This is a genomic window from Mucilaginibacter sp. P1_A3 (assembly GCF_056406855.1).
Map to the genome: position 1 here is coordinate 288358 of NZ_JBFTZJ010000001.1, position 57671 is coordinate 346028.

44 protein-coding genes (2 of these 44 only partly in view) are annotated in these 57671 nt (G+C 40.2%); 16 read left to right on the forward strand and 28 right to left on the reverse strand.

All coding sequences use genetic code 11. The annotated features are described in order from the left end of the window. From AC1D0K_RS01260 to AC1D0K_RS01315, 12 genes are all read right to left on the reverse strand, one after another. Nucleotides 1–661, reverse strand: partial view of a glycosyltransferase family 2 protein gene (locus AC1D0K_RS01260; RefSeq protein ID WP_477398047.1) — the 5' portion only. It extends 224 nt beyond the left edge of the window; 661 of the gene's 885 nt are visible here — the first part of the coding sequence; it begins with the start codon at nt 659–661; its stop codon lies beyond the left edge, outside the window. Nucleotides 662–672: 11 nt separating this feature from the next. Then, nucleotides 673–2136, reverse strand: a complete 1464-nt coding sequence (locus AC1D0K_RS01265; protein WP_295718827.1) for a lipopolysaccharide biosynthesis protein — start codon at nt 2134–2136, stop codon at nt 673–675. A gap of 95 nt (nt 2137–2231) precedes the next feature. Next, nucleotides 2232–3455 (reverse strand): glycosyltransferase family 4 protein, encoded by a 1224-nt coding sequence (locus AC1D0K_RS01270; RefSeq protein WP_477398045.1) that lies wholly within the window; start codon nt 3453–3455, stop codon nt 2232–2234. Between the two features lie 10 nt (nt 3456–3465). After that, nucleotides 3466–4614, reverse strand: a complete 1149-nt coding sequence (locus AC1D0K_RS01275; protein WP_477398043.1) for a glycosyltransferase — start codon at nt 4612–4614, stop codon at nt 3466–3468. Between the two features lie 4 nt (nt 4615–4618). Then, nucleotides 4619–5167: a serine O-acetyltransferase gene (locus tag AC1D0K_RS01280; protein WP_477398041.1), complete on the reverse strand. Its 549-nt coding sequence runs from the start codon at nt 5165–5167 to the stop codon at nt 4619–4621. Beyond that, complete coding sequence (locus tag AC1D0K_RS01285; protein ID WP_477398039.1) at nt 5154–6221, reverse strand: glycosyltransferase family 4 protein; 1068 nt, start codon at nt 6219–6221, stop codon at nt 5154–5156. The genes AC1D0K_RS01280 and AC1D0K_RS01285 overlap by 14 nt, the downstream gene beginning before the upstream one ends. A gap of 75 nt (nt 6222–6296) precedes the next feature. Continuing rightward, on the reverse strand, nt 6297–7631 hold the full coding sequence (locus AC1D0K_RS01290; RefSeq protein ID WP_477398037.1) for a hypothetical protein: 1335 nt from the start codon (nt 7629–7631) through the stop codon (nt 6297–6299). Nucleotides 7632–7688: 57 nt separating this feature from the next. Continuing rightward, the gene (locus AC1D0K_RS01295; protein ID WP_477398035.1) at nt 7689–9980 is read right to left on the reverse strand and encodes a GumC family protein; all 2292 of its coding nucleotides are present in this window, start codon (nt 9978–9980) and stop codon (nt 7689–7691) included. A gap of 40 nt (nt 9981–10020) precedes the next feature. Then, nucleotides 10021–10833, reverse strand: a complete 813-nt coding sequence (locus AC1D0K_RS01300) for a polysaccharide biosynthesis/export family protein (RefSeq protein WP_477398033.1) — start codon at nt 10831–10833, stop codon at nt 10021–10023. 481 nt (nt 10834–11314) lie between these two features. Then, nucleotides 11315–14116, reverse strand: coding sequence for a PQQ-dependent sugar dehydrogenase (locus AC1D0K_RS01305; RefSeq protein ID WP_477398031.1), 2802 nt, complete (start codon nt 14114–14116; stop codon nt 11315–11317). A gap of 228 nt (nt 14117–14344) precedes the next feature. Further along, nucleotides 14345–18796, reverse strand: coding sequence for a PQQ-dependent sugar dehydrogenase (locus tag AC1D0K_RS01310; protein ID WP_477462979.1), 4452 nt, complete (start codon nt 18794–18796; stop codon nt 14345–14347). Between the two features lie 71 nt (nt 18797–18867). Next, nucleotides 18868–19638, reverse strand: coding sequence for a hypothetical protein (locus AC1D0K_RS01315; RefSeq protein ID WP_477399367.1), 771 nt, complete (start codon nt 19636–19638; stop codon nt 18868–18870). Nucleotides 19639–20141: 503 nt separating this feature from the next. On the opposite strand from AC1D0K_RS01315, the gene AC1D0K_RS01320 reads away from it, so the two are divergent. The 4 genes from AC1D0K_RS01320 (at nt 20142) to AC1D0K_RS01335 (ending at nt 24056) form a co-directional block, all read left to right on the forward strand. After that, a complete protein-coding gene (locus AC1D0K_RS01320; protein WP_295718852.1) occupies nt 20142–20678 on the forward strand; it encodes a UpxY family transcription antiterminator in 537 nt (178 codons plus the stop codon). Between the two features lie 75 nt (nt 20679–20753). Then, a complete protein-coding gene (locus tag AC1D0K_RS01325; protein ID WP_295718854.1) occupies nt 20754–21149 on the forward strand; it encodes a hypothetical protein in 396 nt (131 codons plus the stop codon). A gap of 161 nt (nt 21150–21310) precedes the next feature. Then, complete coding sequence (locus AC1D0K_RS01330; protein ID WP_295718857.1) at nt 21311–21706, forward strand: response regulator; 396 nt, start codon at nt 21311–21313, stop codon at nt 21704–21706. Nucleotides 21707–21797: 91 nt separating this feature from the next. Further along, on the forward strand, nt 21798–24056 hold the full coding sequence (locus tag AC1D0K_RS01335; RefSeq protein WP_477462980.1) for a T9SS type B sorting domain-containing protein: 2259 nt from the start codon (nt 21798–21800) through the stop codon (nt 24054–24056). A gap of 77 nt (nt 24057–24133) precedes the next feature. On the opposite strand, the gene AC1D0K_RS01340 is transcribed toward AC1D0K_RS01335, so the two are convergent. From AC1D0K_RS01340 to AC1D0K_RS01350, 3 genes are all read right to left on the reverse strand, one after another. Beyond that, nucleotides 24134–24922 (reverse strand): helix-turn-helix domain-containing protein, encoded by a 789-nt coding sequence (locus AC1D0K_RS01340; protein WP_477443002.1) that lies wholly within the window; start codon nt 24920–24922, stop codon nt 24134–24136. Between the two features lie 423 nt (nt 24923–25345). Next, on the reverse strand, nt 25346–25942 hold the full coding sequence (locus AC1D0K_RS01345; RefSeq protein WP_477399618.1) for a hypothetical protein: 597 nt from the start codon (nt 25940–25942) through the stop codon (nt 25346–25348). Between the two features lie 331 nt (nt 25943–26273). Beyond that, a complete protein-coding gene (locus AC1D0K_RS01350) occupies nt 26274–30095 on the reverse strand; it encodes a malectin domain-containing carbohydrate-binding protein (RefSeq protein WP_477443006.1) in 3822 nt (1273 codons plus the stop codon). 878 nt (nt 30096–30973) lie between these two features. Between AC1D0K_RS01350 and AC1D0K_RS01355 the strand changes: the two genes are divergently transcribed. Then, on the forward strand, nt 30974–31477 hold the full coding sequence (locus tag AC1D0K_RS01355) for an OmpA family protein (protein WP_477395946.1): 504 nt from the start codon (nt 30974–30976) through the stop codon (nt 31475–31477). 44 nt (nt 31478–31521) lie between these two features. Further along, on the forward strand, nt 31522–32571 hold the full coding sequence (locus AC1D0K_RS01360; protein ID WP_477395944.1) for a hypothetical protein: 1050 nt from the start codon (nt 31522–31524) through the stop codon (nt 32569–32571). A gap of 203 nt (nt 32572–32774) precedes the next feature. Here the strand turns inward: AC1D0K_RS01360 and AC1D0K_RS01365 are convergent, their stop codons facing one another. After that, complete coding sequence (locus AC1D0K_RS01365; RefSeq protein ID WP_477395942.1) at nt 32775–33164, reverse strand: hypothetical protein; 390 nt, start codon at nt 33162–33164, stop codon at nt 32775–32777. Nucleotides 33165–33495: 331 nt separating this feature from the next. On the opposite strand from AC1D0K_RS01365, the gene AC1D0K_RS01370 reads away from it, so the two are divergent. From AC1D0K_RS01370 to AC1D0K_RS01380, 3 genes are all read left to right on the forward strand, one after another. Continuing rightward, on the forward strand, nt 33496–34071 hold the full coding sequence (locus AC1D0K_RS01370; RefSeq protein WP_477395940.1) for a Crp/Fnr family transcriptional regulator: 576 nt from the start codon (nt 33496–33498) through the stop codon (nt 34069–34071). 73 nt (nt 34072–34144) lie between these two features. Next, on the forward strand, nt 34145–34537 hold the full coding sequence (locus AC1D0K_RS01375) for a DUF4267 domain-containing protein (protein WP_477395938.1): 393 nt from the start codon (nt 34145–34147) through the stop codon (nt 34535–34537). Further along, complete coding sequence (locus AC1D0K_RS01380; protein WP_477395935.1) at nt 34534–35064, forward strand: cupin domain-containing protein; 531 nt, start codon at nt 34534–34536, stop codon at nt 35062–35064. The genes AC1D0K_RS01375 and AC1D0K_RS01380 overlap by 4 nt, the downstream gene beginning before the upstream one ends. 348 nt (nt 35065–35412) lie before the next feature. On the opposite strand, the gene AC1D0K_RS01385 is transcribed toward AC1D0K_RS01380, so the two are convergent. Continuing rightward, entirely contained in the window at nt 35413–35853 is a 441-nt protein-coding gene (locus AC1D0K_RS01385) for a nuclear transport factor 2 family protein (protein WP_477395933.1), read from the reverse strand. A 149-nt stretch (nt 35854–36002) separates the two neighbouring features. Continuing rightward, complete coding sequence (locus tag AC1D0K_RS01390) at nt 36003–37049, reverse strand: NADP-dependent oxidoreductase (protein ID WP_477395931.1); 1047 nt, start codon at nt 37047–37049, stop codon at nt 36003–36005. 126 nt (nt 37050–37175) lie between these two features. On the opposite strand from AC1D0K_RS01390, the gene AC1D0K_RS01395 reads away from it, so the two are divergent. Then, nucleotides 37176–37526 carry a winged helix-turn-helix transcriptional regulator gene (locus tag AC1D0K_RS01395; protein WP_477395929.1) on the forward strand — a complete coding sequence of 117 codons (351 nt, stop codon included), beginning with the start codon at nt 37176–37178 and terminating at the stop codon, nt 37524–37526. Between the two features lie 148 nt (nt 37527–37674). On the opposite strand, the gene AC1D0K_RS01400 is transcribed toward AC1D0K_RS01395, so the two are convergent. Then, nucleotides 37675–38148, reverse strand: coding sequence for an Lrp/AsnC family transcriptional regulator (locus tag AC1D0K_RS01400; RefSeq protein ID WP_477395927.1), 474 nt, complete (start codon nt 38146–38148; stop codon nt 37675–37677). 1 nt (nt 38149) lies between these two features. Further along, nucleotides 38150–38425 (reverse strand): hypothetical protein, encoded by a 276-nt coding sequence (locus AC1D0K_RS01405; RefSeq protein ID WP_477395925.1) that lies wholly within the window; start codon nt 38423–38425, stop codon nt 38150–38152. A 349-nt stretch (nt 38426–38774) separates the two neighbouring features. Here AC1D0K_RS01405 and serC point away from each other — a divergent pair, with 349 nt between their 5' ends. Then, on the forward strand, nt 38775–39869 hold the full coding sequence (gene serC / locus AC1D0K_RS01410) for a 3-phosphoserine/phosphohydroxythreonine transaminase (RefSeq protein ID WP_477395923.1): 1095 nt from the start codon (nt 38775–38777) through the stop codon (nt 39867–39869). A gap of 9 nt (nt 39870–39878) precedes the next feature. Continuing rightward, nucleotides 39879–41075, forward strand: a complete 1197-nt coding sequence (locus tag AC1D0K_RS01415; protein WP_477395921.1) for a DUF1015 family protein — start codon at nt 39879–39881, stop codon at nt 41073–41075. A 259-nt stretch (nt 41076–41334) separates the two neighbouring features. Here the strand turns inward: AC1D0K_RS01415 and AC1D0K_RS01420 are convergent, their stop codons facing one another. The 3 genes from AC1D0K_RS01420 to AC1D0K_RS01430 form a co-directional block, all read right to left on the reverse strand. After that, on the reverse strand, nt 41335–41883 hold the full coding sequence (locus AC1D0K_RS01420; RefSeq protein WP_477395919.1) for a DUF4996 domain-containing protein: 549 nt from the start codon (nt 41881–41883) through the stop codon (nt 41335–41337). Nucleotides 41884–42058: 175 nt separating this feature from the next. Continuing rightward, nucleotides 42059–43303 (reverse strand): MFS transporter, encoded by a 1245-nt coding sequence (locus tag AC1D0K_RS01425; RefSeq protein ID WP_477395917.1) that lies wholly within the window; start codon nt 43301–43303, stop codon nt 42059–42061. Nucleotides 43304–43388: 85 nt separating this feature from the next. Beyond that, entirely contained in the window at nt 43389–44297 is a 909-nt protein-coding gene (locus AC1D0K_RS01430; protein ID WP_477395915.1) for a helix-turn-helix domain-containing protein, read from the reverse strand. A gap of 491 nt (nt 44298–44788) precedes the next feature. Between AC1D0K_RS01430 and AC1D0K_RS01435 the strand changes: the two genes are divergently transcribed. Further along, on the forward strand, nt 44789–47236 hold the full coding sequence (locus AC1D0K_RS01435; protein ID WP_477395913.1) for a bifunctional YncE family protein/alkaline phosphatase family protein: 2448 nt from the start codon (nt 44789–44791) through the stop codon (nt 47234–47236). Nucleotides 47237–47390: 154 nt separating this feature from the next. Here AC1D0K_RS01435 and AC1D0K_RS01440 read toward each other — a convergent pair whose 3' ends face one another. After that, nucleotides 47391–47732, reverse strand: coding sequence for a DNA/RNA non-specific endonuclease (locus AC1D0K_RS01440; RefSeq protein WP_477395911.1), 342 nt, complete (start codon nt 47730–47732; stop codon nt 47391–47393). A gap of 325 nt (nt 47733–48057) precedes the next feature. Between AC1D0K_RS01440 and AC1D0K_RS01445 the strand changes: the two genes are divergently transcribed. Further along, nucleotides 48058–48882 carry a sensor histidine kinase gene (locus AC1D0K_RS01445; protein WP_477395909.1) on the forward strand — a complete coding sequence of 275 codons (825 nt, stop codon included), beginning with the start codon at nt 48058–48060 and terminating at the stop codon, nt 48880–48882. Nucleotides 48883–49021: 139 nt separating this feature from the next. On the opposite strand, the gene AC1D0K_RS01450 is transcribed toward AC1D0K_RS01445, so the two are convergent. Then, complete coding sequence (locus tag AC1D0K_RS01450) at nt 49022–49378, reverse strand: hypothetical protein (protein ID WP_477395907.1); 357 nt, start codon at nt 49376–49378, stop codon at nt 49022–49024. 481 nt (nt 49379–49859) lie between these two features. Between AC1D0K_RS01450 and AC1D0K_RS01455 the strand changes: the two genes are divergently transcribed. Both AC1D0K_RS01455 and AC1D0K_RS01460 read left to right on the forward strand, forming a co-directional pair. After that, a complete protein-coding gene (locus tag AC1D0K_RS01455; RefSeq protein WP_477395905.1) occupies nt 49860–52349 on the forward strand; it encodes a M1 family aminopeptidase in 2490 nt (829 codons plus the stop codon). A gap of 339 nt (nt 52350–52688) precedes the next feature. Further along, nucleotides 52689–53036, forward strand: coding sequence for a hypothetical protein (locus AC1D0K_RS01460; RefSeq protein ID WP_477395903.1), 348 nt, complete (start codon nt 52689–52691; stop codon nt 53034–53036). Nucleotides 53037–53332: 296 nt separating this feature from the next. Here the strand turns inward: AC1D0K_RS01460 and AC1D0K_RS01465 are convergent, their stop codons facing one another. The 3 genes in view from AC1D0K_RS01465 to AC1D0K_RS01475 are tightly spaced (at most 40 nt apart) and all read right to left on the reverse strand, a layout consistent with a single transcriptional unit that may run on beyond the window. Continuing rightward, nucleotides 53333–54529: a DUF4998 domain-containing protein gene (locus AC1D0K_RS01465; RefSeq protein ID WP_477395901.1), complete on the reverse strand. Its 1197-nt coding sequence runs from the start codon at nt 54527–54529 to the stop codon at nt 53333–53335. A 21-nt stretch (nt 54530–54550) separates the two neighbouring features. Continuing rightward, entirely contained in the window at nt 54551–55729 is a 1179-nt protein-coding gene (locus AC1D0K_RS01470) for a DUF5000 domain-containing lipoprotein (RefSeq protein ID WP_477395899.1), read from the reverse strand. A 40-nt stretch (nt 55730–55769) separates the two neighbouring features. Further along, nucleotides 55770–57671: the 3' portion of a RagB/SusD family nutrient uptake outer membrane protein gene (locus AC1D0K_RS01475; protein ID WP_477462981.1), read on the reverse strand. 36 nt of this gene lie beyond the right edge of the window; the window shows 1902 of its 1938 coding nt (coding positions 37–1938); the start codon falls outside the window, past its right edge; the stop codon is at nt 55770–55772.

Genomic DNA, 57671 nt, shown 5'->3' on the forward strand with positions numbered 1-57671 from the left:
TAACAATTTCAACTAAGCGGCGTTTATTGCCACTTTTGGATATCGAACTATCTGATTTATATATATTGGTTTGTACCAGGTTGTGGTAAACAAAGGTTGCCCCTATTTTTAGCAAATTGAATAAAAGATTATATTCCTGAGAAGACGTTAAAGAAGTATCCCATCCGCCAACATCCAAAAGGGTTTCCTTTTTCCAGAGAATGGAACTCGTGATTCCTAAATTTGATTCTATTAAACCTTCCCAGGGTTTAGGATTGGCATATTTAATATGCTTTTTAATTTTACCATCTGTTGAATAAATCAAAACATGATTACCAATAACTACATCAGCTGCAGTCAATTCAGCCATTTCATATTGCGATTCCATCTTTAATGGCATCAGTTCATCATCGGCATCTAAAAACTGAATAAATTCTCCTTTAGCTTCAAACAGTCCTTTATTCCTGGCAGCAGGAGCGCCTTTGGTAAATTCACTAAAAACTCTTATTACATTCGGATACCTTTCCTCAAAAGAAAGCAGCTTTACTAAAGTTTGATCTGTTGAATCATTATCGATGAGTATTATTTCATAGTCTTTAATGGTTTGATTTAAAACACTTGATATCGCCCTGCCTATAAATTCCGCGCAATTGTAGCAAGGTATAATTACAGATATTTTCATAGGCTTAGGTATTAGTTGATTTGAGTTGCAGGTTTAAATATTTGGTATATCGCTTTTAGCTCGGTGTTCATTAACCAGTATACCGCTAACGAATAGCTGATGAATAAGGCAATGCCCGCAGTGATGTAATTGACATGGGCTACGGATAAAGCGTAAGCTACAGCATATGAAATAAAAGATGCAATTACCGCCCCCTTAATAGCCATGCACAGGTCAATTACTTTAATCTTTACAGCCGAAATTTGCCGGAAGCTGTATTGGGCTACGATAACAACTACCAGCTTATTAAACAAAATGGCCCAAGCAGCGCCTACAATGCCATATTTTTCAATTCCGAAAGCAAGCGTTGGTAAAAAAACGAGTGCCTTTACTATTTGTAGTTTCATTTCAAGACCTGGCCTTCCAACACCTCTTAAAAGTGCAGTGTTACCACTTACCAGGATATGGAACATAACAGATCCTGCTAATATTTGAAGCGGCACAACCGCTTCCTGCCATTTTAAACCAAATACATTTACAATAAATGGTTGCCCTAAAACAATAAAGAAAACCATAATAGGGAAAATTAAAATGCAATTGAACTGTACTACTTTTAGGTAATAGCTTTTTAAAGCTGTAAAATCATTTTGCTTGCGGCCGTAAACGGGATACATTACATTATTAATAACTGCCATAACTCTGCTGCGAAATGTATCAGTTAAGACAAACGCAAGCGTATAAACACCCAGAACAGAGGCCCCTAAAAGCTTGCCTATCAGCAAATAATCAATATTATTATACATGTAGTTCATTATATTTGAACCGGTTGTATAGGCGCCAAAACCAAAAATATCTTTAAAAGCCTGTTTGCTCCACATAAATTTTGGCAGCCACCTGGTTGCTTTAAAATACAGAGGCATCGCTATTATGACAATTGCAACTGAGTTGAAAACCAAGGCCCAAACGCCGGCCCCTAAAAAAGCAAGTACTAAGGATATTACTCCGGCAACTATATTTGAAATGTTATCGATAAATGCTATTTTCTTAAAATCCATCAGCTTTGTAAGCTGGGCTTTATGAACCAGATTGACCGGACTAAACAAAATTGCTAAACTTAATACAGGGATTATGGTAGTTAACATAGGCTGTTTGTAAAAAACGGCAGCTAAAGGGCCTATGATAAAACTCATAATCAAATACAGTCCTACAGACCAGGTAACCCCTGTCCAAAAAGCTGTATGAAAATGTTCTTCAAATAAATTTTTGTCCTTACGCTGTACTAATGCTGCACCTACTCCCAAATCATTTAGTACCTGAACAAATCCGGTAAAAATTGTTGCCATGCCAATTAAACCAAACTGTTCAGGAAAAAGCAGTTTAGCTAAAACCAGTTTGATGATAAAGGCGAACGATTGATTTACAACCATTTGTACGCAATTCCATAAAATTCCTTGTGCTACGAGCTTTTTATCAGATTTTACTGCAGAATCTGTCATTTATATATGTAATAAGTAGGTTAAGATTTGGTTTTTGAGCTCCGATTCAGGCTGCATATATGTGTGTAGAAGCACAATATTTTAACTACCTGCGGCTAAAGAGCAACCCGCTTTTTATCTGATATTGATTTAGAGGTATCTTTTATAGTTTCATAAATATTTTGATAACCTTCTATGTATTTAATTTCATTGAACCGTTGGGCACTGCTTAAGCAATGTATTTTTTTAAGCTCTATACTTTGCTGGTTATTGACGATATTTTCGATTAATTGTGTCAGGCGGCTTTCCTCCGGCGCATATAGCCAGGTACTGATGTCATCATGCAATTCTGTTAATCCACCGCTATCTGAAATACAAACCGGTACCCCGAATGACAGGGCTTCGATAACCGTGCGGCCAAATGGCTCGGGCCATAATGAGGGCACTATTAAAACATCAATCTGCCTGAAAAAAGCTTCCGGCTTAACAACTCCAACAAACTCAATTTCAACCCCAATGGCCAACGCGTTAAGTTTATTGATAAAATCGTTCTCGCCCCGCCCCGCCAGCATCACTTTAAATTTAGTTTTACTTTGGGGGGCACAAGCGGCCAATTCTTTTACCATGTATTCAACACCTTTATCCGTTGATATCCGGCCCATATAACCGAAGGTTAACTTATCTGAATATGGAAGTTTTACACTTACTTCATTATGATTGGTTTTTACCCCGTTATATACTACAGACCGTGGCTTTTCATTTCCTATAATCGAATTATGCCTGTTCAGTATATATTTACTTATCCCAACGAAGTAATCAGGACACTGCATAAACCCACTTTTTAAACTATGCGTAATTTTGCAATCCTTACACAAACCGTCACAGGAATGATTGTTATTGAACATATTGGTTCGATGACAAATAAGATAATAGTCACGAATAGTATGTACAATTGGAATTTTACTAAACTTGATTACGGCCCATAATGATGGCGAAAAGCCCATTATATTATTTGTATGAATAACATCCGGCTTTATTCGCTTGAGGAATACATTGATAAAAAATAAGTATAGCGGATTAAATGAGTCAACCAAATGCCAAAGGATTTTGGCTGATGCCGACCGGTGTTTGTTTGCTGTATAGCTGGAATAAATATTCCGTTGTTTAACCCTAATTACAACTACTCCGTTAACACGCTTTATTTCAAACTTTTCACCAAAAGTTATTACAAAAATTTCATTCCCCTTCTTAACAAGCCCTTCAGCTAAGAGCTGAACAGAAACTTCCGCGCCGCCTATAAATTTGGGGAAATAAAAGGTGTTAAAAATTAAAATACGCACTGTTTTAATATTAAGCTTCGTTAGCAATCAGGTTCTTTTTATCGTGGGTGCGATATTTTTCGTCGACGAAATCCCGGATTTTTTTAACAAAGCATGTATCGTCAAATTCTTCGGCATGTTTTCGTATAAATTGAGAATCAAAATTTGATAACTCAAAAATATCTATAGCATGTTTCAATGCTTCTACAGTTTGTTTTGGGAAAAATACGGCTGTAGCTTTTGAGGCATCTTCCTGCAATGGTATCATTGTTTCTAATACACCACCTTTGCCGTATGCTATTACTGGTCTTCCGGATGCATTGGCTTCCAAAGGTGTAATACCGTAATCCTCTAATTGTGGAAAGATGAAAGCTTTGCAGTTTGCATACAAATTGGCAAGCTCAATGGCAGACAGCCCGCTAAGAAACACAACATTATCACCAGCTATTTCCTTAAGTTCCTTTTCTCTGGATCCTTTGCCAACAACTATTAACTTTTTGTCGGGCATTAATTTAAAGGTTTCGATAACCAGATCAACTTTTTTATAAAATTCAAACCTGGAAACAACCAGATAGTAGTCACCTATTTTCTCGGAAATATAAAAATTATCGCATTTTACCGAAGGGTTTATTACTTTAATCTCAAGCAAAGGGTTATAAGCTTCTTCAATACGTGGCACAACAGTTCTGGAATTGGTAATAAAATAATCTGTCCTTAGTGCCGATTGTTTATCTATGCTTTTAAGTTTTTCAATAATCAAATAGTATAATTTTCGCTTCCAGAATCCACCATTTGATATGGCCTCGTAAGATTCCGGATTCCATACCAACCTAAACGGCGTATGGCAATACGTAATCACAATTGTGCCCGGGTCTGTTTTGATGTATTTGGCGCAATGCGTTGTTGATTGCAGTATAACATCAAAGCCCTTTAGGTAAAGTTGCTTCATCGCCATAATACCAAAAGGGAAAAAGAAACGCTTTAAGTTCTTTTCACTTTTAATAAATTTCCCAAACCACGTAGTCTTAATATTACACACCTTAAATTCCGGATAGGAGGTTACAGGATTGTAATTAAGTGTGTAAATTGGAGCATCCGGAAACGCATTATGAAAGCTTAAAACAACCTGTTCAGCTCCACCTTTTCGAACAATTTCATCTTGAACTATTGCTATGTTCATAATATTAGTAAATTATTTTAGCTTGAAGTGATCTCATTTCAAATACGGAGGTTTGGATCTTTATTAATGTATTGGCGGGGATGGAATCCATAACTACACAATTCGGTCCTACGATACTATTTTGTCCAATTTTTATTGGGCCAATTATCTTTGCTCCTGCCCCCAAAACACAATTGCACTGAATTATCGGAAAGCCGTCACCAAGGGCGATTATAGCTCCTTGTTTTTTACGGCCAAGTGTAACTCCGTGATAAATAGTTGTATTAGATTTTACAATAGCACCCTGGCCAATTACAATTCCAACGCCATGAATTATTACAATTCCGCCTTCCAGTTCCGCCTTATAATCAATGTCGATAGCATATAATATTTGTATAATACGGGTTAATAGTAATGGAAGAATAGGTATTCCTTTAATAAACAGGTAATGCGAAAACCGGTAATTTATCAGTGCATGTATTCCTCTATTTGCCAATAAGGCCATCAAATTACTTACCTCAAACTCGGTGCGTAAGCGAAAAAGGTCAAGTTTTATATCTTTAATAACGCCCATTACTTAATTTATTGATCAGGTAAACTAATTGGCTACCTGACGTTTTCCAATCGTAATTAAAACTAAACTGATAATTTTTGGTGATCAATAACTTTACTTCCGAATCCGTTTTCTTTAGAAAATTATTTAAAGCTATTTTAAGTGTGGACAGCGAGTGTGGATCGAAATAAATGGCCTTTCTTTGAGCAATTTCAACAAATGCGGGGATGTTTGAAATAATCAAAGGGCAGCCGCTTGCCATAGCCTCAACAACTGGTAATCCAAACCCTTCATAAAAAGATCCATTAATTAACGCCCTGGCTCTTTGGTAATAATCGGCCAACAACAAATCATCGCAGTTGGTAATAAATTTAATATTGCCCGCAGGTTTATAATTTTCATTTTGAAAGGAGCCGGCCGCAGCGCCAATCACAACCAATTTTAAAGAACTATATTCTTTAAGAGAGAATACTTTGATAAGCAATTGGATGTTTTTCCTGGGATCATGAGAGCCCACAAAGAGGAAAAAGTTATCTTTTTGAAAATTAAGTGAATCTATATTGCGGACAACAAATTTTTCGGAAGGGGCGTTATTAATAACCGAGACCTTGGTGGTTGGTACATTTAGATTTTCGCAAATTTCTCTTTTCGAAAATTCGCTTACTGTAATAACGTGTAAAGCTTTTTTTGCTAACCTGGGTATTAAAAATTTATAGTATCGGGAAAAACTATTGGAAAACCACTTTGGATTGAAGTGATACGACATATCATGTATACATATGATGTGGTTTCTTAGCAAAAACGGCCCCGTATTGCAAAAACTTATCAATAATGAATCCTTTTTCCGGGCCACATGCGCTGTTAAATCAATTTGCTCCCATAGCGTTAATCTTTTAAAAAAACCTGTTTTGATAAAAGCATCTTCAGGAAAATCAAGATTAGTTAGATCAGCTATTACAGGAACCAGGATTTTAACCTCCAACTCCGACTTGAGAAGCAGATTGGTTAGCTCATAAGCGTAGCGCTGGACACCTGTTCTGCGTTGCAACAAAAACTTACCGTTGATAAAAATCATGAGGAAGTATAAAATATCAAAGTTTAAGGAGGGGGATTATTTTTGTAAAATCACCTGATTATCAAGTACTTGTATTTAATTATTTATAAGGTTCAAATCGCGGGTTCTTATCGAAATACTGGATTTGAACAATTCTTTTTTATTATCTGCCGATAATACATAGCCTAATCCTAAAAAGATCCAAAGGCTTGGATATGCAAATTCAGGAACGGTAGTCATCAATATGATATATAATAACACTAATCCTATGCGATAGCTTAACTGCACTTGTTCGGGCTTAATTTTAAATGACAGCTTATCATAAAAAAATGAGGTAAATAAAAGAAACCCGATAACCCCATTGTTTACCATTACTGTACTAAAAAAATCCGTCGACCTTACATAGCCAAAACCTATTCCCACAATTTCGTTATAAATATTCAAGTTGGCCCAGTACGTTATGTGTGTTGTAAAGTGTCCCGACCTATCTTTTGAAGATGCTGACGAACCATCAAGTTTACTGGCGAAAACTATTTTATAAATACTATCAAGCTGATGACTGAAAACATCCAACTGCAGGATTATGCAAAATGCGGCCAGCCCCACAAGCCCGTAAAATATTAGATGAAATTCTTGTTTGTAAATCATCCAAAAGGCTGAGAATATTAAAATAGCCAGGTAAGCTGTAGTTGAAAATGTTAACAACAAACATCCTAAAATCAAAACGCTATCAAACTTACGTTTCAAAGCTACTGCCAATACCCAAAAAGGATATGCGGTAAAAACAAACATCGAAGGCTCGCCAGTATAACTCGTCATACGAATTAAACTTATCCCTCCCATATTCATAGTTTGAAACTGGGAGGCCGGTTTGTTTTCGTAACCAAAAGTTCTGTTTACAATAAAATCGCCATTTTGGTGAAATATCATGTAATATAACAGCTCGTAGATACCATAGATACACATTAACCTAACACCCCAGAAAACATATGTTAGCGTTTTTTCATCCGCGAAATACTTTATATACAGGTAAATGGTAAATCCTACTATTAAACTGAGCGTTTGAGTTAAATGTGATATCCGGAAAAATGTTTGTGTGTAGTTTTTAATATTGAGCAGCAAAAGATCATCCGGTAATTTAAGATCAACCCAAAGATTTACCATTTGGGAACATATGCTCAAAACCGTAATTATTGAAAAGAAGATGAAAAGCTCCTTTATGAATTTTTGCTTAGGCAACCCAAGGGGGGTTAAAAATATGATTATACATAATATTCCGGCAAAAAAGGTGATGATTGTAGTGCCTGGGATAGAAGGTATTATTAAAAAAGAAATCACAGGAAAAACCAGCATTAACAAGTTAACATAACGTTTAACAAATTTTAGCCTGGAATCTTTATTTGATTCTGCGGGTTGGATTGCTATGTTCATCTTTTAATTATTAATCATTTACAGCTTAATATCAATGTGAGCTACATTAATAGCTTATCAGTCGTTACCGTAGCCCAGCCCATAGCCATAGCCAAAGTAACCGGCTTTAGCAAAGTCGACATCGTTAATAACCAAGTACATATTTTCGACGTTATCTTTGGAGCGTAACTGGTTTACAAGATTAATTTGCTCGGTATTGGTGTAATTATGCCTGCATATATAAACCGTCATATCCACGTATTTCTCCAGGATTAATGCATCTGAAACCAAGCCGAGCGGTGAACTATCAATTATGATATAGTCGAATTTTTCCTTTAGGATATCCAACATCATTTTTGTTTTCTTATTTAACAGCATTTCGCTTGCATTGGCAACCACTGGGCCTGAAGAGATAAGGAACAGGTTTTCACTTAATTCGGTAGATTTAATAATATCTGCTAAATCCACAGAGCCCTGCAAATAATCAGAGTAGCCCGCGGCTTCACTACTATGATTAAACATCTCTGATAACTTTGGTTTACGAAGATCAAGCTCCATCAACAGTACTTTTTTATCGGCCTTAGCTAAGATGTTTGCGAGATTTGCACTTATAAATGTTTTCCCCTCCCCATTAACACTCGAGGTGACCATTATGATCTTATTATCCTCGGAGTTTAATATATTCTGGATCTTAGTTCTCAACGTTCTGAAACTTTCGGTAACTGCTGATTTAGCTGAATTTTCAATCATCACCCCCTTGGATATATTGCTGTGTCCTATTTTCCCGATAATAGAAACATCTGTGTAATTTTGAATATCCTGTTCTGAATTAATAATTATGTGCTGTTGAGTTTTGTTATTTACATAGGCAAAAGGCACGATGAAACCTAACAAAGCGGAAAGCAAATAAATAACCGGTTTAAGAGGTTTTGCAGGCTCTTTAGAGCTTTTTGCATTATCTATTATATGAGATGTTGGAATATTTGAAGTTTTGGCGAGTGCGGTTTCTTCCCGTTTTTGTAATAAGTAAACGTACAATTGTTGTTTAAGTTCCTGCTGCCTGCCGTAATCATTTAAAGCACGTTGTTTTTGAGGCACACCTTTTAAATTACCCTTCGCCAAATTAGTTTGATCGCCAAGTCTGGCCGTCTTAAGCTCTATCGACTGTCTGTAATATTTTATAGTTTGCAAAAGGTTTTGGCGCGCTATTGCTAATTGTTCATCAATATTGACAACCAACGGGCTGGCATCGGTATATGATAATAATTTTTTCTGCCTCTGCAGAATTAAGGCGTTATAATCATTTAAACCAGAAGTGAACGACGCATCCTGTACTATTAGTGAACCAGGTATGCTTTGTTTGTTTTCAGGGTCTTTTAAAAACTTTTCAAGCTGATAGATAACCGACAACTGAACCTTTTGATTAGTATATTGATTATCATAATCATTTGCGTTGCCAACCAAAACTTTAGATTGCTCATTTATATCTGCAATTCCCTGGTTGGATTTATACTGTTCGTAATTCCCTTCAATACTGGCCAATTCACTTCCAACAATAGCAATACGGTTATTGATAAAGGTAAGCATACTATCAATCTTTGCTTTTTTGGTGGCTATGTTATCTTTCAAATATTGACGCATAATATGATCAACTATAATTTCGCCCCGTTTCGCTACCGGATAATACAGGGTTATATCTACGGCTGTAGTTGTTTTATCAGAAAACTCGGCATCGTAGCTTTTCAGCAAAGTTCCAATGGCTTCATCTTCGGATGTTACTTGTACAGAATAAGTTGCCTGGGAAAAAGATGCACCTGCCCTTGGCTGCAGCATTAAATCAAATTGCTGCAACTTTAATGGCTTGCCAAATGTTCCGTTTACATCCAGATTTTCGTCAGCGTTGGAGATATGAAAAGTATTTCTGTTGATTACGTTAATTTCATACGCTCTCTTCTTTATAGTATCAACCTTTTGATTAACTGTGGCTGCGTCAAAAGGCGATTCATCATAAATCTCTTTGGCTAATAATCCTGATCCTGAAAATAGCTTTACGTTGAGATGCAGGGTTTTAACCGTTTCTTCTATCAGATTGCGGGTTCGTAACACATCTCCTTCATTTTTTAAATTTTCATTGCTGTTTATGGTGGATATACCACCGCCAAAAGCTGAAGACGGTGCCGCCTGAGTAGGTTGAGCTTCTACCACAAGTGCACTACTGATTAGATATTGCGGCGGCGCTATCTTTAAGTATGCATAGCCCAATGCTACAAATACAATCATGCTGAGCAGAAATAATTTCCAGTGATTTAAAAGCATTATTTTAAAACTTTTAAACCCATTCTTTTTTTGGGGCTCTAATTCAATTGTCATGTTTGTGCTATTATAGGTGAGGTAAAAATTAAACTGTTAATTAAAGACTATAACGATGTAGTAAAACAATGGCAGTAAGAACGGTGGCAGCTACAGTGATATATTTTAGCACTGTATTCTCAGTATTAGCATCTTGCCTGCCCCTGCGCGGCTCTACATAAACCACGTCGTTTTGTTTAAGATAAAAATATGGAGAGTTAATAATGTCCTTTTTTGTCATATCAACAGTAACCACAAAGTTTTTACCTTCGGTATTTTTCCTCATGATGAGTACGTTGTTTCTTTTTCCGTATATGGTCATATCACCCGCATAGCCAATGGCATCAAGTACTGTTACCCTTTCATTAGGCAGAAAGTAAGAGGCCGGGTGGTTAACTTCGCCAAGAACGGTAACTTTAAAATTTGAAAACCGTACATCAACAATCGGATCCTTAAAATATTTTTTTGCAGCCGTTCTAACTGCTTCTTTGGCTACCGAAGTGGTCAATCCAGATAAATGAACCTTGCCCAGAATCGGAATTTCAACCAATCCATCTTTGTCAACTAAATACCCTGCTCCAACACCGATAGATCCTGTTGCGCTGTTTATACCTGCAGTTAGATTAACACCATTGCGCGCATTAATAATTTGACCCGCATCTGCCTCTGTTGTATTAACATTAATTGACAATATGTCATCGGCCTGAATTACGGGTTCTGTAAATTGCGACTGACCGATTTCTTTCAGCTGGGTATTCTCAGGCAAATCTTGAAAGTACTTTAACTTTTTTGATGTGGTGCAAGAGTTTAATACCATTAGGCATACTATAAACGAAAGATATACCCACGTTTTAGCGTTTGATTTTGTGCTCATAATTATTAAGAGTTGTTTGTTTGAGTGTGTAGTATTCTTCAGTTAACTGAACAGGGAAATCAAATGACCAGGAGGGTTTGAAAGTTCAAGGATTGAAGAATTTGGTATGCCTTAACGGGCTTCGCATTCTCACTAACAGAGTGACTATATTTGGGTGATCAAGGATATTATGATTTGATAAATTTTAATCACAAACAAATATTAAAAATATATCACTAATAAAAGATGAAATTTTGGGAATGAGTGCTTTTTGTGTAATTATGTGAAATGGTGAAAAATACGCTAATAAAACCCCATAACACCCTGGATACACACCTATTTATTTTTATATATTGAATAATTATTCTTATTTAGAGTAATTATTCAATATATAAAGCACATCTGCAGCAACTGATAATTACTGCGTTAATATCTATTCACATCAATCAATTTAGAGGAGATGAGTGTGAATGTTCAACAATCATAAACATTCCTTTAATCCTTACTTATTTGCTTTTGCATTAGTTGAATATTTTTCATTAACCTTAAGTAAAGTAATCTGAGACATTAAATTGGGATTGTTATTCCAATTAAATTCACTTACGTACAAATTACCCGTTTGCGTATCTTCTACAAGATCCAAAGGGTTTGCAAAGCCAGACATTCCTATCAAACCCATATTACCGGATCCGCGCGCACTGTTAACTATATCATACTCTTTATCACTTGCACCAATGGCCAACCGCGTATTTTTAACCATCGATCCGGGTTCGAGAACAATGATATCTCCCCCTCCACTAAACCTGCAAACAAGTAATTTTCCTTTTAAAGCGCCGCCAAAGGCGTTGCTTTTATACTCAATTACTCCGTTAGGCGAGTGATTTAAACCAAAATCAAAAGCAGCGCCCCTGTAATTGATATCCGGTTGTATATCTTTACTATATAGTGGATTATCCGGATACCCCCTGTTAACCGTATATTCTCCTCTTAAAGGGTTAGGATGGCCAAAATATCCAACTCCCCTATTGGGGTCTACTCTAAACAGCCAGTCATGCTGCACCTGAACAGATTTTGTGGCAGGTATATTAGGGCCGTTATAAATTGTCCCATCCGGCCTCCTGGTTCCATTTAACGAAGCCGGAGAATTACCGCCGCCTCCGGAACCATTAGCAGGAATATATAATTGTCCGTTAGTATGCCAAACCAGGTCATAAGCATTGCGAATACCCGATGCATAAATAGTTAAAGGGGATTTGATGCTATAAGGGTTATACTTGCCATCTGCTGTTTTAATATCATTTAGGGGTGCCTGATTGATAAGCTTTTGGTTGTCGCTGGTTTCTACATTTAGTGGAAGCTTCAGATTAGCCAATTTTTTAATATCCAATCTAAGTATAGCTCCTGCAAGCAAGGTTTCCTCTCTTTGCCATCCCTTATCAAAAGCGCCCGCCGAGCTGTTGCTACCCTGGCATATGTATATAGCACCATCAGGGCCAAACGCCAATCCGTTTACCATATGATCTCTTGTAGACCGTGGCAGCTTACTCACAATCAACTCCTCCGCCGATAGATCAGATCCAGTTAAACGGGAGATATTTCCATCGAACGGTGGCGCACTCGTTAAGCTACCAGAGCAATGAGTTACCCAGGCAATTAATGTTTGCGAGGTTGAGGAAGGATCAAACGTTAAACCAATTGCAGTGCGCTCGCCATATTTTGCTTTGAGGGTATTTATTGTTTTGAGTCCGCTTAATGCACCTGTTTGATGATTAACCTCAAATCGTTCAATTACTCCATCCATTCTTAACGCGTAAAATTTACCATCCGGTCCAAATGTGAGCGTCGTATAATTTTTATTCTGTGTGCCGGGAACCGGTATTTTAGTAAAATCGGCGTTGTAAAACTTACTCGAGTCAACGGGAATGGTGCCGGTAAAAAAATTGCTCTCAAATCTTTCTATGGATGTTCCTGCATATGATCTTACCCCATTTGTAATTACAAATTTGTAATGCGTTGTTGGATCAAGAGGTTCACTTGGCGAAAAACTTATCGCATCTCCACCACCCGTACCCTGCATTACTCCTTTTACACTAACATATTTGCCCTCAACTTCCTTTAAAAGTTTTACCGTGTTGTTATTAATTGTGCTATTATCTATTCCTCCTTTAAAACCATTTACCTGGGGCACAGAAAGGCTGTTTGCCGCAATATTTGAAGTGTTGATACTTACAGACGTTGCCCCATTAACGGGATTTGATGCAATAACATAAGATTTTGAAGCATCAACAACTCGTAACTGATAAGCTACCTGTTGCGTGCTATAACCTTTAGCGCTTATAGTTAATTTTATAGTATAAATACCGGGTGGCAGTTTTTTTGCTTCCGAATAATCGAAGTTTAAATTATCAGCGCTTGATTTATTATTGGCAATTAAGTGCAACCATCTCGGAATGTCGTCCAGATAATCGATATGCAGACCATAATTGATTCCTTTAGCCTGGCTAATTAACTCTATATGCAGTAAGTGATTGCCTGTGTCTTGTTTAGTAACCGAAAGATTTGGATTAGATGGCTTTATATAGAAATAGGGATCAAGCTTTGCCGGACTGATTTGAATATTATTAATTTTTGTGTTAACTCCACCATCGGCATTAATTGTCAGAAAACCATCTAGCACGTGTACTCTTATTTTAGCTATTTTAAAACGACCGAAACTGCCTTCCTTTCCAAATGGAACAAAATCAGTAATAGCTTTCTTCCCCTCTACGTTTATGCAATGTTTTTCTTTAGCTTTCCCTACCAAGCCATCACCGGCAGTTACAACAACATCGTAATAGCCATTTAAAACTTTAATTTCCCAATAACCTTCTTCTTTTGTGCCCTTGAACGGCCCGTAATACCAACTGATATCATTAGCCTGCATATGTATAAGGCCATCAAGTAAAACATCATCAGGGTTATTCCTGTTTCTGGCATTGTTAACTAAATTCAACGGAGTTCCATCCGCTCTTTTTTTCCACCCATATTGTAAACTGCCGGTTTCAAATATCCCAGGCTTAATACCAAATGGAAAACCGCAATCCTTAACCCAGCCAACCGGTTCTGAGCCTGAAGAATCCTGGAAATTTATTTTTAATGTTTCCATTAAAGGTTGCGAAAATTCAATAACCGGCACATCTGTGGGTTGGGCGATTTTTTTAGAATGAACAAGCCCAAAAGTGTTATTTAAAAGATAATTAGGGACAATTATAATTCCTACAAAAAGCAACATGGTAGCAGCTGACAAAATGAATACTTTTTTCATGCCGTAATAAAAATTAATGATAAATAAGGGGATAAATAAGGTAAAGGAATAGATTTAAAATGCTGACTTATTTAAAACCAAAACAATTGTTGGCTTAATAAAAAATGTCAAAATATTATCGGGAAGTATTGAACCGGATTTTTGCAAACTCCTGCAAAGTCTGTATAATTATTTGATGGAAGTAATTAATTTACTTCCATCAAATAGTTAACTGATAGGGTTATCAACTTAATTTTGGATTATAAGTTTAGCTTCTTTAGAACTGGTAGCATTTACAGCCCTTACAATAAAATAGGCTGTACCTAATACTTTGGGTAATTGTATTGTGGTGTTACAATTTCCCTGTAAATCAGTAGTAACGTCCATTGATCTAAGTTTAACACCCATGATATTAAATAACGAAATATTTACCTTCTCTAACTTTCTGTAGTTTGCCAGTTGAACGTGAGCCCAATCTCCAACATTAGGGTTAGGATAAACTTTCAATGTACTTTCAGCTTTATTTTTTTTAAGGTTTGCACTATCTGATGAAGAATTTGAAATTGACTGTGGTTGTAATGACAAGTCAACTTCTTTAACAGTATCTTCAACGCTGGTTACCCTAAGCTTTACAGCTTTTTCTAAAGCTGTATTTATAGGCGCACGAACAGTAAACGTTAGCGTGGTGTTTTTCTTCATCACTAAAAGGCTATCCTTTGTAGGCAAAGCTATTCCTTCGATATTATAATTTGACGCATCGTTTCCGCTTAACTTAATATCCTTTATTTTCAAATCTCCATCGCCCTTATTAGCAACCGATATATCATAATTTTTATAGGCTATTAACCCTTGTACATCAGGCGCCGGACTTGAAAATACACTCAAAAGGCCAGCTGGAGCCGTTGGGGTATCGTTTACCTTTAATAGTGTAATTTGTGTAACAAGGCTAGGATTTACGTTCCAATTATATTCAATTACATATAAATTCCCATTCAGGGTATCTTCAACCAAATTAATTGGATTAGCAAAGCCCGACATGCCAATTAAACCGTAATTTCCTGATCCGGGTGTAACTTTAACAATATCATAGATGTGATCATTGTCATCTGCCGAATTTATAGATGATACCTTTACAAGTGAGCCGGGTTCCATTACCATTATATCTCCACCGCCACTGAAACGGCAAACCAAAATTTTATTTTTCAAAGCCCCGTTAAATGTGTTGCTTTTATATTCAAGAACTCCATTTGGCGAATGGTTTAAGCCGAAATTATAAGCCGCGCCCCTGTAATCTGCATCTGGTAGAATGCTTGTTGAATAAAGCGGGTTATCTATGTTACCCCTGTTTTCAACATACTGACCTCTTAAAGGATTCGGATGACCGAAATATCCAACGTTTTTTAATGGATTTACCCTGAACAACCAATCAAATTGCACCTGTACGTCAGTAGTTGCAGGTACAACCTGTCCGTTATAAAAATCCCCGTTTGGCCTGCGGGTACCGGCAACGGAGGCAGGCGAATTTCCGCCTCCTCCTGAACCATTTGTAGGTATATATAATTGCCCGTTACTGTGCCAAAGTAAGTCATAGGCATTTCTAACGCCGGAAGCATAAATCGTTACCGGTGAATTTGAGCTATAAGGGTTGTAAGTACCATCGCTCATCTGTATTGAATTTGCCGGGGCGGCATTAATAACACTTAATGATGACGAAGTTTGAACATTCAAAGGCAAGGTGACCGTATTCATTCTCGCCATATCTATGCGTAAGATTGTTCCTGAGAGCAGGCTTTCATCACGCTGCCAATCACTATCATACGCTCCAGCAGAACTATTACTACCCTGCGACAAATACATTGCACCATCTGGGCCAAATTGAAGGCTATTGGCCATGTGATCACGTGTTGAGCGCGGAAGCCTGGTGATAAAAAGCAATTCATTTTCCAGATTGCTACCACTCAGTTGGGAAATATTGCAATCAAACAACGGTGAATTGATTAATCCGGGTGAGCAATGGGTAACATAGCAAATAAGATTATTTGCAGTTGAGGCAGGACTAAAAACTAAGCCAATTGCAGATCTTGTGCCATATTTGGTATTTAAAGTGGTAATAATTTGTTGATTACTTAAGGTTCCATCGGTATGGTTAACTGAATAGCGCTCAATTGCTCCATCGAGTCGCAAAGCATAAAACATGCCGTCCGGACCGAAACGCAAAGTGGTATATTTTTTATTTTGGGTGCCCTGCACCAGGCTTTTAGTAAATTTTGCATTTAAAACACTGATTGTTAAATCAGTATTTGCAGAATCGGTAGTAAATGTTGATGTGAAAGGAGTAAAGGCCGCGCCACTATATGATTTTACACCATTAGTAATACTAAACCTGTAAGTTGTATTTGTTTCGAGTGCCGTTTTAGGCGAAAAGCTTATAGCATCTCCTCCGCCTGTTCCTTGTACTACGCCCGCTACTTCGGTGGCTACATTATCTATAACTTTGAATAATTTTACTGTAGTTGAACTGATTGTACTGTTATCTACCCCTCCTTTAAACCCGGCTACAGCAGGCACAAACAAATGATTGGCGGCAACACTTACTGTGCTTGGATTTACTTTAGTTGCGGCATTGGCTGGCGAAGATGAAACCACATACGGGCCGTTGCCGTCAACAACCCGTAAATAAATATTAGTATATGAACTTGAGTAACCACCGCTTGATGCTTTAACTGCCGCGCTATAAGCACCCACAGGTAGTGAATAAGCAGTAGCGTAGTTAAGCACAATTACAGGCGTAACACCAGGTTGTGATGAAGCAAAACTTAGCCACCCCCCGGTACCTGTGTTATAGGTTGCTGCAATTGCATAGGTAAGCGACTTATTATCGGAATTGCCGGCCTGCAATGAGATTGTGTTGGGGCCACTGTTTCCTTTAATAACCAGGAGATTTATGGTATTGTTGGACCATCCTATAAAAGGCGCTATACTTACAGGTGTAATTCTGGCGTAGTTAATTTTAGTATTTGTGCCTCCGTCGGCAGTTATAGTTATATGTTCATCTGTAACCGGGACCCTAACGGTAGCCTGTTTAAATCTGGTTGATGAGCCGGGTAGCCCACTTGGCACAAAACCTGTTATGGCACTCACACCCTCTACTTTTAAATTATCACTTTCAGGATTGCCATCTCCTACGCCATCGCCGGCCGATACATTTACATCATAAGTTCCGTTTGGCACCTTAATTTCCCAATAGCATTGCGTTTTTGAGCCAGGAAACGTTCCGCTAACGTTGTTAGCTTGAATGTATATTAATGTAGAAAGTGTGATATCTTCCGGCTCATTTCTGTTAAAACCATTTGATGTTATATTAAATGGCGTGGCATCTGTCTTTCTTCGCCAACCGTACTGCAGGCCAGATAATTGGTAAGGTGCGGTTCTAAAAGCATACGCCTGCCCAAAATCCCGAACCCAGTTATTGGGAGGTATTGTTGCTGCATTTTGAAAATTCACATACGTTGAATTAAGCGATATACCATCCACAACAATTAATCTAAAACCAAGAGTATCTGATTCATAGCTAGTTGCGCTAGCTATAAGCGCCCCTTTATAAGTTCCCGGCGCTAAATCAGAACTGATATTAGCTCCACCAAATGAAATGGTGCCTAATACAGCCGGAGGTACAGTTAGCCATGGGGCAGTTATTGCTCTGAATGTAACCGCTGGTGATCCCATACCAGATGATAAAACAACTGATTGGGATTTAAGTGCTCCTCCTTTATAAAAAGTATAAGACAGGCTGTCTGCTGAGAATTTTAAGGTAGCCGAAGGAACTATCGGAACATCTTTTTTTACACTAAAGTCATCAAAAGTGTAGGTAACAGGGCTTGCGGCGTTACGATGCGTAGCGTATATAGCTGCATAAGTTGCAGCTCCGGTTACGCCCATGCCGTTAATCTTTATGTTTGAATTTGGATAGGCAGCGCCGGTACTCAAATAAGTGCTTCCGCCGTCTGTGGAATAAAAACCTTCCGCAGTTTGCGTTGCAGAATCTATTGTTAATCTCAATCTTACTGTATTAGTATTTAGGTTTACTATAACCGGTGTTATCCTTTGATCGGGATTACCGGCGCCTATAACGCTACTGCTTAAATCGTTAAACTCTCTTCTAAGCTCCACTTTATTTCCGCTTATATCCAGCTTAATAAATGTATGGTCATTTAAACCAAACCAAATTCCGGCTTGTTGTGATTGTGCCGCGTTTATTGGATTGACAATGGAAACCTCTATATTAATTTTCCCACTTTGTAACACCTTTACCCCTAAAATATTTAATTGATTATTGTTAGTCAAAAAGTCAATGCCCTTGTTTGTTACAAAAATCAACCGGCCCTGTGTTACGCTGATTTTTGAAGGCTCATATCCGGGAGCATCAGCTACTGATGGAACGCCATCAACGGCCAAACGTGTGCCGGAATATGGCAGTGCCATGGTAAAACCGGTACCAATATTAGCTTTATCGACTAAAGTGCCTGTAACACCAGCGTTAAAAGACAAAGAATATGGCAAAGAAACCTGAATAGCAGAGCAGGGTAAGGTACTATAAGGAGGACAAGTATTGGCTGTAGAATCAATAGTGATGTTGTTTGCTAAAACAACTGTGCTCTGTAATATTATATTCAATAGCAAAAATAAAATACATCTTTTCATGGCTTTTGATATAAATTAAACAAATAGAACTTCAATTACTTTCTATTACTATCCCGACGTGTTGTATTTGGCTAATAATCTTTAATTTCCAATGTTTTTAGGTTAACTACCAATTGGGCTGATTTTTCAATTAACTTAAGATTTAATACTTCATTGCTCATCAAACAAACAGACAAAAGAGGTACAGAAAAAAAGCAGTATTTAATACAATTCAATATATCCTTGGTCAAGAGCGTTTTTACAACTAAATACTTTTCCTGAATTAACGTTCCAATTTCCTGGTTGTTAAAAACTACTTTTTTAAAGCCATTTACATCAACTACAAATTGTGTGCTGAAATACCTATCTATATCATCAGTATCTATGGTTGATGTCTCAAATAAATCGGTTATATCATACCAATATAAATACATGTTAATCTCCATACCAATGCTGAGGTACCATTTTATAACTCCGCTGTTTTTTGTAAATGCATCCAAATACAACATATCAACGTCATTCCTTTCATTCTTTATAATATTCAGTGCTCGGTAAAAAATCCGGGAGCCAATATTATAATGTGAAAAATGATGATTGACAATGATGTTGCGTAGATAAACAACGTTTTTTTCCACTTCTAAAAGAACAAAGCCCGTAAGATCATTTGACAAATAATCACATACATAAAAAACATACACATCTGGACGCTCAATCATCCCACACAAGTAGCGTTTATAGTTAGGATCCCTGTATATAAAAAAAACTGACAATGCGTTGCTATATGCATTTTTAAGCACATTACATATCTTATCAATAATTGGATCATCAAGATCCGTCAGGCGGATAAATTGCATGGTGCGCATGCTTTGCGATATAAATATTAATTATAGCGAAGCTCTTTCGCTTACATGATCATAAACTATCAGCCCCGTCTCTAAATGATAGATGTTAAAATTCATACAATAATAAAGTATTATCTATTTATTAAAATAACATCCGGCGTTTTGTGTGTAATTACGAGAAATACCGAGCAAAAGCTGCCAATATGAATTAAATCATATTCTATTTTTTTTAACACCATAATTTTAAAGATTCTGAAAAATTAAAGGAGATCATTCAACTTTAACTTCTTTAAGAAAAAATTTCTCATAGGTAATCAAAATTTCACAAAACGATATACATAATCCTAAACACCAATTTAATCAAGGGGATTATCTTTAAATTGAAAATAATTTCAATAGGGAAAATATTACAACCAGTATCTATTGTCATAACATTCAATTAATTATTTAACTCGCAAAAAAGCAGGAATATGTAAAAATAGAAGTGATCCAAACGCAAAAACATAACTCTCAAATATAAATTTATGGCACATTTTACACAAACAGAAAAAGAAATCAGTGATTTCAACAATTCCAGATGGAATGTAGTTTACACCAAATCCAGATGGGAAAAGAAAGTTGATAAGCTCCTCAAAATGCAGAACATCAATTCGTTCTGTCCAACTATCAAAACGAAACACCGCTGGGTCGACAGAATTAAAACTGTCGAGCTACCCTTGTTTAAATCTTACCTATTTGTTAAGGCAAATCCAAAGGATCTGCTCAAGGTTAGGCAAACAATGGGAGTTGTGAACTTTGTTCATCACTGTGGCAAGCCTGCATCAATTAACAACACAGAGATTGAACGCATAAAGACACTTGTTGAAAGTTATGATAACGTTGAAGCGGTAGGCCTTCCCCGGATTAGGGTTGGCGACACGATAAAAATACAAGATGGTGTACTATTAGACTGGCAGGGTGAAGTACTTAAAATTCAAGGAAAATCCGTTGTAATGTTAATGAAAGAACTCAATTGCGCCTTAGTTATCAATACTGATGAAACAACGCTGAGCTTCGTATAATTAATGCTGTATGCGGAATTGCAAAAGAGGAAAACATTTTAATTACTTATTAACCTGGCATTAAAGGAAAATACCATGGACAAACATTATGGACAAACCGTAGAGGCGGTGATTAGAAAAAAAGGCTATAGCATAAGTGAAATCGCTCATCTTGCTCACGTCAATCGAAGGTCAGTATATAATTGGTTTAACCAAAAATACTTGAAAACTGAAATTATTTTCAGTTTAGGTCTTTTATTAAAACACGATTTTTCAGTCGAATTTCCAGATTTATTTACTAAAAAAGATTTCCAGGAGATTTATAATTATCAGGAGCCAAATCCTGACGACCTGATTTTAAAAGATACAATAACACATCATGTGTGGAAAAATCGGTATATAGAATTACTTGAGCAATATAATCAACTGAAATTAACCCATCCCCATATAAGCGAATACTTAGAACGCAAAAAATTAGGATTAGATGGTTAAACAAGAAAACAGCATCAAAAAAGAGCCCACAATTTTTGTTTATGAGGTAAGCTGTGCATGATTAATAATTTAAGTGAATAATTGATCATGTACAGAATTACTCGGCTTGGTTTTAAATCCGCGTTCTACTTATTGAAAATTTCGAGTATTTAATTAAGACAATGGCTAAAGTTTTTTTGATAGATGATAATCCACTGGAGCATTTTATTGCAGATAGAATGCTTAATAAGTATGCCCGACCGTTAGAAATTTTACATAGCGTTGATGCTCGCTTAGCGCTGGATTTTTTGAAAGAACACAGCCAGGATATAGTTGCCTTGCCCGATTTAATCTTGTTAGACTTAAATATGCCTCATTTTAGCGGAGGGGATTTTTTGAAAAGTTTCACGTTAGTTGAAAATCAACTCATCAAACATGTAGACATTTTTATACTAACATCATCTATTAGTAACAGTGATAGAAACTTCTGCAAAAAGTTTCCCTTTGTTAAATCTTATTTCGTTAAACCTATAACTCAGCATATTATTCAGCAAATTTTTTCATCTCAGGCCCTCTGACCCCCTCTCTCTGCAAATGAAGATGTGAATGTAGCCGATATAAGCAGAATGACCAATTATTAAATACCGAGTTTTTTCAAAAACGAATGATATGTCTAAATATATTTATATTAAGACTCTTTTTCTGTTGATATTGTTTTTTTTTAATGTAAAATATTTGTCGGCAAAGAAGAGAATAATAATTTCATATAACAATCCGGATGAAATTTTATGCACCCCTTCTAAGATGCTATGCCCCGGAGGAAGCGTTCAATTAACGCTATCCACAGATCAAAGTAATGCCCAAATAGTGTGGTTTTTAAACGGGGTCACTATTCAAGCCGCCAACCTACCTACTTATACTGCAACATCAGTTGGCTCATATAGTGCTACCGCGACATTTGGGGGCAAGACTGTAGTTTTCCCAAAAGTTGATATAATAAAAAGTGATACCCCGGTGGCAAGTTTCACTCATTCTGCTGACGGGAAATGTGCAACCTCACCTATCCGGTTCACCTCTACTTCAACGGGTACAAATTTGAAATATACCTGGGATTTTGGCGACCCCAATTCTCAAAAAAGCAACACTTCAAATCTGGAAAATCCAAGCCACTTATTTATCGGGAACCATGGCAATGGAACACAGGTATACCCAGTGAAATTAACGGTAACAAATGAAGCAGGATGTACAACAAGTGTTGCAGAAACATCAATAAAACTAAACCAAACGCCAAGCACAAGTTTAAGCGCCAATGGGTTGACTTTTTATAACGGAGCTTCTTATTTTGTTAGCTGTACAACAACCCCTTCATCATTTAAGTTTATAAATAAATCCGGCACATCAAACCTCAGCTATCGAATTGCCTGGGGCGATAAATCGACAGATTTTATAAGTAAAACATTTCAAAGTGTTACACATACTTTTTTGCCGGGCTTTTACACAATGTTTTTTAGTGTTACGGGCCTTAAAGGCTGCGTAAATACGCAAACATACTATGTGTATGTTGGCATCAGTCCACAAATATCAGTTGAAAAACAGGCTGATAAAGTGTGCGTTCATCAACCAATGGTTATAAATATTAAAAATCTAACACCGGCTGCAACAAGTTATAAAGTTACCTATGGCGATGGCGTTGTTAAAAACTATTCAAAAGCTGTTGACACGATTATGCACACTTTTGAAAATAGTTCTCAAAATCAAACGGCAGTTACCAGCCAGGGCACATTCCATAATGCTTATACCGTAGTCATCGAAGCTTCAAATCCATGTGGTAAGGTATCCATTGATACTGGTCCCATTTTCGTAATGGATTTGCCCCAAAAACCGGTAGTTACTTCGCACATTAATATTTGTTTAAATACTGGCGCAGCGCCTTTAACAGCTACCCCTGCAAACGGTAATATTCTTACATGGTACACCGACGCAACATTAAAAAATAAATATAGCCAGGCACCTTCTCCCCCTACCAACATTGCACAAGCAATTACCTATTATGTGTCGCAAACAAACCCAACAGGATGCGAAAGCGATGTTGCGGAAATAATCGTGAACATTTTGCCTCTTATAGAAAACAATACAATAGGTACTGATCAAATTCTTTGTTTTGGAGACACTCCGTTGAAAATATTAGCTACTGAAGCCTTAAAAGGTGGAAATGGCCAGTTTGAATATCAATGGCAAGTATCTACAGACAATGGCAGAACCTGGAGTAGCAATATAACTAATAATACCTCCCCCGATTATTTTCCAAACGGCCTTCCTGGAAATCAACGGTACAGGCGATTGGTTTCAAGCGGCTCCTGTACAAGCATTTCCCACGAAGTTACCATTGATATTGAACCTGAGATTGTCAATTATAATCTCCTTGGTAAAGACCAGGTTATCTTGCCGGATGATTCGCCTGCGCTTATAAAAGGAGGGTATCCATCAGGAGGCAGTAATGAATATAAATTTACATGGGATGAGTCAACCGACAACTTAAACTGGAAACCTATACCTAATGCTACAGAGGTAGATTTCCAACCTCCAAAAAGCGCCGTGAACATGTATTACAGGCGCATTACAACAAGCGGGCGCTGTATGGTTGTGTCGGCACCGGTTAAAGTTTTTGTCAAAAGTTCCATTTTTATACCTACGGCTTTCACTCCCAATGGAGATGGCGTTAATGACAAATGGACAATTAAAGGATTCGAGTACGACTCCAAATTCCGGGTCAAAGTTTATAACAGATACGGAGAAATGATAGTGAATTCAAAAAGCTCAACCTGGGATGGCCTCTATAATGGTAAACAGTTACAATCAGGAGTTTATTATTACATTTTAACTGCAGACAAAGTAAATTTAAGCGGATATGTAACAATTATTCTGTAGCTAAATTGGGTGCCAGCTTATATTGCATACTTAGTTGACGTTTTACGAAAGCATATATAAGTAAGGATTAATGATGGCTAAAACTTTGACAGCTCACATTCAAATATCATCATGAATATTGCTAAAATTGAAAGTAAATCAAGTTTCAAATCAATCGATTTGTTTTTAAAGCGGTTATAGCATGACGTAAAATTATAAGGATTTGAAAAATTGAAGATCGTAGCAAGTTCTCCAATTCGATACCTTTTTTCTTTTAAATATTGCTCTGCTACATCCATTTGAAGTTTCCTGAAATAAATAAACGGGCTTACGCCATAAGCAACTTTGAAATCCCGTTTTAATTTGGAAGCCGACATGAAATGAATTTCAGCAATATGAGAAAGGCCTGGAAATTTGGATAGTAATATTGATTTCAGATATTCTGCTACCCTTTCAATTTGGGGATCAATAACCGATATTTCTTCGTAAGATTGAACTGACGAACTCGATTTTACAATCGAGTTATTAAATTGATTAATTGCCATCATTAAATCAGGATCATGCAAATTTATTTCTGGTTTTTCAAAAATCTGCAGATAAAAACCTACAGGCAAATTGTCTTTCCAATCCGGATAGTAAGTAATAATGCATAGACGGAGATTTGTAAAACTATCAGAAAGGTTTTGTTCAAAAACCCTTGGATTGCCACTTAGTACTAAGGTTAAATGTGGCAAATGACTATTATAAAGCGGTCCTAATAACTCGCTCAATGTTAATGTGCCTATTTTTTTTTTATCGGAAATATTAAATTGTCTTAAAAACTTTAAAGATGCATATCTTAAAACTTCGTCATTATCCCAATATGATACCATAACAATTTTTATCATTAAATCTTATTAACCGTGTCCGTGCCAAAAATGACAGACACCGTTACTTCATAGTTTAAACCTTTGTTTTGAATATAAATTAAAATATTAATTTACAACAAAAAAGGCAACTTAAAATCTGGGAGACAAGTTTTTTTCACAACTTCTACAGTTAAATTCAAAATTGTAAAGTTTGTGTAAAGGGGGGTAAAACGGCTATAAAGATAAAATATAGCCCTCAATTATTTAAAAAGCTGGTTTTGTTTTATTGTTAACGAAGATATTCAATAGTAAATTGTGAAAATGTGTAAAGTAGAGCTTTACACATTTTCACAGTTTACTATGTCTGTTTGTATATTATTAATGATCGGTAGACAATTGAGAAAGCTATAATCGGGATTTTTTAGAGTTTTTTATGTTAATCCAAACTTTGCTTTTTCTTTTTTATGACACTCTTTTAAAATTAGACTGATCCCAGATATGAACTGTTTGCAAATTTATGTCATGATTATCTTCAAAATCATTTAAAAAATAGGCAAGTTGTTTAGTTTTAAACTCGGCCCAGTAATCAATAAACAGATATGCACTTTTGTTTGCTATCAGCAGATCATCCAGTGCAAAGGTTTGTGTCTGATCCTGTTGATTAATTACTTCCGAAAAATCTTCAAAAAATTTAAAATTTTCCATCAAGGAAATAAAGTCTATTTGTATTGCAATACGTTCTTCCAATTTCAAGCGAGGAATTTCGATTACTCCGAAACCAGCAGAGATCTTTGACACTTTGTCTGTGAGTTTTGCAATATCTTCACCTGAATGACCTCGACTGTTCCCCTCATTTTCAATTACCGTTAGCAGGTTGGCATCATCTTCATTGACTACGAAAAGCTCATTTTGCTGATAGTCATAATAATACTTTTCTGTAAAATATGTTTGCGGAACGCTAACGGCATTCATTAGCCATTGATTAACAGTGTTGGTCATATAAAAAAATGATTTATCGTGAAGTCCATTCGCTTCAACAACTAAAATTGGTGTTTCCATTTAAATTAAATTAATACAAAAAAGTAAAAAATCGCCATAAAATACCTAATCGTTTAATTTACTTGCAATTATACGATAGCTTAATTAAGTATACGTGAAGATTTATGAGAATGTTATGAAAAAATGATATAAAAGTGAATATCAACTAAGGCTTATAAGAATTTAATCTGCGCCTCAAAAGCACTATTCCCACTTGAGTTAATAGCTTAAAATGGCTTTAAGGAATTTTTGAGAGATGCTTTAAAAGTAAATACCCATCAATTAATAATTGACAGGTATTTACAAATGTTTTTTTACTTCAAAAGTAAAACATTATGGTTGGAGAATAATTTTATTGAACGAGCAGTTTTGAAGATAAATTTCCCGCTGCGCTGCGTGCATTTATGATATAAACCCCCTTGGTTAAAGTATTATTAAGGTTAACCAAAATATTGGCATTTCCTGACTCATTGGTAGTGAACGTTTTTGTTTGGAGTAAACGACCAGACATCGTGGTAATCAATAATGTTACCTCTTCGTTTTTTGAAAAGCTGCTTGCATTCAAATTAAAAACACTACCCAAATTTGGATTTGGATAAACAATAATCTTCCTTTTCTCCTTATCGCTTTCTGTTACGAGAGAACTACTGGTTGATTGAAGAGATGTTGAAGCAAACGAACTTACCGGCTGTACTTGAAATATTTCTACTGCTGCAATTCCGACACGATTAGCTGTTGGGTCAAATTTCATATTCATCACCCCATCTGTTACCGTTACAGGAATATCCTTTACTAATGCTGCCCTGTAACCAACTTGGGCATAAATATCAAAATTGGTTAAAACAACCTTGTTTTCAATAACAGTATTAAACACCCTGGTGCCAGGAACGGTCCAATAGTTTTCAACAAAATGAAGTCTTACAAAATAATCTCCATTAGTTACTGGTATGTCATATCTGGTTTCTGCAAGTTCTGCCGCTGCAGATAAGTAAGTTTGATATAAACTATCTATATCTGTACCCAAAACAGTCGTTTTTGTTGCCTGTGCATCAAGTTTAACCGAACCTGCTCTGTAGTTTTTATCTGCTTCATAGGTGTTACCCGCTAATGTTAGCGGCACATCCGAGCCACTTTTTATCCTTTTGATGACATTAACCGTTGATGTAACTGTGTTACCTATTCCATAAAGCGGGATACGAAGCGGAGATGATGCACTGTTGTAATTTATCAATAAAGCCGCATTTTTAATGCCAACTGTAGCAGGATTAAATTTAACAGTTAAGGTGGTAGTTGTCTGCACCGCTAGAGTTGCCGTTTTTAGGGCACTCACGGAAAATTCGGCATTATCGGGCCCTACGATTTGGACACTCTTCAATGTAATCGGCGAGTCATTACTGCCGTCGGGATAGCTGATCCCTGAATTTTTTATGGTTAAGGTATAGGAGATGGAGCTGACTGTTTTCGCAGGATCAAAACTTATCATTTTTTTAGGAAGTGGCACCAAATCGGCATAGTGCAGCGACCCTGAATCCGGCTTTATGTTTTCTAAATAGTAAATATTGTCCTGGTAGTCATAGTTGGTGAATGCCGTACCTAAATAATCGCAATCAAAAAAATACGCGTTTGGAATAATATTCCCATTCCCATCCATAGCTTTCAAAATTCGCATCCCTATCAATCCATTATAATTTTGTGTTCTATCTGTTGATGAAGAACCTACCTTAAATCCAAAAGATCCGGTTGGATTAAATGTATTAGTGGCTGGGGCTGATGTACTGCCGTAAAGCCGGGGAATTACAGACTGGCCATCCAAATTATTATGCGTAAAAATCATAGTAGAAGCCGTTGATCCCTTTTTAAAATATCTTATGGATTCTGTTGCCGAACAACATCCGTGATATGCAGCAACCTGCCGAACGGTTACCGGTCGGCTTGCATCCGCCCTCACAAAATAAGAGGCTACTACCTCACTTGAATTTGGCACGCGGGCAGAACCATCTATATTTCCATCATCATGACCGTACCCTGTTATTGAGGTGAAGCCGGCGGCCGTTAGCAACTGTTGGGCGTAGGGTTCGTTAACTCCTTCTCCCTCGAGTTGCGAAACGCCGATTAATTTAACACTTTTAATAGGGGCAATACTATCATTGCTGGTTATAGCCAACGTATCATTAAATACCTTTAAACGTGAGCCAGCGTCTTTACTTATAAATTGAATTGTTACGTCGGTATAAGCTTCGGAATTTATATTAAAGGGCACCTTTGCTAAGGTGTCGCTTCCTACAGAAGCTACCTTCCATGCAGTCGGGTTGCTGAGCGCCAGTTTTGTTACCGTAAGTTTAGCAGCTCCTTTGTTATTTATCCTAAGCTTTATTTTATCATGATTAGCGTTGTAAGGAGTTGTATCGGGACTAACACGCCTCCAGGGTGTTTGAATCTTTGAAAACAGCAAACGATCATCGGCCGGAAATCCATCAGGGTTCTTCAACACCATATATGTTGCCGGCGGTTTAATTACTACAAACCGGAAAGTTGTGGCTGTGGTTATCGTTGTGTTATTATTGGCATCAACGGCTTTGGCCACAATGCTGTAATTTCCAATTGTATTTATAATTACTGGAACTGTATAATTAACGTATGGAGCATTATTTAATGAATACTTCAAGGAATCCATGCCTGCTCCTCCACTATCTGTACCCGTTAATAAAACCTGTACCTGATCAACGTAAACTCCGGGAGAGCTAAGTGTACCCGCAAGCCTTATACTTGCTGTGGGCGCTATGGCATCTGTAACAGGATCTGCCGGAGCAATCGTTACAAAATTTATTTTACTGTTAACACCGCCATTAGCATCAATGGTGAGTTTACCATCGGTAACTGTTACTACTCCTATCGCTATTTTATGTTTGGCCGATGCCGAGGTGATTAAGTCTGCTATAACCGGTAATCCTTCTGCGTTTATCTGCGTATCACTGTCATAATAACCTTCATCACCCGCTCCTATTGTTACCCGGTAAGTACCGTTCACAACAGCGCACTCCCAGGTTCCGGGTAGCTGTCCCTTATCGCTGGCCTGTATCTGAACAACACCTAATAATCGCTTTTCACTCGTACCTGTACGGATACGTATGTTCGCGGTCATATCCTGCGGAGCTTTTGTTGAAGGGTTTATCCATCCAAAACCACGTGCATCGGTATAAGCCAAACCATTATCAGCTGTGTAACCTGTAGGTGCAGTGGATGTAGATGGCAAAAATGCTATAGATTTATTGGTTCCTGTTGATTGAGCCGCAATAGTAAAAGGACTCGAATTGGTTACAACCTGGTTATTATTGGCATCAACCGATTTTATTGAAATATTGTAATTACCCGGTGCTGTGAGGATAAACGGAACTGTATAATTAACATACGCACCATTATTCACTGCATATTTCAAGGAATCCATGCCTGCTCCCCCGCTATCTGTTCCGGTAGCAAGCACCTGTACCTGATTGGTGTAGGCGCCTGGAGCATTGAGGGTACCTACAAGCCTTATACTTGCTGTGGGTGCTATGGCATCTGTAACAGGATCTGCCGGAGCAATGGTTACAAAATTCATTTTGCTGTTAACACCGCCATTAGCATCAATAGTGAGTTTACCATCGGTAACTGTTACTACTCCTATGGCTATTTTATGTTTGGCCGATGCCGAAGTGATTAAGTCTGCTATAACCGGTAATCCTTCTGCGTTTATCTGCGTATCACTGTCATAATAACCTTCGTCACCCGCTCCTATTGTTACTCGGTAAGTACCGTTCACCACAGCGCACTCCCAGGTCCCGGGTAGCTGCCCCTTATCGCTGGCCTGTATCTGAACTACGCCTAACAATCGCTTTTCACTCGTACCTGTACGGATACGCATATTCGCGGCCATATCCTGCGGAACTTTCGTTGAAGGGTTTATCCACCCAAAACCACGTGCATCGGTATAAGCCAAACCATTATCAGCTGTGTAGCCTGTAGGTGCAGTGGATGTAGATGGCAAAAATGCTATATTAATTGTAGTAAAGCTTGTTAATGCACCTGTCAATTCAGGTTTGGCAACGTTGGACGGGAATGAATAATTCTTGCTGACAAAAACAGCGCCTTTAGCGTATTCAGAAAAAATGAAGCAATATAGAACTGAAAATAGCATTAAACAAGCCCCGTTTTTGCTTTTTACGAAATTTTTTAAATTATAGTTAGTAATTAAACTCGTCATGTGCATAAAAATTAAATACATAAGTTGCTGATTATCAGCAATAATACGCATTTATAAAGCGCCATACTGGTACCCGAAAAACCTGTGATAAGAATGTATAAAAGTGTACATGTAAGCTTTATCGCCTATAATAAATTGGAGAAAAGGCTTAAATTTATTATAATTCTGAATATTATTACATTGCCTTATGGGAAAGACCTTACCGCATATTTATTAAAAAAAATAATTATTGATTCATAACTGTGAAATTTTGTGCCATTAAAATCAACCTTGTGTAGGTACCTTTGAGTCAGATCAGTTTTAAATCAGTTAATTTTGTAAGGTAAGCCCTCTAACAGGGGCTTATTCAATTATTTTCACATTGGAAAAATTGCATATTATTCCAATGATCCAGGCACCAATCATTACACACACTCACAAGGCTTAATTTCCACCTACCAAAACTCAACTCATGTTTTGGCGGTTTTTATTTTGGCAATTTTCAGAAAAAAGGCCCCCGCGTAGTAATAACTACTCGAGAGCCTTCAAACTAATCTTAATGAATTACATCGAAAGTTAAGTGTTTTTTTACGTGATTTATTCATTTATAACTAACCTGTGCAAGAATGTATTTAAAACCGTAAACAATTGAGTATTAGTATTAATATACATACCAACGCTTACTATAGGTAATGATAAATTTCAGTAGAATTTATTTGCACAAAAATTCACATAATAGCCAACAACTTAATTTAAGGCAATGAATTTTAACAACTTATGATTTAAGTTTACTCTACAATTCTTTATTATAAACCAGTTTATCAAGTAATATTATGAAAACGAAAATAGCTTTATCAATAGCATTTTTGCTGATCGCCTGCTTTACTATAAACGCATATTCATTTCCTGCAAAAAATTCAGGCAAAAAAAAATATAGAGTAACCCATTCTAAATTATACAAACTAACATTAACAAGATCTGTCTCCATGTCAATTGAGGAGATAACAAAAAATCTGGAATTTGATTTTTCACGGGCAGACGTGCACACCCAGTATACAGAACAATTGGATCAGCTTGCAAAACTAATGAATGAAGGAAAACACGCTTTAGCGCTCAGGGGGCATGCCGATTCTATTGGTACCTACGTAGGGAATTGGAAGTTATCTGATAAGAGAGCATTAGCTGTTAAGAAATATCTTGTAGAAAAAGGAGTTCCTGAGGATAAAATAGTCACCACGCCGTTCGGAAGTACACTTCCTGTCTCCAGCAATAAAACAAGTGCCGGAAGAAAAAAGAATCGCCGGGTCGAGATCAAGCTACAATCCACAAACAGTTAATTTCTTTTGCAAAAAAATATTATGGGAATTTACTTATTAATCCAATGAAATATTCACATTGTCTTACAGTTTTATGCTGTTCATTACTGGCTGTTAGCGGCTGTAAAAAGGATACTGCAGTTTCCGGATCGGATATTCCTGAAACAACACAGAATTTTAAAGACGGGTTAACGGCTACCGCTACTAAACCGTTCACGGTAATAACTATTGCTGGAAAACCAAACGTAGAAGGTTATAAAGACGGGATAGGGAAAGACGCCCTTTTTGCGTCTGCTTTTGGAATTGAATTGGCAAATGACGGAAACCTTTTAATTGCTGATGTACGAAATAATAAGATCCGAAAGGTGACACAGGGTGGAGTTGTTTCCACTTTGAATATCCCAAATGCTGCAGATGGGTCAAAGCTTTTAAACCCATATATTGTTAAACAGGCCAAAGATGGTACAATAGCGATTTTTGCCTATCAGTTCGAATATGATTCAAAATATAAATTTTGGATTTACAAGCCAGGAGCCCAACCATTAGCCATTACCGGGAATAAAAATGGCTACTATGGTGGTTTTTCTGCTGATCCATACTACAATTACTATTGGACATGTGGCCTGGAGTTTACTGCTACAGGAATGAGGGGGTTTATTGAAAAAATTTTACCGGATGGAAAACAAGGCGTAGATACTTATTACCTGGTGCCCGACAGGTTGATACCAGAAGATCTGAATTTTCCGTCTGTATCTAAGATTTTCTCTGGATATAATGGTGTGAAATATATAGTTGTCAACAATACCCATATTTATAAATACACCCCTTCAGGAGAATTGACAAGGATCTTTTCGAACTTTATCTATGGCGGAGTAGATGACATTATAGGTAACAAGGATAGCAGGTCGATTTATTTAACCAGCGGGGGAAAGATATATAGTATTTCAAATAATCAGGTAAAATATCTTGTCGGTCCGCAAGAGCCGAGGGATGGCCATGACGGGATTGGTAAGGCTGCGGATGTTTACGCCTATAATTTGGCCTTATCCCAAGATGAAAATACTATTTACTTTACTGACACGCACAGAACAGTTAGAAAGTTATTGCTGAAGTAGCATTACCATTACAATATTCCTGTTAAGGCTTTCTATTCGACAGTAATCAATCTTTATGAAGGTTATATGTCTCAGCGATAAGATATAGAAAGTATGATATCTCTTTTGCTTGACTTTCTACTTTAATTATTGCGCACCTTCCCCGGATCACAGCCGCTTAAATGCTACATTCCTGGCACGGGGGATGGATATCTTCAGATCCGTTATTTTCTTCCGTTTATCCCTTTCAAAATATACTGTTCCGCGCCAGAAGTTGAACCCATCCTAGCCACCAGGGTATCAGCGCCATGCGGCGTCTCCCTAAGCATAAGGGTTTTACCCTGAAGAACGATAGAGAATTTTACCTGGGCTTCATCGGAATAATATTGGCCTGCATATTCCTGCAGGGTTTCCGGAGTAAGGGACGCAGAATCGACGGCGGTATAGACGACTGTATCCCGCTTTGGTCGTATAAAAAGCAGTCCTTTTAGCGGCTGTATGACTACTTTACCCCCATGCTGCGTGATAAAAGTATGAGTGTCCGTGGGTACAAGCGGGCCGTCCGGGGCAAATCCAAAACCTGTATTTGAGGCTACAAGTTTGCCATCCTTCACATATAATTCTGATGCCTCTCCTGATCTGGAATTAAAGTCAATTGCTATTGCGTTATTCGTACAGTAAAAGACTTTTGAAAATGTAAATTAGTGGTTATCAACATACAAGAGTTGAGGTTTACAATCCTAGCTCTCCCCCCCCAAATAATTTAAAAAAATGTGCTATTCAATATTTTTTGAACTCGTCGCCGCCACCACTGAACCCGCGTCCAGCCCAGGTTGGGAGATTGAAAGAACTGGAACAATATTATAAGACGCACCCGCAGCCGGTTACCCTGGATAGGAAATAATAGAGAAGATATTGGTATTTTTACCTAAAAATCTGATTCAAATGGATATGCTTATCGAAAAGATCAAAAATCATGTGCCACTGTCACCGGCAGATGAAGAAATGGTCAAAAAGCTATTCCACAAAAAAATAATACCAAAAGATGAACATTTGCTGGAAGCGGGCCAGGTTTGCCGGCATTTGACCTTTATCGAGCAGGGCCTTGTCAGATATTACCTTTTCACCAGCGGCGAAGAGCAAACGCATTACTTTAATAAAGAAGGAGAATGGGTTTGCGACTACCAGAGTTTTATACCCAAACTTCCGAGCATCGTCTATATACAAGCTTTAGAGGATACGACAATTTGGACAATCAGCTACGACGACCTGCAAACTTTTTACCGGGAAGTTAAGTACGGGGAAAGATTCGGCCGTTTAGGATTAGAGCAGGTTTTTATCGACATCATCCGACAAATTGACTCGCTCTATAGCGACAAGCCTGAAGTACGTTATGAAAAATTCATAAAGGCGTATTTTGATATTGCCCAGCGTATCCCCCAATACCATATTGCTTCTTATGTCGGTGTCAAACCCCAGTCTTTAAGCCGGATTCGTAAAAGAATTTCAAGCCAGTCTTGATTTGTTAACTCAGGTGCATCAATCCTCGCCGCCGTCCCGATAATTTTGTTCCGACATTTAAAAACGAATTATCATGACAACAAAAATTTTTTATGCAATTGCATTTGTAACCGGCCTGGGATTAATTTTTTTAGGTACCCGTTTTCTCTTATCCCCTGAAATAGCTGAAGCCGGATACGGCATACATTTTAATGAACAGGGAGACTATTCATTTCATTATATAAAAGGGATCAGGGATATACTTTCCGGGCTGTTATTGTGCGTTTTTGTGTTGATGAATGAAAGGCGTGCTTTGGGCGTAACCTTATTGGCAGGGACAATGGTTCCTGTTACCGATATGCTTATTGTGCTGGGCAAAAGTTATAATAGTATTCTTCAAGCCATGCCACACATCATTGCTATTCTGATTTGCGCTGTATTCGGGATTGTTTTATTGATAACTAAACCTCAACAAAAAGCGCTATGAAAACACAAGGATACATTAAAATGGTCAGTTCAGCAGACAAGGGTAACAACAGCGTATTGGAGTTGAATATTCTTCCGGGCGAAAAAACGCCCTGGCATTATCACACTTTGTTTTCAGAAACATTTGAGGTTTTGAAAGGTACACTGGAAGTAGGGAAAGGTAAAGACATCCACCATTTATTGCAGGGAGATAAAGCAACCATCGAACCGAACGAAAAACATTATTATCACAATGTTTCCAGCGAGGAATGTGTGATCACAACAACCATTGAACCTGGGAATAAAAACTTTGAACATGCCCTGTTCATTTTAAAAGGGTTGGCAAAAGATGGCCTGGCAAACGATGCGGGAACTCCGCGTAAATTTTCAGACCTAGTATTATTTGTCTATTTAAGCAACTCCAAAATGGTCGGGTTTCAAAAAATAGCCGAGCCGATATTTGATTTTTTTGCAAAAGCATTTATCAAAAAAGGTCATTTAAATGCGTTGTTGCAGAAATATGGTAACGAAACAGGAAACAAAATATAAGACCAATAGACAAGGAATAACCAAGCTGAAAACTACACGGCTTGGTTATTAGCTTTTACCCACGTTGATAATTTTCCTTACCCAGTTACTTCCCTGAACAGCATCGAGCAAACATCCGGCACAGTCGGCATATGGTAAGGCATTGAAGGGAGATATTTGAGCTTTAACTCCGGCTTTATATTTTCCTGTAGGCTTGGTATCATTTAAACCGGAAGCCTCCAATCCAGTGCGCTTTTTTACAAATTACACGATGTAGGGTGTATGATCTGCTGGCACAGAGGATCATTTTCCATATTAAAATTCCAATTCAGACATCCTGACTGGCAATAGATGGTTTATTGTAGGTTCTTACTGGTGTACCTCACCTTTACGCTGCCATTTAAAGTTTCCAGTTCGCTTTGCGATAAGCCACTGGTTGTCCTCCCGTATGTAATCGTCCTGGTAGATAGCGCCGATAGTAGTCTTCATTTTTTTGCCGTTTTCATTCCCAATCAAGGTAATCAGGCTGTAACAGGTTCCTGTAGCGTTATCACCATCGACGGTTACCACCTGCTGGCCGTTAAAATGGAAAACGGTTTCAAAATCTTTAAGAAACTTACCAAACGCTTCCGACATTTCCTTTCGACCTTTCAGTTTTAAAATTGATTTACCTCCCGCAAAAGTTTCCGACAGTGCATTTTCAGAAAACAGCTGTACCTGCGCGTTGAAATCTTTATTATCCCCCAGGACCGAAACGCGGTCAACAAGCTCTTTCAGGGAAATCCTGTCCGCTAATTCTTTAACATTCATAGTTTTTGTTTTTATATAAATTATAAGGATAATTATTGGCGACTTATTATGCACTAATCAATTCCTGCTTATTTTTATAAAGGCTATCTCGAATTTGAGGTAGCCTCTTAGTCGTAATTTTATTTTTGAACTTTTAATAGCTTTTATTTTCAGACTACAGTTAGCACAATCTTGCCTTGAATGTTTGCTTGCGCGGCGCGTTCGTGTGCTTTTTGGGCATCGGCAAGCGGAAACGTGCTGTCAATGGCCGCCCGGACCGTACCGTCGTTAAGCAAACGAGCAACTTCCGCCAGTTGGGCTCCGCTTGAACGCACCTGTGTTGCCGAGACCTTGACACCCAGCTGCTCTGCTTCCGCTGACCCGGAGAAGCCCAAAGGGAATATAGGGAACAAAGCGCCGCCGGGTTTTAGCGTACGCAAAAAACGGCCGGTGGTCGGTCCGCCAACTGAGTCGATGACAAGATCGACGTCATGCACAACATCCTCGGCTGTGGTCTTGGTATAGTCGATGAATTCATCAGCGCCAAGATCTCGCAGGAACGCTTCATGCTTACCGGATGCTACAGCGATCACATGCGCACCTTTCCATTTTGCCAGTTGCACTGCGAAGTGCCCTACGCCTCCCCCGGCGCCATTTATAAGCACCTTTTTACCTTTGAGCAGTACCGGCACATGCTTGTCAGGCTGTAGCGGGTTCTGTACGTCATGTCCAACCTCGATCATGAATTGCCATGCGGTAAGCAATGACATCGGCGCGGCGGCTGCATGCACATGATCAATACCCGCCGGCTTGAGGGCAACTTCCGATGCGGGCGCGGTTACGAACTCAGCATACGCCTGGCTTGGCCCATAGCTGGGAAAACGAACCATAGAATATACTTCGTCGCCAATGGAGAAGCCCTCAACATCATTCGCGATGGCCTCAATTACGCCCGAAATGTCTGTGCCGAGAATGATAGGAAAGGGTACTTTCGGCTGCCACTCAGGCGGCAACATCTTATATCCGTCGCGCAGGTACCAATCAGGAGGATTCAGACCGATTGCATGAACACGTATGCGAACTTCACCCGGCATTATTTCAGGAATTGGTGCATCCTCGTAACGCAATACTTCCGGGCCACCAACTTCGTGCTGGCGGATCGCCTTCATAACCGGCGTATTTTGGATCGTATGAGTTTTTATTGTTAATGGTTCCATTATTTTGTGCTTTTATGAATGGCCAAGTTATATCCTTTGTTTACTTTTGGCAAGTATGTACTTATTTGTATCTTACATACCAAAAAGTATGCATTATTGATTATCAATTATTTATATTAAATTAATATGAAAAATAAATCAGAGATTCCCGATTGTATAATCAATTGTGGAGTTGAATATGCCTTTAAACGCATAGGCGGAAAATATAAAGCGCGGATCTTGTGGCATTTGGGTATGAAGAACGTATTGCGTTATGGGGAACTAAGCAGGACTTTACCTGATATTACTACTAAAATGCTCACCCAAACATTGAGGGATCTGGAAGAAGACAAATTGATTGTGCGCAAAATGTACCACGAAGTGCCGCCCAAAGTAGAATATTCTCTGAGTGACACAGGAAAAGAATTGATTCCGTTTATAGAGCACCTGCATCTTTGGGGGAAAAAGCAACTGGAAACTGAATCATTGGTAAAATAAAATTAACCTGCACGGCGCGAAATTTCAATATTCTACTCCGCGCTGTAAACAAGCCTCCTGCAAATCAGGCGGCTTGTTTTTTTATTTCAATCCGAGGCAGACTTTTGAAAGCATCTCGGGGCCCCTAAAGACCAGTGCCCTATCCTCCTCATGCTGTCCCGAACATGTATCCGGTTTCTTTTTTGGCTTCCGACATCACGAAGAAACTTTGCATGTTACCCACATCCGGCAATTTCGAAAGCTTTTTGATCAGCACCTCGTTATACTCATCCATATCTTTAATGGCCAGGCGCAGCAGAAAATCAAACGCCCCGGTCATATGATAACATTCCAGTACCTCAGGTAATTTGATTACTTCCTCCATAAAGGCCATCAGGCTTTCTTGTGAATGTACCCGCACATGGACCTGGGTATAAGCGATTAACCCCTTACCAACCTTTTTGTGGTTAATGATGGCCGTATAACGCTGGATATATCCTTCCTCCTGTAGCCGGCGGATCCTGGCATGTATAGGGGTGATCGTTTTATGCAATAAATGGGCGATCTCTTTATGTGTCAGGCGGGCGTCCTGCTCCAGCAGTCTCAGTATACCCAGGTCCGTTTTATCTAATACGTGATCCATTTTAAGCAGGGATTAAAGTATTTGCGGTTGATAATAAGTTTTCAGCCTTTTCGACCGTTAATTTTAAGCCGATAAAGATTGGGGACCGTTGATGTAACCCTATTACGGCGATCTCCAGGATACGTTCGGCGCTCTTACCCACCTTTCCGACTGTTCGCTCTGCCAGGAAGGCCATCGGATTACATTCGTAAACCAGCTGTAAAAGCTCGCCTTTTGCGCAGGGGAAATCAGCCTGTTTTTCAACGGGAAATTGCCCTAAAGAGATCACTTCGGTCATATACTTAGTGTAATTAATACATTAATTAACTTATGAATTGGTAGGTGCAAAGTAAGGTTAAATTCATCGATTTTTCAAAATATACGCATGGTATTAACCTTTCAACTACATAAACTGACATGGAAAACAAAATAGAAAGTGTATTCAACTAGATAGTTTATGCGCTTAATTTCATGAAATCAGGCACCAATCGTCACCTGTTTGGAAAAATTGACTAAAAAATCAATAGATTTTGGTCATGTTTTCCAAAGTGCAAATCAAGTGTGGTTTTAATGACCAAAACATTAAAACTTTGTATAGAAATCGGGAACCCAATCCTGCATTTCCCAACCAATTATAAAATGCCTGTATGCTGAATAAAAAGCACAATTTCGGGGCGGGGCCATGTATCCTGCCGGATTCCGTATTAACACGAGCCTCGGAAGCCGTGAAGCACTGGGACAGGGCGGATCTCTCCATTTTAGAGATCTCCCACCGTTCCACAGAATTTGAGCTGGTCGTTCGCGAAACCGAATTTCTGGTCAGGGAGCTCCTCAATGTTCCCGAAACCTACAGCATCCTCTTTTTACAAGGCGGTGCCAGTATGCAATTTGCAATGGTGCCGATGAATTTTTTGGGCACAGGGCAAAAAGCGGCATACCTCGAGGCTGGTTTCTTTGGCGAAAAAGCCATTAAAGAAGCCAGGATCTCGGGTGATGTTACTGTGGTGGCAACCTCAAAAGATACCCATTACCGATCTATCCCCAGGGATTACAACATCCCCGCGGATGCGGCGTACTTTCATACTACTTCCAATAATACCATAGAAGGAACCGAAATATTCAACTTTCCGAAATCGCCGGTCCCGGTTGTTTGCGACATGTCTTCTGATATTTTCAGCAGGGTGATCAATATCAGCGACTTTGACCTCATTTACGCGGGCGCACAAAAGAATATGGGGCCGGCAGGCATGACACTGGTTATTGTTAAGAACAGTTTTTTAGATGGCATCAAAAACCCTGTACATGCGATCCTTGATTACCGGGTATACCGGGCCAATGGCTCGATGTACAATACACCTCCCGTATTCGCGATCTATACCGCCATGCTCAACCTGCAATGGCTAAAAAGTAAAGGCGGTGTGAAGTTCATACATATGGAAAACCTGGCCAAAGCGAAGTTACTCTATGACGAGATAGACAATAACCCCTTGTTTTATGGATTGGCTGAAAAGACCGACCGTTCACTGATGAATGTGACCTTCCGGATGTATGACAAGGAAAAGGAAGAGGAATTTCTAAGCTATGCTGCCAGGCGGGGCATGGTAGGAATCAAAGGTTACCGTACCATTGGCGGGTTCAGAGCCTCCCTTTACAACGCGCTCCCCCTTGAAAGCGTGCAGGCCCTGGTGGACTGTATGAAAACTTACACATTCGAAACAAAACAAAACCTGGTTCAGGTATAAAACATAAAGATGGCCACTATCCAACCCTTTCGCGCGCTGCGCCCGAATTCATTTTATGCCGATCAATTGGTATTTCCCGGTGATGAGCAGGTCTTCTTCTTTGGTATAGGTGAAAAAGAACATCCCCTACTGCCCCTGAAAGCCCAGCTGGAAGCGCCGGCCCGTCTCCGTCCGGAAACTGCCCATGGCCAGGAACAAGCATACCATGACATCCGGGAAGCACTCAAATGTTTATTGCGGCTGGAGCGCGTAAGGCAGGATGCACAACCCGGAATTTATATTTATGAGATTGTGCACCGTAATTACCGCCAAACCGGTATCTGGGCATTGACATCTATACGGGACTTCTTCGACGGCAGAATCAGACTGCATGAACAGACGCTCGCCGACAGCGAACGCCGGATCTGTAATTACCGTAAGTATACCGGTCTGGAAGGGAGCCCGGTTTTATTGACTTATCAGCCAGACATGACCATCAACAGGATCATTGTCGAAACCTGTGCCAATACCCGAAAATCAACGGTGGGAAACCGGAAGAGCCTGCACCGCATCTGGAAGATAGAAGACAGTGAAACGCTCCTTAAACTACAGGATGCTTTCTCCCGGATCGAAACCGTTTATATGGCTGACGGGCACCACAGGCTGGCTTCAACGGCCTGTCTGGCGCTTGAAGCCGGCACAGACGAGTATATTTCTTCACTTTATATAGCCTCCGACCAGCTACGGATCATTGAATATTACCGCCTGATCCTTCCTGATACCGCTGTAAACGAAGTTGACTTGTTCTCCCGCTTAAGCGAACTATTTACGATCATTCCAAGCGAAGGGAACTTACCGGTCAAGCCCCATTCAGCTAACATCCTGGGGATCTGCATCCACAGTAAATGGCATGAATTACATGCGAAATCCCCCGCAGCGCTGGATGTGGTTCTCTTACAGGATGAGGTCCTGGCAAAGATTTTCCGGATCAGCGATCCCAGGAATGATACCCGCCTGAAATGTATCGGCGGCGAAAAAGCGATGGAAGAAACCCTGGCATTGCTCCGGGCTGAACCTTCGGCCATTGCCTTTACACTTTGCCCAATGACGGTGCAGCAGTTGATCAGCGCGGCTGATGCCGGACAGATCCTGCCGCCAAAATCAACCTGGATCGACCCTAAAGTACCCTATGGCCTTTTAATGTATCGGCACAACACCGTTGGCTAAGCCCCCGAAAATCTAACAAATTCAGCAAAACAGAAATGGCCGTAAATAAAATAGCAGCATGAAAAAAGACAAGATCCTCATTATTGGTGCCTGCGGGCAGATCGGCACCGAATTAGCAATTGCCTTAAATAGGCAATACGGCTGTATTTTCCGGAAGGCTTGACCATGGATGTTCAGCACTTTGTGTAAGATGAAAAAACAATGGCTTCTGGATGTAAATAAGTTGACATGGTCAAAGTTTTTCATAAGAACTGGTTTGCTATTTCAGAACAAACGGGGCAAAGGAGCCTGAATCTCCATGCAAACCTCTTTTCTTAAGATAAACCAGCAGTTCCCTTGGCCTGTCTGTTTGAATAATGGTTGTGCCTTGTTCAATCAACCAGTCCCAGCTGTCTTTGGTGTTGCCGACATCAATAGCGGTGTCATCATCATGCCCTGCATTCAGGCTCGCCCAAAGCGAATTGATCCATATTTTTGATCCCTTACGGTTGATAAATAAGTGATTTGCCAAAACAGCTGATGTATCCTTTTTGAAATTAAGTTCAAACGCTACCGGTTGTATATGTTGCTGGTAATCGTTGATCGTTTGTATAGCATGAGGCTTATCCAGGTCAACAACAGCCATGAAAGTAATGCTATCTATAATGGAAGGATAGCGTTCCTTTACCTGACTGTAAACCGCATCTGTTTTAAAAATGGCGTGTTTTAAGGTACCGGTATTTTTAAGTACCTGGTAAGCTTCATCATAATAATCGTAACTTTTATCCAGATTAGCTCGACCATAACCATGCGGATCACCCTGCACCATTCAAATTCTTCCAACGCTTCAAAACAAGCCAGGTGGGCACTGTAATAAAGTGAGGGTAAAATCATTGCTTGCCTTTATGAATGTAGTGGTTGATCGATATCAGTATAAATATATTTTTTGACAGTAAGACGCCCTTCCGCTCCAATTCGCTTATAGACGACCATCTAAGGCCAGTTTATTCCATCATTAATCCAATTTTTTCTTCCTCTATAGCAGCTGCCTGTTTTGGGCTGACGGTGCGTTCAATCCATTTAACGCGCAAAACAAGCACCAGTATGCATAAGATCAATAGCGAATAACTTGCTCCCAGCCAAGCTTGGCTGTTAATATGGAGCGCTTTTACGACGACGAAGCTAAATGCAGAGGTTGAAATGATGTACCCGCCACCGGTCAGCCCGCTGGCCATACCACCATATTGAGAGAACCGCGTTAAACAATAGGCCAGCATACCATTAAATATAAACCCGGCTGCTGAATGAAGTAAGATGACATAAGCCATCAAAGTATATAAATTATGCACCTGTAAGGTTAGCAGGATTAAGCAACCGGAAAGCAATAGCTGAATGACAGCTCCCGCAAACATCCGTTTAAAGAATGGCCTGGAAAGAACAGCTTTGGAGATCAAGCTGCCACCGAGCATGGCCAAGCCGGAGATCATGGAACAATTGCCGGTGACGGTCGCGGGGTAATGCATTACTTGCTCGATCAGAAACGGGCTTGACATATTATAGACCATCAAAACACCGTAGGAAAGTCCCAAAATAAACAGGCCTGCTGTGAAATCCCAGGTACTGATCATCAGGCGGTAAGCTGTCCCGATAGTTTTCAGGCGGAAGGGTACTTTTATGGCAATTGTTTCGCCGCTGAAGATCAGTTCTAACAGGAGAAACACCAGACCGAAACAACCAAGAAAATAGAAGTTGGACTGCCAGCCAAAATGGGTCTGTAGAAATCCCCCGGCAAAGGGCGCAAGAATGGGAGCTGCCGACCAGATGATCGAAAAAAGACTAGTATAGTGCTTTAGCTTATCGCCTGAAAACAGGTCGAAGAAATAAGATCGTTTACTAACCACGATTACGGCGGACATCAATCCTTGTAGGGCACGCATATAATAGATTACTTGCAGGTTACCAGTATTGGCAATCACAAAGCTGGCGACACTAAACCCCGCCAGCGCAATGATGTTTGGCCAGTAGCGGCCATAGCTGTCAAGCACGCCTCCCACCAATAACTGGCCTATGCCATAGGTAGCTAAAAATATGGAAATGGATAGTTGTATGGCTGCCGGCGTTGCACCCAGTTTCGTGCTCATATCTGGCAAGGATGGAATATAGATATCCAGCGCGAAACCGGTAATCGGGATAAGGCAAAATGCCAGGATGGTACCTATGGCTTTATTTGATTCTTTGATGTTTTTCATAACTTGCTTTATATGGTACAAATGTACCCGGGCAAGCCTGTCTGCAGGTAAGACGAATCAAAGCAATGCTTATACAAATCAAATATTAATTTACCTGTCTCCAATGTTCCCTGAACAGCAGCGGCGTGGATCTTGTATTTTGCTTGAAATACTTATTGAAATGAGAAGGATATTCGAAGCCAAGCGTGTAGGCGATCTGCGCTGCATCCCAATCCGTATGCAGCAGCAGTGTCTTAGCCTCTTCCACAATCCGTTCGTGGATAATCTCCCGGGTGGTTTTACCGGTCGCTTTTTTAACAACGTTGTTCAAATAATTAACATGGACATGTAACTGGTCGGCGTAGGCAGCCGGTGTGAGGAACCGTAACGGATTTTCAGGTGAATCAACCGGGAACTGCTGGTTCAGCACACCGAAAAACCTGGCGATCAAACGGTCATTGGAATTATCCTGTTGTACCGCCCCCTGCAAGCGAATACCTTCCAGTATTATCATTTGCAGCAGGCTCCTGATCATATCGTATTTATAAAGATACTGACTGGCCAGCAAAGCTTCCATTTCCCTGTACATATGGATAAACCGGTCACTTTGCCCGGCGTTTAATGGAATAACGGCAGGCACGGCAGGGTTAAATAAAGCACTCCGGTATCTGATATCCTGCCGTATGGTATTCAATAAAAAAGTATCATTGAAAAGACAATAGTAGCCTGATTGTAAATCTGACATTTTTTGATACGCCGACGGAACAGCCGGATTGTAAAATATAATACCCCCGTTTTTAATCAATATATCTTTATCTGCTGCCTTATGCATACCATCGCCGATGATCAGGCTTATCTTATAATAATCCCGGCGATTGTAAGGCGTTTGTTTAGTCAGGCAAACACGTTCCTTTACGTTAAAATGGCTCACATTCGCTTTGGAAAGCAGCTCAGCTGGCATTTGCTGATGAGTGCGCTGATAGAACTCCGGCAACGTTTCTGTTCCTATTTGCATGGCTTGATTATTATACAAGTCAAATATAAGGTAGATTAATAAGCATAGTTGATATGTAGGAAGAAATGACCAGTGGTTTACAATGTTTGCCTCGCCCCCCTTCAAAGATGGCTCTGTTAAAGACACCCGGGGCCATATCTTAGTGGAAGACTTATAAGCTAAACCCAGGGTATAGGATTAACCGGGGTTTAACTTATTAAGATACTGGACAAATCCCCCAGTTTCGCTCAAAACCGGTATGTTCTCGTAAATCGCATTGCCGGTCAGCCACCCCAAAGACGGAGCCGGATTCCCAAGGGAAACAGCCGCCTTTTCATTTGCACATGACAGATAAGTTAGCCTGCGTAAAAATTCTATTGACTTTGTTACATTCTAGGCGGTTATCTCCCCGGTGATTTAATAATAGATTAATATTGGTGGTCTACTTTTGCCGGTACATAATGGTCTTATGGTGCCATTTTTTGTAATAAAAAAAATAATTTTCGTAAACTATGTCACCGAAAAAAATTCTTTGTCTGGCCACCCTGTTACTAACATGCGGCAGGTTTGTGCGGGCCCAAGATCTTGCCGCTATTGAACACAACCGGGTAAAACTACCCAATGGTTGGTCACTAACACCCGTTGGGAAAAGTCTGCCACTGGGTGACTTGCCCTTAAATATAGCAGTAAGTAAGAGCCACCATTACGCCGCGGTTACCAACAACGGCCAAAGCGTTCAAACCATCCAATTGCTGGACGCCAGGACAGACCGCGAACTGGATAAGGTATTGATCAGTAAGGCTTGGGGCGGCCTTGTGTTCAGTGCGGACGAGCAGTCGCTCTATGCCTCCGGCGGCGATAACAACTGGATTATCCGTTATGCCATCACCAACGACAAACTGATGGCAGCCGATACCATCAAGCTCGGCGAAGCATGGAGTAAAAAGCCAAATTCGGAATCTATTTCGCCTACCGGCCTGGCGCTTGACGATAAACGGGGCATTTTGTACGTTGTTACCAAGCTGGATAACAGCCTTTATCTCATCGACCTTAAAACAAAAACCATTAGCCAGAAGATCAAACTGGGCACCGAAGCTTATACCTGCCTGCTATCACCCGATCTGTCAAAGTTATACATCAGCCTTTGGGGAGGAGATAAAGTGGCCATATTTGACACGAAGAAAAATAAGCTGCTCGACGCCATTGCGGTGGGTGATAACCCGAATGACCTGTGCATCTCCCGGAATGGGAAATACTTATATGTGGCCAATGCCAACGATAATACGGTGTCGGTAATTGATGTGCGCAAAGCTAAAGTGCTGGAAACCCTGAACACTGCGGTATCGCCCACCCCGCTGAGCGGAACCACCAGTAACTCGGTAGCCCTGAGCAAAGACGACAAAACTTTATACATTGCCAATGCCGATAATAATTGCCTGGCCGTGTTTGATGTAACAAAGGCAGGTTCCAGCCAGTCGCTTGGGTTTGTGCCTACAGGCTGGTATCCCAGCGTTGTGCGCGTTATAGATAACAAACTGTACGTAGCCAACGCCAAAGGCTTTTCGTCGCTGCCTAATCCGCATGGACCTAACCCTGTAGCCAAAAACCAAACTGTTGTACTGCACGGCGGCGACCCATTTCGACCACAACGTACCGAATATATTGGCGGTGGATTACTGATGGGTACCCTGAGCATCATCCCAACGCCTACCGAAAAAGAGCTGCCTGTTTACGCACAGGCGGTAGTTCACAATACACCTTACCACCGGGAGCAGGAAACGCACGCCAATAGCGAAGCGGGCAACCCCGTTCCGGCTAAAGTGGGCGCTCCATCACCCATTAAATACGTTTTTTACATCATTCAGGAAAATCGGACGTATGACCAGGTACTGTCTGATATGCCCAAGGGCAACGGCGATACCAGCCTGCTGCTATTTGGCAAGCGCATTACGCCCAACCACCATGCACTGGCAGAAAACTTTGTGCTGCTGGACAATTTTTATGTAGATGGCGAGGTAAGTGCCGACGGGCATAACTGGAGTTTGGGCGCCTACGCCACAGATTATATGGAAAAGAACTGGCCTACCAGCTATGGCAGCCGCGGCCCCGGGGCCGCGGGCCCAACGGCTAAGAACAAGCTGTACATCTGGGATCAGGCCAGTCGTTTCAACGTAACTTTCCGCACCTACGGCGAGTTTATTAATGCCGATAATACGCCGCAGATACCCGTACTGAAAGATCACTTTGCCAAAACGTACCCTACCCGCGATCTGCGCGACCCCGATACCCTGCGCTACCAGGCATGGGAACATGATTTTGACTCGCTGATGCGCAACAACGCGCTGCCACAGCTAAGTACTATGCGCATGCTGTCTGACCATACCGAGGGTACAACCGCGGGCAGACCCACGCCTTTTGCACATGTCGCCGATAACGATCTGGCTGTTGGCCGCCTGGTAGAGCACATTGCCAAAAGCCCGATATGGGAAAACAGCGTGATCTTCATTGTGGAAGACGACGCCCAAAATGGCCCCGACCATGTGGATGCCCACCGCTCACCTGCATATATTGCCGGAGGCTTTGTAAAACGGAACTTTGTAGATCATACCATGTATTCTACCTCCTCTGTTCTGCGCACTATAGAGCTGATCCTTGGTTTGCCGCCGATGACGCAGTATGACGCTTCGGCCACAGCCATGTGGCGTTGTTTTAGTAAAACGCCCAACAATACAGCCTTTAGCAGTTTCCCATCCAATATCAACCTGAAGGAACTTAACCCTAAGGGGACAAAACTTGCGGCGATGGCCAAAGGGCTTGATTTTTCGGCAGTAGATCGCGTGCCTGACGAAATCATGAACAACATGATATGGAAGGCCATTAAAGGGGAGGATGCTCCGGTACCAATTCCGGTGCGTGCCGCCTTTGTAAAGGCTGTTCAGAAAGCAGGAGATGATGATTAAGTGATAAGGCATGAGTCGATTAAGCAAATACCCCGGGTTTTACAGAGCCTAGGGTATTTGAAATTAATTCAGATGAGGCTTTTTCTGGTGACATTGGGCCGTTAATCAAGGCTCGCAGCCTTTCCACCGAAAAAAAAGCAACATTGTCTAAATATCAGGAACCAGGTAAGCCCGCATCTAATTTTATTTCCAGTGCTGTTCTAATATTAGCCGGAAGATTTGATAGCAATGTATAGCCGGTAGCAAGTTCAATATCCTTTATCGATACAATATATTTTGTCCAGTCTTTATTTGTGGTATTGATATTAGGCGTATTAACCGCAATTACCCGCGTACTGGCAGTTACCCTATTAATATCACCATTGCCGGCGGGTATAATAACCGCTACTTTCCAAACATTGCTCGGAACATTCACATGGCCGTTGTTGACGGTATTTGCTGCTCCTAATGAACCGGTGCCGGATGCTAATACACCGTAAAAAAGAGCGCTCAGCAAACTCCATATTCGCGTAAGAATAGCACGACAATTCCAGATATGATGATTGAATAACGTGAAACATATTAGCGCGTTGTCCGGACAAGCACATTTCTACATCCCCAAATATGGCGGGAATGAAGCTTTGTCCTCCCAGTAATCGCTCAATATAATCCGGATGTCCTTGACCAGTAATTTTTTCAATATATCCAAGAAAAACGGTTCAAAAGTAATCCGGTCAAGGCATATAAAAATCCAAACATTAATATCTCCTTGCCTATTTTATAAAGCCTTTAACTTTCACATCGTGGATTATGGGCTCAATAAGCCGTAAAGAGCTCTCTAAGTGTTCAAAGTATTCCAGTTCAGGGGTACTAACCGCTATTATTATAATAAGAAAAGCAATGATAAGCTACAAGCACAGAAAGAGGAAATTGATCAGCAAAACCATGAGTTACAGGTAATGAATCAGAATCAGAAAATGCTGCTGACAGAAAAAGAATGGTTGTTGCGCGAGATCCATCACCGGGTAAAAAACAATCTCCAAACTACCATGAGCCTGCTAAAAATGCAATCAGTCTATATAAATAATGAATCGGCACTGGAGGCTATGCGGAATAGCCAGCGACGTATATACGCGATGTCATTAATCCACCAGAAATTGTATCAATCTGATGAAATGACCCACATAAATATTAAGGATTATATTTATGAGCTTGTATATTATTTAAAAGACAGCTATAGCAGTAAAATTAAAGGAAGCTATAGCGACCGTAATAAAATTACTTATGAACTAAATGTAGCAACTGTTGATCTTGATATTGTGCAGGCAATTCCCCTGGACCCCATCATTAATGAAGCTGTAACAAATGCCATTAAATATGCTTTCCCTAACGAGATGAATGGTGTAATTACTATTCTGTTAAAGCAAACCCATGATGATCATTTCCTGTTAAACATAAGCGACAATGGTGTGGGCTTACCTGCTGATTTCGATTTAAACTCAACAAACACTTTAGGTATGAACCTGATGAGGGGCTTGTGCGATCAGTTGCAGGGTGAATTTAGTTTAGAGCGATATTTTGGGACAGGGCTAAAGTTTACTTTTAAACGCGTTGATAAAATCATACGGGAAGATCAGCTTTCGTATAATAAAACTGAGATATCCTGATACAAACCGATCTTAATTCCTGTTATGTTTTGGGTCTTGATCCATCACCCGTCATGCATCTATATAGATCTGCCCCGGGTCGTTTCACCTGGGGGTTGCCCTAAGCTGCATCTGCACGTTGGGCGACATTAGAACGTTATCAGTCACGTGATGGCATATCTACAAAGCTTGATGCAGCATAATTTCTTGATGCCAATAGAATGATAAAAATAATTATCATTGCTACCATTAGCCACACAAATTTTCTCCCCGCGGAATCTTCCAGGATTTTAGTAAAAATACTTTCTTCAGGTTTGTTTTTAATTTTAAACGCCTTGTCTGCATTTTCTATATCTATCTCAGGAACTCCTCTCTTTAAAAGGATGTATTTGATTATGATAAGGGAATGAGTATTATACCATTCTTGCGAATGTTTAAGTATTTGAAGTAGGTTAAACGTAGACTCTGCCTCAAATTTACTTTGTACATTATCAATATGCTTTAATTCGTTGTGCATAGCTTCATTAATTTAGCCATTAGCCCCTATCTGGCGGTAATACAAAATAAGCGTGGAGCCTCATCACCACAACCAACCAAAAGTGCACAGTACGAAAGAAATAACCCCACCACACATTGGTATGCGAATAAGTTCTCCGTAATGTGTTCAGGTTGTTCAATTTTCAACGTAGGTGATCTTAAACGAGTTCGCTAGTAAAACACTAATATAAATAACAATTATTTATATTAAATAAGAAATTTATTATTTATGAAATATGTAGTTAGATAAGTAACGATGGTGAAATCCGGATACTTTATATCGAAATCAGAAAGGCTCCTTTTTTTATTAACCCGACCTGGCGGAAGTTACCGTTTACACGCTGGTGACGTGGGGCGTACAAAACAGTAACAATATTGTTTCTTTGCGAAAATGACCCTCTTTTAACCTTATTCCCAATAAACATTATGCATATTGCGTGGTAATAAATATCAATTTCATAATGAAACAACAGTACTTACGCTTTCTCCTGCCCCTGCTTTCATCAATCATTTTTTCAACCGCTTCGGCACAACACCAAAGTGTCCCCAGGGACGGCGGGGGGTATCGTGAAACACCTGAAAAAATAAATGATCTTATAGATACCCGGCTCGATGTAAAGTTTGATTACCAGAAGTCATACCTGTACGGTAAAGAATGGGTGACCTTAAAGCCTCATTTTTATGCCACAGATTCACTGAGACTGGATGCCAAAGGAATGGATATTCATCAGATTGCCATCGTCAAAGCCGGCAAGCTGCAACCTCTTCAATACAACTATTCAGATAGCCTTTACCTTGACATTAAGCTTGATAAAAAATATAAGAGTGGTGAGCAATACGTAGTGTTTATAGATTATACCTCAAAGCCAAACCTGTTGCACGATAAACCAGGCCACAAATTAGATGGCAAAGGTTTATACTTTGTAAACCCCAAAGGTACAGAAGCTGATAAGCCTATCCAGATCTGGACACAGGGCGAGGCGGTAAGTTCGTCGTGCTGGTTCCCTACCATTGATAACCCGGGGCAAAAGACCACGCAGCAACTAAGCATGACCGTACCGGCAAAATACACTACCCTATCCAATGGCTTGCTGATCAGCCAGAAATCGAATACTGACGGTACCCGTACGGATACCTGGAAGCAAAAACTGCCACATTCGCCATACCTTTTCATGATGGCCATCGGCGATTTTAAGGTATATAAGGATAAATGGCGCAATAAGGAGGTTAATTATTATCTGGAGCCTAAATATTTTCCTTATGCAAAGGCGGTATTTGGCCAAACGCCAGAGATGATGGAGTTTTTTTCAAAAGCACTGGGCGTCGACTTTCCCTGGGAGAAGTATTCGCAGGTAGTTGTTAGGGATTACCCTCTTGGTGCTATGGAAAATTCTTCGGCTACCCTACTGGGCGATTATGTACAGAAGAGTCCATGGGAATTGGTAGACGATCCGAACGGCACGGGTGGAACTACTATAGCGCATGAGCTTTTTCACCAATGGTTTGGCGACCTGGCAACTTGCGAAAGCTGGAGTAACGAAACGCTGAATGAATCATTCGCTGTATTTGGTGAAAAATACTGGAACGAAAAAAAATATGGCAAGGACGATGGCGACGCCAAACGTTATGACGAGTTACTGGCCTACCTGAATAATAAGACCGCCGCTAATCAAAACCTGGTTCCCTTTTATTATACCGAAAGCGAAGGCATCAACGGCTCCAATATTTATGACAAGGGCGGCCTGATCCTAAACATGTTGCGCAATTACCTCGGCGACGAAGCCTTCTTTAAGGGCTTAGGTGTTTATCTTAAAGCCCGTTCGTTTAAAAGTGCCGAAGTACAGGACCTGCGCCTGGCGTTCGAAGAAGTATCTGGCAGGGACCTTAACTGGTATTTCAACCAATGGTATTATGGTGCCGGTCACCCAATTCTGGACATTACCTATAATTGGGATGAGGCCACTAAAACAGAAAAGGTTTTTGTCGCTCAAAATCAGCAAGGTCAAATTTTTCAATTGCCCATTGCTGTTGATGTGTACGTTGGTGGGAAAACAGAGCGGCACCAGGTTTGGTTAAGCCATTTAAAGGATACACTTAGCTTCAAGACGGCCGCCCGCCCCGACCTGGTAAATGTTGACGCCGAAAAGATATTGCTAACAAACAAGACAGATCATAAAACCCTGGCCGAACTGGCATTTCAATATCAGCATGCCCCGCTTTATATGGATCGCCTGGAGGCTTTTGTGGCAGCCGCAGACCAGCAATCAACGACAGAAGGTAAATATATATTGACGGCAGCCTTAAAAGACAAATACCACGGTTTACGTATTAAGGCTATCAGAGCCATTAAAGCAGATAACCGGGCGTTCGTGACAGCTGTGTTACCTGCAGTGGCTGATCTGGCTAAAAATGACCGGAACTACCCGACACGTGCGGCGGCGTTAAAACTGCTGGGCAAAACAAACTCGCTGGTTTACAAGGATCTTTATGTAGCATCTTTATCAAGCCCATCGTACGGTGTACGCGGCGCAGCTTTAACCGCTCTTAATACCATAGCACCTGATCAGGCCTTTAAAACAGCTAAGGAATTACAGCCACAAGCAGAGGGGCCTTTTGCGCAGGCTATCGTGGCTGTTTATGCTACCAACGGAGCAGATCCCGAATGGCCTTATGTAATAGCGGCGTTTAAAAGAGCTTCTGTGCAGGTAAAAGTTGATAATGCTGTTCAGTCGTTACCTCAAATTATTGGCAGGATGACTAACCGTGCCTACGTAACCGAGGGTATCAACAGTATCCGTGACCTGGCCATCGCTTACAAAAAATACGGCATCGCATCAAGACTGATCGCTTCATTGGAGGAAATCAGCAAGCAGCGTAAGAAAAGCAATGACGATGACTCTGCAAAAATCGCCAATGAAGCCATTAAACAAATAAACGATGCTAAAGCATAAACATTGATCAGAGACCAGCACCCGGTTCGGGATGCTGGCTCTTTCATTTAAGGATCGTGTATAATCAGCCTTCCGGCTTCCAATATAATCCGGTGATAGACCAATAGCATCCCGGTGTTATCTGGCTTTTCTTTCAATATCTGGTTCAGCCTTTTAAAACTGATGCCTAATTTACCAGCAATATATATCATCTCCGGCACGAAGGGTTGATGTTTATCTTCAAAGCGCTCGAAATGTGCATCAATGAACGTAAGTAAATTTTGCTAAATACTTGGAATGGCGGGGAATGTTATTTAACTTTGAATAACAAAGTACTTTTAATAATTAAAACACGAGATTATGAAGACCTCCAGAATAAAATTCGTTATGCTCTTCCTTGTTTTAGCATTTGCTTTTCAATTTATCACTACCTCCATTCTGGGACTGGAGACCCGGCTTTTTCCTGCCGGCAATAGCACGTCCTTCCTGGGGATGGGATCGGCAACAGGCTGGAAAAGCATCGTATCCATGATCTTATTACCTGTCAAACTGATACTGATCGGGCCGCTGATACCATTTATTGATTTTTTGCGGCAAGAACCGGATACGCCGCCGCCATTTTTCCTGATCGGTTTTGCTGTCTACTGGACAATCCTTGCCCTGATCATTTATTACCTCTTGGGTAAATTCAAAGCGCGTAGACAATAATAAACCTGCATTGATGAACAGACTTGAAGCGATATACTATGAGGCAAAAGCGGACAAGTATTTTATCCGGTTTTGAAATTTATAACGTCCTCTATATCAATATAAAAGTTAAATTTTTTGCCGCTCGCAGCTACGTTGAAAGAAGCTCATTGATTTGTTCATTATTAACGGAGCCAAATATTTTAGCAAGTGCATAATCAATAAGATCATCCGGCCCGGTTTTTATAAACCCAACCAGATGATCATTATTAAATAACAGGTACTATTATTGCTGCATTTTTTAATAAAGACCGACCTTAATGGTCGTTTGTAAAAAAGGAAAACTCTTCCATGGTCATAAAGTCGCCATTCCCAAAATTAGAAAGTAGCTTAAAGCGGAAATACCTGAACTTAGGAGTGCCAGCAATTACGGGGAAGGATTCTCCACGAAGAGCGAACGCAACATCCGCGTCGGTGTTTGTGCCTACGGCCGAGCCCGACGGCTTCACCGATTCGTAACTTCCTATTTTTGTCCAGCTTCCCCAGCTACCGTCCGCGTTTGGATTGTTGCTGCCGTATAGTTCAAATGCCTTAACGCTTTGCTGATCGTAAAGCCTGTCGTTCGCCTGCCAAACCTTGAAACCGGTTATTGCAGTTGATATGCCACTGTCAAAGGTAAACCAGCAGGGTACTTTGGATTCCGTAGCAAAACCCGGAGGATTGAAATTATCATCCCAGAGAAACTCCTCCAACCATCCGTAGCCACCTTCCAATACATCGGTTGGCAGTATCAGGCTCTTGAATTTGGCCTTGTTTAGTCCGTTGGAGAAGTAGGCTGTAGCTGCTGCCGGAGAAAAGGTTTCAAACGCAGTCGAATCCGGCTTAAACAGCGACCGGAAAGTTAATTGACTATTCGGCTTTACGTCTGAAATTTTGGTATAGATTTCACTTTTAGCGACGATAATGGTTTTGGTGAGGCTGCTGCTGTTGATATATTTCAACTCAACACCCAGTTCGTCAGAAGCCGCGTTGCCCCAATCGATGGTCGCTTTACCATCATCATCAAAATAAGCCAGCTTTAAATTCCGGTTGGCCAATGAGGCTGTATAGCTGGGACCATACACCACCCCGGACGCATTGGTAACTACTGATTTATGACCTTTTACATCATATGTATAAATAATGAAGTTGTAATTTCCTTCCGTTAACTTATCCACAATGATATTTATGGTATCTACACCCAAGGTTCGGGTAACCGGTGTTTCCGTTGAATCCTGCATGTTATTGTAAAACACCCGGATCTTGGTAACCAGCGGATCATTGCCCAACACAATAGCAAGCTGCACCCTGTTATTACCCGGGTGTACAAACACCGAGTCGGCGCGGCCTGGGTAGGTAATTTCGCCGCCCTTTTCAAATTTTTTATAGGCATCACCCGTAGTTTTGGTGCAGGACGCAAGGCAGAATGCAAAACAGGTGACTAACAGTAACGCAAAATATTTTATTGTTTTCATAAATTTAATTTTGATCATTGATTATTTTGAATCGCCCCACATCATTATTTCATTAAAATTCACATAAGAACCGTTCGACCAGTTTTTCAATGTCCTGAACCTGATGTAACGTACCTTAGGGGCATCTAACGGGAACGAGATGGTTTCTCCGGCGTTGGCTGCATCAATATCATCCTGAGATAGTTGCCCCTCCGGCAAACCCGAAGGCTTCACCTGGGTATGCGAGGTCAATAAAGTCCATCCGCTGTAACTGCCGTCCGGGTTGGGGCTATTGGAACCCCAAATTTCCACTACCCTGGGATTGTGCAGCGTGTAGAAGAACCCCTGGCGCATAAAATAACTTAAGCGGCTTAATTTAGCCTGAACTCCCATATCATATGTGAACTGTTGCGGCATTTTTGAATCATCGCCTGTATGATAATAACCGCTGTTATTGGTGATGTCTCCGTCAAATAGCTTATCAACACCGCCTCCATATTGCGGCCCAAGCTGGGCATCTGTGGGCAATACAATTGGTTTTATTTTGTTTCTATCCAGCAGTTCCTCGAAGAGTGGCTTCAAATTCACGATGAGCGTGTCAGATAAGTTTCCCCACCTGTCGCGTACAAATACGCCAAATTTGGTGTTCACCGCTGGCAAGCCCCTTGTTGAAAAGTCACCAGCACGCAAATTGGTATAATTCGTATTGATCGGCGAAAACTGGCCAAGGGAATCGTTGGCCAATACGATGATAGCCAGGCTGGCCTTTTGCCCGTTGGAAAACTTGATATTTATTCCCCCGAAGTCTGGCGAAACAATTAAACTATCCCTTACCAGCTTAAGCGGCGGCTTCAACGGATGTACGTTGATGATAACCGGTGCGGACGCATTTTCGCTTTTGTCAACAGCGTATAATTTAACCTGGTATTGAACGGTATCGCCGAAACCATCCACAATCATGCTGCTGTTGTAGCGGCTAACCTTTGTTTCCCGATTATCACCCTTTCTGATGGAATATTCCGCCCTGATGTAGGACAGATCGGCATCATTGGGCAGCGAATAACTGATTTTTGCTGCCCCATTGAGGTTTACAACAGCAACATGGGTTACCGATCCGGGCGCAACATTGTCTTTTACTACCGGAGCAAGTATATCCTGCTTGCAGGAATTGGTGATCAGGATGATCATTCCAATAAAGCAAATAGTTAATATTTTTTTCATTTCTTATAGCGTATAATGATTTTACATTGAGTTTTGCCGGTTACCAGCCGGGATTTTGAACAAGATTTGGATTAACCTGCAAATCGCTTTCGGCGATGGGCCAGAAATAATCTCTCGGCGCGATAAACCGTGGCGTGTATAACAGCACCCTGCGGTTATAGTCTGCATAGGTGGTTTGCAAAATGTCCCAGCCATAGATTGGTGCGCTCAAAACCAGGGGGGCAGTCTTCCAACGGCGAAGATCCCAGAAACGACTTCCCTCAAATGCCATTTCAATACCGCGTTCCTGTTGGATAATGGAACGAAGACCGGCAACCGATGTGAACTTGGTTGGTTGATTTGAAAAACTGCTCCAGGAACTTTCGACAGTTTTTAATCCCGCCCTTGCCCTGATCTGGTTGACATAGGACAATGCTGCCACAGAATTTCCGCTTTCATTTAAAGACTCAGCATATAACAGATAAAGGTCACTCAAACGCATCACAGGCCATGGGTAAGACTCCACAGTTGTACTTGTTTTGGTTGCAACCAGGTTCCAGTTAACCAATTTTTTGGTGTAATAACCAGTTATAGAATATAAACGGCTTTGCTTTTTGCCAGAATATTGCTCCAGTTTACTCTGGATATTAAAATCCCCGTTCTTCATAAACCACTTTGACCCATCAAAAGCCATATCCGCATAAAAACGGGGCTCCCTGTTAAAATGCAGCCCGACGGTTTGATAATCCTCCTGCATGCCAGAATCCTGCGCGGTAACCGTGCGCAGTTTAAAGCGATTGGCATAGTCCCAGGTCTTATCTTCTTCGATAGGAACGCCATTTTTAGTGTAAAACAACTCCGCCATCTTCAGCGGGGGGGCCAGCTTCCCTTTCAGGTCAAGGTTGATATTATTGGGATCTATCTGTGGGCAGGCAAATAATTGCAGCCAATAAGTGGGGTTCCCACCTGTTGTTAATCCCCAAATTAGTTCACTGTTCCATTTTTCACAAACCGCATTACGGATATTCATCTCTGTTTTTGTGGTATTGTTAACCACGTTGATACCAGGGGTAAAATAATACAGCTTTACTCCTACCGCGGCAGCGGCGTCAATAGCGATTTTACATGCTTTAGCCGCCCTGTCCCATTTCGACGCGTCATATTTCGGATTAAATAAAATCTTCCCATCTTTTCCCTTCATACCGGCAAAGTCGCTGTTTCCGTTAAATAAGGGGCTTGCAGCGGTAACCAGTACTCTCGCCTTAACTGCAAGCGCCGCAACCTTGGTAATTCGGCCCAGTTCTGTAGCTTCATTCGCGATTTTAGATGGCAAACCTGTATTTGCATCTCCGACTGCTGCATCATCAATCAGCTTTGAAATATAGTTTACAACGGAATCAACCGGCTGCCGGAAAACTTTAACTTCCTCTGGTGTTGCAGTTACGGCAAAATTCTTGTCCATAACCGGTATAGGCCCATACATCCTCAGCAAATACCAATGCAGGTAGGCCTTGATGAATTTGGCTTCGGCAACCCATCGCAACTTGACGTATGGTTGCAGATCAACAACCTTATCCACGTTTTCAAGAAATATATTACAAGATCTGATACCCTGCCACAATGATGTTGCACCACCCCAATAATTCATTAATGGGGTGGCCTTGCTTTGATTACCACGGGCAATTTGATAAGGATCGAGGGAAAAATAATCCTCCGTCATCGGCCAGTAGGTCCATGCTTCGTCTCCACCGCTAAAACCAGGATTCCCATCCGGATTGCCGTCATTGGGTAAATACGAGTAACAGGTAAACAGGTATTTTTCTGCCTCGTTACGGTTAGCGAAAGCATTGTCCAATGTCGCTACGTTATCCGGAACCACATCCAGGAAGCTTTTTTTACAAGATGATATGGTGACCAATACGATGAGTGAAAACAACAGACAGGTTGGTTTTCGTCCTAAAAA

Bases quoted from the DNA above. Each gene is read 5' to 3' on its own strand.
- AC1D0K_RS01460 (WP_477395903.1), top strand. From the start codon at position 52,689: ATGAAGACCTCCAGAATAAAATTCGTTATGCTCTTCCTTGTTTTAGCA.
- AC1D0K_RS01450 (WP_477395907.1), bottom strand. From the start codon at position 49,378: ATGCACAACGAATTAAAGCATATTGATAATGTACAAAGTAAATTTGAG.
- AC1D0K_RS01465 (WP_477395901.1), bottom strand. From the start codon at position 54,529: ATGAAAACAATAAAATATTTTGCGTTACTGTTAGTCACCTGTTTTGCA.
- AC1D0K_RS01350 (WP_477443006.1), bottom strand. From the start codon at position 30,095: ATGCTATTTTCAGTTCTATATTGCTTCATTTTTTCTGAATACGCTAAA.
- AC1D0K_RS01300 (WP_477398033.1), bottom strand. From the start codon at position 10,833: ATGAGCACAAAATCAAACGCTAAAACGTGGGTATATCTTTCGTTTATA.
- AC1D0K_RS01360 (WP_477395944.1), top strand. From the start codon at position 31,522: ATGAAATATTCACATTGTCTTACAGTTTTATGCTGTTCATTACTGGCT.
- AC1D0K_RS01310 (WP_477462979.1), bottom strand. From the start codon at position 18,796: ATGAAAAGATGTATTTTATTTTTGCTATTGAATATAATATTACAGAGC.
- AC1D0K_RS01455 (WP_477395905.1), top strand. From the start codon at position 49,860: ATGAAACAACAGTACTTACGCTTTCTCCTGCCCCTGCTTTCATCAATC.
- AC1D0K_RS01355 (WP_477395946.1), top strand. From the start codon at position 30,974: ATGAAAACGAAAATAGCTTTATCAATAGCATTTTTGCTGATCGCCTGC.
- AC1D0K_RS01280 (WP_477398041.1), bottom strand. From the start codon at position 5,167: ATGGGCGTTATTAAAGATATAAAACTTGACCTTTTTCGCTTACGCACC.
- AC1D0K_RS01405 (WP_477395925.1), bottom strand. From the start codon at position 38,425: ATGACCGAAGTGATCTCTTTAGGGCAATTTCCCGTTGAAAAACAGGCT.
- AC1D0K_RS01320 (WP_295718852.1), top strand. From the start codon at position 20,142: ATGGCACATTTTACACAAACAGAAAAAGAAATCAGTGATTTCAACAAT.
- AC1D0K_RS01285 (WP_477398039.1), bottom strand. From the start codon at position 6,221: ATGATTTTTATCAACGGTAAGTTTTTGTTGCAACGCAGAACAGGTGTC.
- serC (WP_477395923.1), top strand. From the start codon at position 38,775: ATGCTGAATAAAAAGCACAATTTCGGGGCGGGGCCATGTATCCTGCCG.
- AC1D0K_RS01400 (WP_477395927.1), bottom strand. From the start codon at position 38,148: ATGGATCACGTATTAGATAAAACGGACCTGGGTATACTGAGACTGCTG.
- AC1D0K_RS01470 (WP_477395899.1), bottom strand. From the start codon at position 55,729: ATGAAAAAAATATTAACTATTTGCTTTATTGGAATGATCATCCTGATC.
- AC1D0K_RS01330 (WP_295718857.1), top strand. From the start codon at position 21,311: ATGGCTAAAGTTTTTTTGATAGATGATAATCCACTGGAGCATTTTATT.
- AC1D0K_RS01275 (WP_477398043.1), bottom strand. From the start codon at position 4,614: ATGAACATAGCAATAGTTCAAGATGAAATTGTTCGAAAAGGTGGAGCT.
- AC1D0K_RS01335 (WP_477462980.1), top strand. From the start codon at position 21,798: ATGTCTAAATATATTTATATTAAGACTCTTTTTCTGTTGATATTGTTT.
- AC1D0K_RS01370 (WP_477395940.1), top strand. From the start codon at position 33,496: ATGGATATGCTTATCGAAAAGATCAAAAATCATGTGCCACTGTCACCG.
- AC1D0K_RS01385 (WP_477395933.1), bottom strand. From the start codon at position 35,853: ATGAATGTTAAAGAATTAGCGGACAGGATTTCCCTGAAAGAGCTTGTT.
- AC1D0K_RS01340 (WP_477443002.1), bottom strand. From the start codon at position 24,922: ATGATAAAAATTGTTATGGTATCATATTGGGATAATGACGAAGTTTTA.
- AC1D0K_RS01430 (WP_477395915.1), bottom strand. From the start codon at position 44,297: ATGCAAATAGGAACAGAAACGTTGCCGGAGTTCTATCAGCGCACTCAT.
- AC1D0K_RS01305 (WP_477398031.1), bottom strand. From the start codon at position 14,116: ATGAAAAAAGTATTCATTTTGTCAGCTGCTACCATGTTGCTTTTTGTA.
- AC1D0K_RS01395 (WP_477395929.1), top strand. From the start codon at position 37,176: ATGAAAAATAAATCAGAGATTCCCGATTGTATAATCAATTGTGGAGTT.
- AC1D0K_RS01375 (WP_477395938.1), top strand. From the start codon at position 34,145: ATGACAACAAAAATTTTTTATGCAATTGCATTTGTAACCGGCCTGGGA.
- AC1D0K_RS01420 (WP_477395919.1), bottom strand. From the start codon at position 41,883: ATGGTGCAGGGTGATCCGCATGGTTATGGTCGAGCTAATCTGGATAAA.
- AC1D0K_RS01435 (WP_477395913.1), top strand. From the start codon at position 44,789: ATGTCACCGAAAAAAATTCTTTGTCTGGCCACCCTGTTACTAACATGC.
- AC1D0K_RS01415 (WP_477395921.1), top strand. From the start codon at position 39,879: ATGGCCACTATCCAACCCTTTCGCGCGCTGCGCCCGAATTCATTTTAT.
- AC1D0K_RS01290 (WP_477398037.1), bottom strand. From the start codon at position 7,631: ATGAACATAGCAATCCAACCCGCAGAATCAAATAAAGATTCCAGGCTA.
- AC1D0K_RS01295 (WP_477398035.1), bottom strand. From the start codon at position 9,980: ATGACAATTGAATTAGAGCCCCAAAAAAAGAATGGGTTTAAAAGTTTT.
- AC1D0K_RS01380 (WP_477395935.1), top strand. From the start codon at position 34,534: ATGAAAACACAAGGATACATTAAAATGGTCAGTTCAGCAGACAAGGGT.
- AC1D0K_RS01345 (WP_477399618.1), bottom strand. From the start codon at position 25,942: ATGGAAACACCAATTTTAGTTGTTGAAGCGAATGGACTTCACGATAAA.
- AC1D0K_RS01390 (WP_477395931.1), bottom strand. From the start codon at position 37,049: ATGGAACCATTAACAATAAAAACTCATACGATCCAAAATACGCCGGTT.
- AC1D0K_RS01315 (WP_477399367.1), bottom strand. From the start codon at position 19,638: ATGCGCACCATGCAATTTATCCGCCTGACGGATCTTGATGATCCAATT.
- AC1D0K_RS01425 (WP_477395917.1), bottom strand. From the start codon at position 43,303: ATGAAAAACATCAAAGAATCAAATAAAGCCATAGGTACCATCCTGGCA.
- AC1D0K_RS01325 (WP_295718854.1), top strand. From the start codon at position 20,754: ATGGACAAACATTATGGACAAACCGTAGAGGCGGTGATTAGAAAAAAA.
- AC1D0K_RS01265 (WP_295718827.1), bottom strand. From the start codon at position 2,136: ATGACAGATTCTGCAGTAAAATCTGATAAAAAGCTCGTAGCACAAGGA.